General features: G+C 58.3%; 55 protein-coding genes and 1 pseudogene (2 of these 56 only partly in view). 24 read left to right on the forward strand and 32 right to left on the reverse strand.

The annotated features are described in order from the left end of the window. The 4 genes from SJY13_RS09290 to SJY13_RS09305 all read right to left on the reverse strand — a co-directional run. Window positions 1-486, reverse strand: the 5' portion of a protein-coding gene (locus SJY13_RS09290; RefSeq protein ID WP_377193597.1) for a DMT family transporter. Its footprint begins 366 nt before the window's first position; the window shows 486 of its 852 coding nt (coding positions 1-486); its start codon is at window positions 484-486; its stop codon lies off the left edge, out of view. A gap of 188 nt (window positions 487-674) precedes the next feature. Then, window positions 675-2318 (reverse strand): chaperonin GroEL, encoded by a 1644-nt coding sequence (gene groL / locus SJY13_RS09295; protein ID WP_377190347.1) that lies wholly within the window; start codon window positions 2316-2318, stop codon window positions 675-677. 56 nt (window positions 2319-2374) lie between these two features. Next, window positions 2375-2662 carry a co-chaperone GroES gene (gene groES, locus SJY13_RS09300; protein ID WP_085821405.1) on the reverse strand — a complete coding sequence of 96 codons (288 nt, stop codon included), beginning with the start codon at window positions 2660-2662 and terminating at the stop codon, window positions 2375-2377. 152 nt (window positions 2663-2814) lie between these two features. Beyond that, window positions 2815-3489 carry a DUF2161 domain-containing phosphodiesterase gene (locus SJY13_RS09305; RefSeq protein ID WP_377190349.1) on the reverse strand — a complete coding sequence of 225 codons (675 nt, stop codon included), beginning with the start codon at window positions 3487-3489 and terminating at the stop codon, window positions 2815-2817. A gap of 136 nt (window positions 3490-3625) precedes the next feature. Here SJY13_RS09305 and SJY13_RS09310 point away from each other — a divergent pair, with 136 nt between their 5' ends. The 7 genes from SJY13_RS09310 to SJY13_RS09340 all read left to right on the forward strand — a co-directional run bounded on the left by SJY13_RS09310 (window position 3626) and on the right by SJY13_RS09340 (window position 9777). After that, complete coding sequence (locus SJY13_RS09310) at window positions 3626-4606, forward strand: TraB/GumN family protein (protein ID WP_377190351.1); 981 nt, start codon at window positions 3626-3628, stop codon at window positions 4604-4606. 110 nt (window positions 4607-4716) lie between these two features. After that, on the forward strand, window positions 4717-5637 hold the full coding sequence (locus SJY13_RS09315; RefSeq protein ID WP_377190353.1) for a manganese-dependent inorganic pyrophosphatase: 921 nt from the start codon (window positions 4717-4719) through the stop codon (window positions 5635-5637). A gap of 225 nt (window positions 5638-5862) precedes the next feature. Further along, window positions 5863-6738, forward strand: coding sequence for an HAD family hydrolase (locus SJY13_RS09320; RefSeq protein ID WP_377190355.1), 876 nt, complete (start codon window positions 5863-5865; stop codon window positions 6736-6738). Window positions 6739-6838: 100 nt separating this feature from the next. Then, window positions 6839-7282, forward strand: coding sequence for a MaoC family dehydratase (locus SJY13_RS09325; RefSeq protein ID WP_085821408.1), 444 nt, complete (start codon window positions 6839-6841; stop codon window positions 7280-7282). 58 nt (window positions 7283-7340) lie between these two features. After that, the gene (locus tag SJY13_RS09330) at window positions 7341-8273 is read left to right on the forward strand and encodes a bifunctional riboflavin kinase/FAD synthetase (protein ID WP_377190358.1); all 933 of its coding nucleotides are present in this window, start codon (window positions 7341-7343) and stop codon (window positions 8271-8273) included. Further along, entirely contained in the window at window positions 8270-8743 is a 474-nt protein-coding gene (locus SJY13_RS09335) for a YcgN family cysteine cluster protein (protein WP_377190360.1), read from the forward strand. Before SJY13_RS09330 ends, SJY13_RS09335 begins: the two co-directional genes overlap by 4 nt. After that, a complete protein-coding gene (locus tag SJY13_RS09340) occupies window positions 8743-9777 on the forward strand; it encodes a threonine aldolase family protein (protein WP_377190362.1) in 1035 nt (344 codons plus the stop codon). Before SJY13_RS09335 ends, SJY13_RS09340 begins: the two co-directional genes overlap by 1 nt. Window positions 9778-9806: 29 nt before the next feature. On the opposite strand, the gene SJY13_RS09345 is transcribed toward SJY13_RS09340, so the two are convergent. Then, window positions 9807-10613 carry an alpha/beta fold hydrolase gene (locus SJY13_RS09345; protein ID WP_377190364.1) on the reverse strand — a complete coding sequence of 269 codons (807 nt, stop codon included), beginning with the start codon at window positions 10611-10613 and terminating at the stop codon, window positions 9807-9809. Window positions 10614-10628: 15 nt separating this feature from the next. Continuing rightward, entirely contained in the window at window positions 10629-11225 is a 597-nt protein-coding gene (locus SJY13_RS09350) for a 2-hydroxychromene-2-carboxylate isomerase (protein ID WP_085821413.1), read from the reverse strand. Between the two features lie 109 nt (window positions 11226-11334). Here SJY13_RS09350 and SJY13_RS09355 point away from each other — a divergent pair, with 109 nt between their 5' ends. Then, the gene (locus SJY13_RS09355; protein ID WP_085821414.1) at window positions 11335-12354 is read left to right on the forward strand and encodes a ribose-phosphate pyrophosphokinase; all 1020 of its coding nucleotides are present in this window, start codon (window positions 11335-11337) and stop codon (window positions 12352-12354) included. 137 nt (window positions 12355-12491) lie between these two features. On the opposite strand, the gene SJY13_RS09360 is transcribed toward SJY13_RS09355, so the two are convergent. Next, a complete protein-coding gene (locus SJY13_RS09360; protein ID WP_377190366.1) occupies window positions 12492-12974 on the reverse strand; it encodes a GNAT family N-acetyltransferase in 483 nt (160 codons plus the stop codon). A gap of 176 nt (window positions 12975-13150) precedes the next feature. Between SJY13_RS09360 and SJY13_RS09365 the strand changes: the two genes are divergently transcribed. The 3 genes from SJY13_RS09365 (at window position 13151) to SJY13_RS09375 (ending at window position 15737) form a co-directional block, all read left to right on the forward strand. After that, window positions 13151-13783, forward strand: a complete 633-nt coding sequence (locus SJY13_RS09365) for a tyrosine-type recombinase/integrase (protein WP_377190368.1) — start codon at window positions 13151-13153, stop codon at window positions 13781-13783. 217 nt (window positions 13784-14000) lie between these two features. Next, on the forward strand, window positions 14001-14918 hold the full coding sequence (locus SJY13_RS09370) for a DMT family transporter (RefSeq protein ID WP_377190370.1): 918 nt from the start codon (window positions 14001-14003) through the stop codon (window positions 14916-14918). Between the two features lie 222 nt (window positions 14919-15140). After that, a complete protein-coding gene (locus SJY13_RS09375) occupies window positions 15141-15737 on the forward strand; it encodes a histidine phosphatase family protein (RefSeq protein WP_377190372.1) in 597 nt (198 codons plus the stop codon). 81 nt (window positions 15738-15818) lie between these two features. Here SJY13_RS09375 and SJY13_RS09380 read toward each other — a convergent pair whose 3' ends face one another. The 7 genes from SJY13_RS09380 to SJY13_RS09410 all read right to left on the reverse strand — a co-directional run bounded on the left by SJY13_RS09380 (window position 15819) and on the right by SJY13_RS09410 (window position 22194). Then, a complete protein-coding gene (locus tag SJY13_RS09380) occupies window positions 15819-16169 on the reverse strand; it encodes an H-type lectin domain-containing protein (RefSeq protein WP_377190374.1) in 351 nt (116 codons plus the stop codon). A 116-nt stretch (window positions 16170-16285) separates the two neighbouring features. Then, window positions 16286-16696 (reverse strand): F0F1 ATP synthase subunit epsilon, encoded by a 411-nt coding sequence (locus tag SJY13_RS09385; protein WP_085821417.1) that lies wholly within the window; start codon window positions 16694-16696, stop codon window positions 16286-16288. Between the two features lie 12 nt (window positions 16697-16708). Then, window positions 16709-18133, reverse strand: coding sequence for a F0F1 ATP synthase subunit beta (atpD, locus tag SJY13_RS09390; protein ID WP_085821418.1), 1425 nt, complete (start codon window positions 18131-18133; stop codon window positions 16709-16711). 20 nt (window positions 18134-18153) lie between these two features. Further along, complete coding sequence (locus SJY13_RS09395) at window positions 18154-19032, reverse strand: F0F1 ATP synthase subunit gamma (protein ID WP_377190377.1); 879 nt, start codon at window positions 19030-19032, stop codon at window positions 18154-18156. Window positions 19033-19047: 15 nt separating this feature from the next. Continuing rightward, the gene (gene atpA, locus SJY13_RS09400) at window positions 19048-20586 is read right to left on the reverse strand and encodes a F0F1 ATP synthase subunit alpha (protein WP_377190379.1); all 1539 of its coding nucleotides are present in this window, start codon (window positions 20584-20586) and stop codon (window positions 19048-19050) included. Further along, a complete protein-coding gene (locus tag SJY13_RS09405; RefSeq protein WP_377190381.1) occupies window positions 20587-21147 on the reverse strand; it encodes a F0F1 ATP synthase subunit delta in 561 nt (186 codons plus the stop codon). Window positions 21148-21459: 312 nt separating this feature from the next. Then, window positions 21460-22194: a class I SAM-dependent methyltransferase gene (locus tag SJY13_RS09410; RefSeq protein WP_085821601.1), complete on the reverse strand. Its 735-nt coding sequence runs from the start codon at window positions 22192-22194 to the stop codon at window positions 21460-21462. Between the two features lie 61 nt (window positions 22195-22255). Here SJY13_RS09410 and gloB point away from each other — a divergent pair, with 61 nt between their 5' ends. Continuing rightward, window positions 22256-23023 (forward strand): hydroxyacylglutathione hydrolase, encoded by a 768-nt coding sequence (gene gloB, locus SJY13_RS09415; RefSeq protein ID WP_377190383.1) that lies wholly within the window; start codon window positions 22256-22258, stop codon window positions 23021-23023. Window positions 23024-23195: 172 nt separating this feature from the next. Further along, window positions 23196-25520 carry an ATP-dependent Clp protease ATP-binding subunit ClpA gene (gene clpA / locus SJY13_RS09420; protein ID WP_085821423.1) on the forward strand — a complete coding sequence of 775 codons (2325 nt, stop codon included), beginning with the start codon at window positions 23196-23198 and terminating at the stop codon, window positions 25518-25520. A gap of 91 nt (window positions 25521-25611) precedes the next feature. Here the strand turns inward: clpA and SJY13_RS09425 are convergent, their stop codons facing one another. The 5 genes and pseudogenes from SJY13_RS09425 to SJY13_RS09445 form a co-directional block, all read right to left on the reverse strand. Then, window positions 25612-25968, reverse strand: a complete 357-nt coding sequence (locus SJY13_RS09425) for a histidine phosphatase family protein (protein ID WP_377190386.1) — start codon at window positions 25966-25968, stop codon at window positions 25612-25614. Beyond that, window positions 25919-26215, reverse strand: coding sequence for a histidine phosphatase family protein (locus SJY13_RS09430; protein WP_377190388.1), 297 nt, complete (start codon window positions 26213-26215; stop codon window positions 25919-25921). The genes SJY13_RS09425 and SJY13_RS09430 overlap by 50 nt, the downstream gene beginning before the upstream one ends. Window positions 26216-26217: 2 nt before the next feature. Next, window positions 26218-27897, reverse strand: a pseudogene (locus tag SJY13_RS09435) (peptidoglycan -binding protein). Between the two features lie 3 nt (window positions 27898-27900). Next, the gene (locus tag SJY13_RS09440) at window positions 27901-29079 is read right to left on the reverse strand and encodes a biopolymer transporter ExbB (protein WP_377190390.1); all 1179 of its coding nucleotides are present in this window, start codon (window positions 29077-29079) and stop codon (window positions 27901-27903) included. Between the two features lie 69 nt (window positions 29080-29148). Then, the gene (locus SJY13_RS09445) at window positions 29149-29679 is read right to left on the reverse strand and encodes a gamma-glutamylcyclotransferase (protein ID WP_377190392.1); all 531 of its coding nucleotides are present in this window, start codon (window positions 29677-29679) and stop codon (window positions 29149-29151) included. A gap of 67 nt (window positions 29680-29746) precedes the next feature. Between SJY13_RS09445 and SJY13_RS09450 the strand changes: the two genes are divergently transcribed. After that, complete coding sequence (locus SJY13_RS09450; RefSeq protein WP_377190394.1) at window positions 29747-30748, forward strand: DUF2125 domain-containing protein; 1002 nt, start codon at window positions 29747-29749, stop codon at window positions 30746-30748. Here the strand turns inward: SJY13_RS09450 and SJY13_RS09455 are convergent. The 4 genes from SJY13_RS09455 to SJY13_RS09470 form a co-directional block, all read right to left on the reverse strand. Next, window positions 30745-31575: an extensin-like domain-containing protein gene (locus tag SJY13_RS09455; RefSeq protein WP_377190396.1), complete on the reverse strand. Its 831-nt coding sequence runs from the start codon at window positions 31573-31575 to the stop codon at window positions 30745-30747. The two genes, SJY13_RS09450 and SJY13_RS09455, sit on opposite strands and share 4 nt — an antisense overlap. Beyond that, window positions 31572-32492: a prephenate/arogenate dehydrogenase family protein gene (locus SJY13_RS09460; RefSeq protein WP_377190398.1), complete on the reverse strand. Its 921-nt coding sequence runs from the start codon at window positions 32490-32492 to the stop codon at window positions 31572-31574. Before SJY13_RS09460 ends, SJY13_RS09455 begins: the two co-directional genes overlap by 4 nt. Next, entirely contained in the window at window positions 32489-33574 is a 1086-nt protein-coding gene (gene hisC / locus SJY13_RS09465) for a histidinol-phosphate transaminase (RefSeq protein WP_377190400.1), read from the reverse strand. The genes SJY13_RS09460 and hisC overlap by 4 nt, the downstream gene beginning before the upstream one ends. A 65-nt stretch (window positions 33575-33639) precedes the next feature. Beyond that, on the reverse strand, window positions 33640-35055 hold the full coding sequence (locus SJY13_RS09470) for an aminotransferase class V-fold PLP-dependent enzyme (RefSeq protein WP_377190402.1): 1416 nt from the start codon (window positions 35053-35055) through the stop codon (window positions 33640-33642). A 102-nt stretch (window positions 35056-35157) separates the two neighbouring features. Here SJY13_RS09470 and SJY13_RS09475 point away from each other — a divergent pair, with 102 nt between their 5' ends. Then, window positions 35158-35619 (forward strand): Lrp/AsnC family transcriptional regulator, encoded by a 462-nt coding sequence (locus tag SJY13_RS09475; RefSeq protein WP_085821431.1) that lies wholly within the window; start codon window positions 35158-35160, stop codon window positions 35617-35619. Window positions 35620-35741: 122 nt separating this feature from the next. Here the strand turns inward: SJY13_RS09475 and rpsD are convergent, their stop codons facing one another. The 3 genes from rpsD to SJY13_RS09490 all read right to left on the reverse strand — a co-directional run bounded on the left by rpsD (window position 35742) and on the right by SJY13_RS09490 (window position 39538). Next, window positions 35742-36362 carry a 30S ribosomal protein S4 gene (gene rpsD / locus SJY13_RS09480; RefSeq protein ID WP_085821432.1) on the reverse strand — a complete coding sequence of 207 codons (621 nt, stop codon included), beginning with the start codon at window positions 36360-36362 and terminating at the stop codon, window positions 35742-35744. 206 nt (window positions 36363-36568) lie between these two features. Continuing rightward, entirely contained in the window at window positions 36569-37081 is a 513-nt protein-coding gene (locus tag SJY13_RS09485; RefSeq protein WP_377190405.1) for a hypothetical protein, read from the reverse strand. Window positions 37082-37255: 174 nt separating this feature from the next. Beyond that, window positions 37256-39538 carry an adenosylcobalamin-dependent ribonucleoside-diphosphate reductase gene (locus SJY13_RS09490; RefSeq protein WP_377190407.1) on the reverse strand — a complete coding sequence of 761 codons (2283 nt, stop codon included), beginning with the start codon at window positions 39536-39538 and terminating at the stop codon, window positions 37256-37258. Between the two features lie 129 nt (window positions 39539-39667). Between SJY13_RS09490 and SJY13_RS09495 the strand changes: the two genes are divergently transcribed. After that, entirely contained in the window at window positions 39668-40099 is a 432-nt protein-coding gene (locus SJY13_RS09495) for a DUF1489 family protein (RefSeq protein ID WP_377190409.1), read from the forward strand. Here SJY13_RS09495 and hisG read toward each other — a convergent pair whose 3' ends face one another. The 3 genes from hisG to hisS are packed head-to-tail and all read right to left on the reverse strand — an operon-like array spanning window position 40100 to window position 43365. Continuing rightward, window positions 40100-40789: an ATP phosphoribosyltransferase gene (gene hisG / locus SJY13_RS09500; RefSeq protein WP_085821436.1), complete on the reverse strand. Its 690-nt coding sequence runs from the start codon at window positions 40787-40789 to the stop codon at window positions 40100-40102. It lies immediately after the preceding gene. After that, complete coding sequence (locus SJY13_RS09505) at window positions 40786-41874, reverse strand: ATP phosphoribosyltransferase regulatory subunit (protein WP_085821437.1); 1089 nt, start codon at window positions 41872-41874, stop codon at window positions 40786-40788. The genes hisG and SJY13_RS09505 overlap by 4 nt, the downstream gene beginning before the upstream one ends. A 3-nt stretch (window positions 41875-41877) precedes the next feature. Beyond that, window positions 41878-43365, reverse strand: coding sequence for a histidine--tRNA ligase (gene hisS / locus SJY13_RS09510; protein WP_377190412.1), 1488 nt, complete (start codon window positions 43363-43365; stop codon window positions 41878-41880). Between the two features lie 160 nt (window positions 43366-43525). Here hisS and SJY13_RS09515 point away from each other — a divergent pair, with 160 nt between their 5' ends. Beyond that, window positions 43526-43720: a SlyX family protein gene (locus SJY13_RS09515; protein ID WP_085821439.1), complete on the forward strand. Its 195-nt coding sequence runs from the start codon at window positions 43526-43528 to the stop codon at window positions 43718-43720. A 4-nt stretch (window positions 43721-43724) separates the two neighbouring features. Here the strand turns inward: SJY13_RS09515 and SJY13_RS09520 are convergent, their stop codons facing one another. The 3 genes from SJY13_RS09520 to dnaE form a co-directional block, all read right to left on the reverse strand. Beyond that, window positions 43725-44093 carry a hypothetical protein gene (locus tag SJY13_RS09520; protein WP_377190414.1) on the reverse strand — a complete coding sequence of 123 codons (369 nt, stop codon included), beginning with the start codon at window positions 44091-44093 and terminating at the stop codon, window positions 43725-43727. Between the two features lie 5 nt (window positions 44094-44098). Further along, on the reverse strand, window positions 44099-44311 hold the full coding sequence (locus SJY13_RS09525; RefSeq protein ID WP_085821441.1) for a hypothetical protein: 213 nt from the start codon (window positions 44309-44311) through the stop codon (window positions 44099-44101). Window positions 44312-44395: 84 nt separating this feature from the next. Further along, a complete protein-coding gene (gene dnaE / locus SJY13_RS09530; protein ID WP_377190416.1) occupies window positions 44396-47896 on the reverse strand; it encodes a DNA polymerase III subunit alpha in 3501 nt (1166 codons plus the stop codon). Between the two features lie 344 nt (window positions 47897-48240). Between dnaE and SJY13_RS09535 the strand changes: the two genes are divergently transcribed. The 7 genes in view from SJY13_RS09535 to SJY13_RS09565 are tightly spaced (at most 38 nt apart) and all read left to right on the forward strand, a layout consistent with a single transcriptional unit that may run on beyond the window. Further along, window positions 48241-49602 carry a xanthine dehydrogenase small subunit gene (locus SJY13_RS09535; protein WP_377190418.1) on the forward strand — a complete coding sequence of 454 codons (1362 nt, stop codon included), beginning with the start codon at window positions 48241-48243 and terminating at the stop codon, window positions 49600-49602. Continuing rightward, window positions 49599-52001 carry a xanthine dehydrogenase molybdopterin binding subunit gene (gene xdhB / locus SJY13_RS09540; RefSeq protein ID WP_377190420.1) on the forward strand — a complete coding sequence of 801 codons (2403 nt, stop codon included), beginning with the start codon at window positions 49599-49601 and terminating at the stop codon, window positions 51999-52001. Before SJY13_RS09535 ends, xdhB begins: the two co-directional genes overlap by 4 nt. Further along, window positions 52001-52936, forward strand: coding sequence for a xanthine dehydrogenase accessory protein XdhC (gene xdhC, locus SJY13_RS09545; protein ID WP_377190422.1), 936 nt, complete (start codon window positions 52001-52003; stop codon window positions 52934-52936). The genes xdhB and xdhC overlap by 1 nt, the downstream gene beginning before the upstream one ends. Next, complete coding sequence (locus tag SJY13_RS09550) at window positions 52933-54450, forward strand: ABC transporter ATP-binding protein (RefSeq protein WP_377190424.1); 1518 nt, start codon at window positions 52933-52935, stop codon at window positions 54448-54450. The genes xdhC and SJY13_RS09550 overlap by 4 nt, the downstream gene beginning before the upstream one ends. A gap of 38 nt (window positions 54451-54488) precedes the next feature. Beyond that, on the forward strand, window positions 54489-55571 hold the full coding sequence (locus SJY13_RS09555) for an ABC transporter permease (RefSeq protein WP_085821603.1): 1083 nt from the start codon (window positions 54489-54491) through the stop codon (window positions 55569-55571). A 3-nt stretch (window positions 55572-55574) separates the two neighbouring features. After that, on the forward strand, window positions 55575-56495 hold the full coding sequence (locus SJY13_RS09560; protein ID WP_085821447.1) for an ABC transporter permease: 921 nt from the start codon (window positions 55575-55577) through the stop codon (window positions 56493-56495). Window positions 56496-56527: 32 nt separating this feature from the next. After that, window positions 56528-57163: the 5' portion of a BMP family ABC transporter substrate-binding protein gene (locus SJY13_RS09565; protein WP_085821448.1), read on the forward strand. Its footprint extends 438 nt past the window's final position; the window shows 636 of its 1074 coding nt (coding positions 1-636); its start codon is at window positions 56528-56530; its stop codon lies beyond the right edge, outside the window.

The raw sequence follows: 57163 nt of genomic DNA on the forward strand, positions 1-57163 counted from the left end.
AACCAGCGAGTAGATCGCCCAGCCTATCCCCGCAACACCCATCAGAGCCGCTCCTACGGGGTCGACCTGCACCGCGTCGGTTGGCCATAACACATAGGACAGACCAGCCACCGCAATCACCGCTCCGGCGACCTGCCGCCCGGACGGAGCATTGCCTATGACCGAGGTCACCGCGAACATGGTGATCTGCACCACGCCGAACAGGATAAGCGCGCCAAGCCCTGCATCCAGTGTCAGATAGGCGATGGAAAAACCGATCATATACAGCGACAACGAACCGGCCCCGGCGACCCTGCGCCGATTCAGCAAGGGCAGATGACCGGCCCGCAGATAGACTAAACAGGTCAGCACCACGACGCCTGACAGCACTCGTACAACCGCAAAGCCGGCAGGGTCGCTTGCGCCGCTGTCGATGGCCAGACGGTTCAGGATCGAATTCGCCGCAAACGCGCACATAGTTAGGGCGGTCAGAAGAAACAGTCTCATGTCAACGCCATAGCGGGTTTCCAGAGCCTTGGACACTCACTTTCCTGCGCGGCCGTCTCGTAAACGAAAACGGGGCCGCCCGTAGGCGACCCCGTTCCTAAGCATTATAGCGTCCCCTTCGGCAGCCTGGTCACAAGACCATGTGCCTATCGGGGTCGTCAGAATTCGCCAGGGCGAATTCGACGATCTTACATCATGCCGCCCATGCCGCCCATGTCGGGCATGCCGCCACCAGCAGGCGCGCCGTCTTTGGCGGGTTTGTCGGCAACCATGGCTTCGGTGGTGATCAGCAGACCAGCAACCGACGCCGCATCTTCCAGAGCGGTACGGACAACTTTGGCCGGGTCGATCACACCAAAAGCAAACATGTCGCCATATTCTTCGGTCTGAGCGTTGAAGCCAAAGGCTGCATCGTCTGATTCACGAACTTTGCCCGCGACAACCGCACCGTCAACGCCTGCGTTTTCAGCGATCTGGCGCAGCGGCGCTTCGATGGCTTTGCGAACGATGGTGATACCAGCATCCTGATCTGCGTTTGCGCCGCTCAGAGTTTCCAGAACTTTACCCGCCTGAACCAGAGAAACACCGCCGCCTACGACAACGCCTTCCTGAACAGCAGCACGGGTCGCGTTCAGAGCATCGTCCACACGGTCCTTACGCTCTTTCACTTCAACTTCGGTCATGCCGCCGACGCGGATAACCGCAACACCGCCTGCCAGTTTGGCAACGCGCTCTTGCAGCTTCTCACGGTCGTAGTCCGACGAGGTTTCTTCGATCTGAGTGCGGATTTGAGCAACACGTGCTTCGATCTCGGCTTTCTCGCCAGCACCGTCAACGATGGTGGTTTCGTCTTTGGTGATTTCGATTTTCTTGGCGGTGCCCAGCATGTCCATGGTGACGGACTCGAGCTTCATGCCCAGATCTTCGCTGATGACCTGACCGCCGGTCAGGATTGCGATGTCCTGCAGCATGGCCTTGCGGCGATCGCCGAAGCCCGGTGCTTTGACAGCAGCAATTTTCAGGCCGCCGCGCAGTTTGTTGACAACCAGAGTTGCCAGAGCTTCGCCTTCAACGTCCTCAGCAATGATCAGCAGCGGCTTTTGCGACTGGATCACCTGCTCGAGCAGCGGAACCATCGGCTGCAGCGAGGACAGTTTCTTTTCGTGCAGCAGGATCATGCAGTCGTCCAGATCTGCGATCATCTTGTCTGCATTGGTGACGAAGTAAGGCGACAGATAACCACGGTCGAACTGCATGCCTTCGACAACATCAGTCTGGGTTTCCAGGCCTTTGTTTTCTTCGACGGTGATAACACCTTCGTTGCCGACCTTCTGCATCGCGTCTGCGATCTGCTGGCCGATTTCAGTTTCGCCATTGGACGAAATGGTGCCAACCTGAGCAACTTCAGCGCTGTCTTTGACTTCACGCGATGCTTCTTTGATGCCCGCGACAACCTTGGCGGTTGCCAGATCAATGCCACGCTTCAGGTCCATCGGGTTCAGGCCCGCTGCAACCTGCTTCAGACCTTCTTTCACGATGGACTGAGCCAGAACGGTTGCGGTGGTGGTGCCGTCGCCGGCCTCGTCATTGGTGCGGCTGGCGACTTCTTTCACCATCTGCGCGCCCATGTTTTCGAACTTGTCTTCCAGTTCGATTTCCTTGGCAACCGAAACACCATCTTTGGTGATGCGCGGTGCGCCGAAGGATTTGTCCAGAACCACGTTGCGGCCTTTGGGGCCCAGGGTTACTTTGACAGCATCGGCCAGGATGTTCACACCAGCCAGCATGCGGTTACGGGCATCGGTGTCGAACTTGACGTCCTTAGCAGCCATATCGTTTCTCCTTGAGAAATATGTTTGAGATAAAGATCAGAGAAAGCGCGCTGGCCTTACTCGATGATCCCCATGATGTCGCTTTCTTTCATCATCAGCAGCTCTTCGCCGTCGACGTTGACCTCAGTGCCCGACCATTTGCCGAACAGGATCTTGTCGCCAGCTTTCACAGCCATTGCGATCAACTCGCCGCTGTCCTTGCGGGCGCCTTCGCCGATCGCAACGACTTCGCCTTCGCTGGGCTTTTCTTTTGCACTGTCAGGAATGATCAGACCACCAGCGGTTTTTTCATCGCTTTCGGTACGGCGAACCAACACGCGGTCATGAAGCGGTTTCAATGCCATCTTTGCAGCTCCTTGGGCTCAAAGTTTATTTATCCTCCCCTCGTCGACTGACGAGGCGTTAGCACTCGGAGTGTGTGAGTGACAACGACGCATAGCTAGGGCGTCGAATCCCCCGAGTCAACAAGTTGCAATGGATTTTTTCGTAATACGCTTCAGTCGGGCTGATCCCAGCTGTAAGCCCAGTGTTTCAGCCCGTCTTGCCCCGCCGTCGTCAGGCCATACACACCCTTTTCCACCTTGTCGAACCAGCCATAGTGATTGTCCCGCATCAGGCGCGTCGCCTCGGGCACTCCGGTGGCTTTGGCCACAAGCGAGCCCTTGGTGGCGCCGCATTCGGCCAGATGTGCCGCACATTTCAACGCGTCCTGGCGGTAGGCCGTGACAATGCCGTACCGGGTGGCGCCACCGGAATTGGGGTCACCCTCTAACCGATCGAATTCACGCAATAGCCGCGCAGCATTGGCTTTGTTATTGCGCGGCGCATAGGGACCGGGATCACATTGCACCTCAACAGTTCCATCTGCGCGTACGGTGATCAGCCCAAGCCCTAACCTGCGGCACAGCGCCAGATTATCCTTCAACGCCCGCCGGGCGGTGCGCCCTTTGGGTTTGCAGACACCGATATACACTTGATCTGTTACCTTCAGCCGCGTAATGGCCTGATGAAACAGCGCCAGTGAGAACCTGAGTTTCAGCTCAACAATCACCGGGTCGCTGCCCGTGCGTACGGCCACCACATCGGCCGCGCCGACCTCGCCTTTTACGGTATAGCCCTGACGCTCTAACAGCGCCTTGATCGGGGGATAAAGATCCTGCTCGCGGTCCATAAGCTCATGCTATGCAAATTGGTGCGGAATGCCAGACACAGATGTGCACCTCGCTGATCCGACCTTGTGGAAAGGCCGTCATTGCTTATGCATGGTCGCACCCCATATTTGAACCGAACCGTCCGGGATGATGTCAATGCGTTTCCTTCTCTCCCTTGCCTTATTGGCCCTTCCCTTCGCTGCCCACGCGGCCTGTGAAGGCCGAGACCTCAGGCCTGACCTGACGGCGCAGGAACAGGGTGAGCTTCAGCAGGCGTTGAAAGATTTTCCCTTCCCGGAAGGCAACCACTGGATTGCCCGCAAGGACAAAACGGTTCTGCATTTGATTGGAACACTGCATATCAACGATCCGCGTATGGATGCGGTGGTGGAACGCCTGAAGCCAACACTCAGCCAGGCCGACGCGTTCTATTTCGAGGTTACACAAGACGCGATGGCAACCTTCGAGCAAAATCTAGCCCACGACCCGAGCCCGGTCATAATTACCTCTGGTCCCACTCTGATTGAACTGATGTCCGAAGAGGATTGGGCCGCCCTGTCCGCCGGTCTGGCTGAACGCGGCATCCCCAGTTGGATGGGTGCCAAGATGCGCCCTTGGTTCCTAAGCATGATGTTAAGCGTCCCGCCCTGCATATCCGAGGACCCAGACGCCAAATACGGAATGGACGCCCGCCTGACCGATCTGGCCACCGAAAATGGCATCCCCCAGCACTCGCTGGAACGGATTGACGACCTGATGGCGATTTTCGACAGCCACCCTATTGAGGAACAGGTGCAGTCACTGGTCCGGATGGCCGGTGCGTTAGAGGCCAGTGAAGACCAGTTGGCGACGATGGCAGATGCCTATCTCGAAGAGAAGCACGGCCAGATCCTGCAACTGGCACGGCTTCAGGGCCTCGATGCGTCGGGGTTGGACCCCCAGGTTTTTGAGGAAGAATGGAACGGGTTCGAACAGAAGTTACTGATTGACCGCAATAACGACTGGATGGATCACATTCTGGACATCCAGGATCAGGTGGCCGTGATTGCCATTGGCGCAGGGCACCTGGGCGATGACCACGGGCTTTTGAACCAATTGCATCAGGCGGGGTATACACTGACCCGCGCGCCCTTCTGATTAGACCCGGTAAAATTCAGACTATCCGTCGCAGCGAGAACTCTGCCGGGTGACAACCCATGCAGACCACCCTATAAGGCGCGCAAATTCACAATCCGCTGGACGCTGACATGACAACTCTTGTATTTGGCCATAAATCCCCCGACACAGATTCCACTGGATCGCCCATCCTGTGGTCCTGGTACCTGAACGAAGTCAAAGGCGAACAGGCCGAGCCCGTATTGCTGGGCGAGCCCAACACCGAAGCTGCCTTCATGCTGCAACGCTGGGACCTGCCCAAGCCGCGCATCATTGAGGACGTGGCCGCAGACGCGCCGGTTGTCATCGTTGACACCAATAACCCTGCCGAACTGCCCGCCAGCGTCAACAGCGCCGACATCCGCGCCATCATTGACCACCACAAGCTGGTCGGCGGTCTGGAAACCAAAGGTCCGATCGACATCACTGTGCGTCCGCTGGCCTGCACCGCAACCATCATGGTCGACCTGATGGGCGACGATGCCGCTAAGATGCCCGAAGCCGTTAAAGGCGCGGCCCTGACCTGCATCCTGTCGGATACGCTGGAGTTCCGCTCGCCAACCACTACCGCACATGACCGCGAAGTGGCCGAGAAACTGGCGGCAGAGCTGGGCCTCGACGTCTCGGCCTATGCGGCTGACATGTTCGCGGCGAAATCCGACGTGTCGTCCTTCTCAGATGCTGAACTGATCCGCATGGATAGCAAAGAGTATGAGGTCGATGGCACCAAGTTCCGCGTCTCGGTTCTGGAAACCACTGCGCCGAGCGTTGTGCTGGACCGCAAAGCCAGCATCGCGGCGTCGATGGCAGACGTGGCCGAGGAGGACGGCGTCGATGAGGTTCTGCTGTTCGTTGTCGATATCCTGAACGAAGAGGCCACTCTGCTAGTGCCCAACGATCTGGTCAAAAGCGTTGCGGAAAAGAGCTTTGGCGCCTCGGTTGATGGTGACTCCGTGGTTCTCCCCGGAATCATGAGCCGGAAAAAGCAGATCATTCCAAATCTGAAAGTCTGACCTGCGTAGGTACGGTGTCCGCGACTGACACCATGTAGCGAGGCTCTGCCTCGCGCTCCGGGATATTTTCAGCCAGATGAATGAAGAATCCCCTGCTTCATCTGGCCCAAAATATCCTGGGGAGACGCCTGCAGGGCGGCGGGAGCGAAGCCCCCTACTGGTCAAACCGGCGATCCTCTGCCATAGGCAATGTCGGTACTGCCGACGCGGCAACAGGGGCTTTTCATGACACAGATCATCCACACGCTTTCCGAAATCTCTGATCGCTATAAGGCGTTGTTTGTCGATCTCTGGGGTTGCGTGCATAACGGTATTACAGCGTACCCAGAAGCTGTTGACGCGCTGCAGGCTTACCGCGCGCAAGGTGGGATTGTAGTTTTGGTCACGAATTCTCCGAAACCGCGGGCCGGTGTAGGAGAGCAACTGGCGCAGTTCAACGTACCCGACGATGCCTATGACACCATCGCCACCAGCGGAGATTCCGCACGATCTGCTATGTTCAGGGGCGTGGTTGGCCATAAAGTTTATTTCATGGGAGAATGGGAACGCGATGCGGGGTTTTTTGAACCATTGAAACTGCTGCACCATCCCATTCACATCGAACGTGTCCCGCTGGACGAAGCCGAGGGGATTGTCTGTTGCGGGCCATTCGACCCGATGGCAGATCCAGCGGTCAATCGTCCGGATTTTCTTTATGCCAAACAAAAAGGCATGAAGCTGCTCTGCGCCAATCCCGATATCGTGGTCGACCGGGGGGAAATTCGTGAATGGTGCGCAGGGGCATTGGCGCGGCTTTATACAGAAATGGGTGGTGAGAGCCTTTACTTCGGCAAACCCCACCCACCGATCTACGATCTGGCAAGACGCAGGTTGCAGGAACTGGGCCACGACATCCCGGACGGGGACCTTTTGGCAATAGGCGATGGCCCTCATACCGACATTCTGGGCGGTATGGGCGAAGGGATTGATTCTCTGTTTATCTCGGGCGGCCTTGCGGCTGCAGAAACCCAAACGTCACGTCATCCGCACCCCGAGTCCCTAACCGACTATATTGCAAGGGAAAATATAAATCCGACCTATACGATTGGCCGTTTGCGATAGTCAGAAAAGACTTGATTTTCTGCAGTTGCGAAGTAATAAAGTTACCAACGGCGGGCGACTTTGATTGTTTTGTTGCCCAAACAATTCGAGTGAGGGCGACATGTTGGACAATCTTCCACGCGGAACGATCTGTATCGAAGACATTGAAATGGGCATGGTCCGCTACCTGCGCAAAGTGGTGACGGACGAAGATATCGAAATGTTTGCCCAAGTTTCGACCGACCGGAATCCAGTACACCTGGACGACGACTATGCCCGCGACACGATCTTTGAAGGGCGTATCGCACATGGGATGCTGACCGCCGGGTTGATCTCGGCCGTGATTGGTGAACAGCTGCCCGGCCACGGGACAGTCTACATGGGGCAATCGCTGAAATTCCTGGCCCCGGTCCGCCCCGGCGACATGGTCTATGCCGAGGTGAAGGTGGTCGATATCGACTTTGCCAAGCGCCGCGTCAAGCTGGATTGCCACTGTGCGGTTGACGGCAAAAAGGTGCTGGTGGGCGAAGCCATGGTTCTGGCCCCATCCCGCAAGTTCGACTGAGGAATTCCTGACGTCCCGAGCCCTTGAACATGCGCGCTTGTCCCGCTAGGCAAGCTGCATGCAGATCATCCGGGATTTCCAATACATTGAACCTGAAAACCGCGGCGCCAGCGTGGCGATCGGGAATTTTGACGGTGTTCATATCGGCCATCAATCGGTGATTGAACTGGCACGCAACGCGGCCCCGGACGCACCGCTGGGTGTGATGACCTTCGAGCCGCACCCGCGCGAGTATTTTGCCCCGGACGCACCGCCTTTTCGCCTTATGCGCGGCAATGCCCGCGCACACCGGCTGGAAAAACTGGGCGTGCGGAAACTATACGAACTTCCCTTCAACGCAGCGCTGGCCGGGCTGACACCCGAAGATTTTACCCGGAATGTAATCTGCAACGGCCTGGGCCTGTCTCATGTGGTTGTGGGCGCGGATTTCTGTTTCGGCAAGGGACGCAGCGGTACCGCGGATGACTTGGTTCGCTTTGGGCAAAAGATGGGGTTTGGTGTTACTGTCGCGCCTTTGATGCAGCGGTCTGAGAATGTTGTCTCCTCAACCGCGATTCGCACTGCACTGACCGAGGGCCGCCCTGGTGATGCGGCCACCATGCTGGGCCACTGGCACCGCATCGAAGGCCTGGTCATCGGCGGCGAGCAACGCGGGCGCGAACTGGGCTTTCCGACCGCCAACATGTCCATCGAAGGTCTGCACCCCCCTAAATTCGGCGTTTATGCGGTTCTGGTCGATGTGCTGGATGGGCCCCATCAGGGCAGCTATCACGGCGCGGCCTCGGTCGGGACGCGGCCGATGTTTCAGGGCGAAGTGCCCAATATCGAAACCTTCCTGTTCGATTTCTCGGGCGACTTGTATGGCGCGACCCTGTCTGTCGGGCTTGTCGACTATCTGAGACCTGAAATGACCTTTGACGGGCTGGGCGGGTTGATCGCCCAGATGAACGCCGATTGCGACAAGGCCCGCACCTTGCTGGGCGCGTTATGACCACGGATCCGATCGACCGCGCAGGTCTTGGCCCCCGGTTCTGGGAACGCAAGCCGCTGACCAAAATGAACCAGCGCGAATGGGAAGCGCTGTGCGACGGCTGTGGCAAGTGCTGCCTGAACAAACTGGAAGATGAAGATACCGGTGAAGTCGCCCTGACCTGCGTTGCTTGCCGCTTGCTGGACGACGAGAACTGCCGCTGCACACAATACGACATCCGCCATCAGTTTGTGCCCGAATGTATCGTGATGAAGCCGGGTAATATTGACGACCACGCCTATTGGCTGCCGCAGACCTGTGCCTATCGGTTGTTGTGGGAAGGCAAGCCTCTTTACGACTGGCACCCTTTGATATCAGGTACGCCGGACAGCGTGCATACCGCCGGAATCTCGGTTCAGGGACGTACGGTGTCCGAGTTCGAAACCCCCATCGAAGAGTGGGAAGACTATATCATTGAGGAGCCCAGCTGATGTATTTCGCCTCTGACAATTCCGGGCCAGTTCACCCGCAAGTCATGGCCGCCCTGAATGCGGCCAACGAGGGCTATCAGATGGCCTATGGTGCCGATACCCTGATGAACGAGGTCCGGGATCGCATTCGCGGCATATTCGAGGCTCCGGGGGCGGCGGTGTATCTGGTGGCCACAGGAACAGCGGCAAACTCTCTGGCGCTGGCAACGCTGGCGCAACCGTGGGAAACCGTGTTCTGCTCACCCGTGGCGCATATCCACGAGGATGAGTGCAACGCGCCGGAGTTTTACAGCGGAGCCAAGCTGACGCTAGTGCCGGGCGAAGACAAGATGACCCCCGAGGCCCTGCGCGGCTCTATTCTGGCCGAGGAAACACGCGGCGTGCACGGACCGCAGCGCGGCCCGGTATCGATCACGCAAGTCACTGAACGGGGATCGGTCTATTCGCTGGCCGAGTTGCAGGCGCTGTGCGCTGTGGCCAAGCAAAACGGCCTGCCCGTTCATCTGGACGGCGCACGTTTTACCAACGCGCTGGTCGCTCTGAACTGCTCTCCGGCCGAGATGACATGGAAGGCCGGCGTCGATGCGGTCAGCTTTGGCGGTACCAAAAACGGGTTGATGGGTGTCGAAGCGGTTGTCTTTTTTGACGAATTCAAAGCCTGGGAATTCGAACTGCGCCGCAAGCGGGGCGCACATTTGTTTTCCAAACATCGTTATCTGTCCGCACAAATGGCGGCCTATCTGCAAGACGATCTGTGGCTGACCATGGCGCGTCAGGCAAATGCCAATTGTGCGCGACTGGCCGACGGGTTGCGCGCCAAGGGCGCATCATTCCTGCATGACCCGCAGGCCAACATGATCTTTGCCCAATTTTCTCGCGCGCGGCACAAGCAGCTGCATGAGGCAGGTGCGGTGTATCACCTGTGGGGGGCAGAACTGGATGGCTCGGATGACGCGGAAATTCTGGCCTGCCGGCTGGTTTGTGACTGGTCCATCAGCGCCGAGCAGATCGACCAGTTTCTGGACCTGCTCTGACGCAAGCGGTGTCTGAGGGATTGTTGCGCTTATGACGGCAAGCCGCCCCAGAACGCCGCAATTGCAGCACCGGTTTCGCGCGGATGCGAGATGGGACCCATATGCCCTGCCCCGTCGATCACGTCGCTTTCAGCCTGGGGAAGGCGGGTCTGCAAACCACTGTTGATGGCAACCATCACCTTATGAGTATGAGAGCCGTGCAGCAGCAGAACCGGCATGTTGGCCTGCGCAATCTTGGAGGGATCCAGCAGGCGCATCGTATCGTTGAGCAGCGCGTTTTCCACTGCCCCCACCAGATGAATACCCCGGACCATCCCCGCGCGCGCGACCTCGGGCAGATCTGCCCATTGTGGGCCAGCGTCCCCGGCCCACATGCGATTGAACAGGCGGGCGGCCAGGGGTTCATCACCGGCGGCAATCGCATCCATATAGGGTTGCGCGACGTGCGCATATTCCGCGACCAGATCTGGTGTGTCCTGCTGTGCGACGGCAAAGAACACCGGCTCGACCAGAACCACGCTGCGGACCAGTTCAGGATGTTCCACCGCCAGCCGCAAGGCGATCATCGCCCCAAAGGAATGGCCGATCACATCCATCGGCTCGGTCAGATGTTCCAGCGAGGCTTCGGTCAGACGTTCGAACAGATCGCCCTGACGGTCCCAATCCGGGCTGCGTCCGTGGGACAGCATATCCGGCGCAACAAAACTGGCCTGCCCTTTCAGCACCGCGGCAAGACCGGCCCAGACGCCGGAATGGGCAATGGTGCAATGCAGGGCCAGAACCTTACGGTCGCCCTGACCTAAGTGGCTGACATGTAAGTTTTGCGCGACGGACATCTTGGTCTCCTACCCTTATTGGTCGGCCAGGTGTCGGTCCAAATCCTCCAGCCGGTCCTGACCCCAGAAACGCTGGTCGTCCCCGGTGATATAGAACGGGGCACCAAACACACCGCGCTCCACGGCCTCTTCCAGGTTGGCGGTATAGGTCTCGGCCCCCAGCAGCAAGCCACTGTCGGCCAAATCCGAGGAAAACCCGGCGTCAGCCAGACAGGCACGGATGACATCGTCCTGCGCGATGTCCTTTTCCTCGGCCCAGCAGGCGCGCACAAAGGAATGCACCAGCTGCCCCACATCCCCTGACCCGTCCTGAATGGCGGCGATGATCGCGTATGAGGACGGCGCCGCATTGGTGGGCCAATGGGCCGGTTGCAGGTTGAACGCCATTCCCAGCTTTTTTGACTGGCGCTGCATTTCCTGCGTCCGGTATTCGATGCGCGAGATATGGCGGTCCTTGGGTGGAACACCTCCTGTACGTCCGAACAGGGCGATGATATCCAGCGGCTTGTAATTGATTGTCGCACCATGTTTGGCCGCAATCTCCTCCAGGCGCAGTCCCGCCAGGTAGGTGTATGGCGAGAGTGTCGCAAAATAGTAGTCAATTTGGGCCATGTTCACTTTCTCCGCAGCGTTATCTTTGCTGGACGGTAAGGCCATGCTAAGCGGTGTCAACATCACGAATCTGTCACATTAGCCTTTGCTGCCCGGGGACCTACAGCCGATGCCGACACTCCACGAACCCAAGCTGATCGCTGGGAACGCCAATCTTCCGCTTGCCGAATCCATTGCCCGCCGCATGAGCCTGTATCGCGGTGTCGATCAGGGTCTGGTCGATGCACGGGTCGAACGGTTCAACGACGGCGAGATTTTCGTCGAAGTGTTCGAGAATGTCCGCGGCGAGGATATGTTCATCGTTCAGCCGACCTCGAACCCGGCCAATGACAACCTGATGGAGCTGCTGATCATCGCCGACGCATTGCGCCGATCATCGGCCCAGCGGATCACCGCCGTGATCCCTTATTTCGGCTATGCCCGCCAGGATCGCCGCACCAAGGCCCGTACACCGATCAGCGCCAAGCTGGTTGCCAATATGCTGACCGGCGCCGGGATCGAGCGGGTACTAACCATGGACCTGCACGCGGCACAGATTCAGGGGTTCTTCGATATCCCGGTGGACAACCTTTATGCCTCGCCGGTCTTTGCGCTGGATGTGAAAAACCAATTCAAGGACAACCTGGACGAGATCATGGTGGTGTCACCTGACGTCGGCGGCGTCGCCCGCGCCCGCGAACTGGCCAAACGCATCAACGCGCCCTTGTCGATCGTGGACAAACGCCGCGAGAAAGCCGGAGAAGTGGCCGAGATGACCGTCATCGGTGACGTCAAAGACAAGATCTGCCTAATCGTCGACGACATGTGCGATACGGCTGGCACCCTGTGCAAAGCGGCGCAAGTCCTCCTGGACAACGGTGCGAAGGAGGTTCACGCCTACATCACGCACGGCGTCATGAGCGGCCCTGCGGTCGAGCGTGTGACCAACTCGGTTATGAAATCTCTGGTGCTGACGGACACGATCCAGCCAACCAAAGAGATCGCCAAGGCCAAGAACATCCGTGTGGTACCAACCGCTCCGATTTTCACCCAGGCGATCCTGAACATCTGGAACGGAACCAGCGTGTCGTCCCTGTTTGAGGACAAGACCCTGACTCCGATTTATGAGTCGCTGTATCACATGGATTGAGTTTATTGGCCGACAAAGGGAGCACTAAGGGTGTTCCCTTTTTGTGTTTTGAAAACCCCAGATGCACTCTCGGGACATTGTCGGCATGCGGACAAAGCGCACATTTCGGCTATGATAGACCGCTAGAACCGGCTCAGTCAGAGGTCGAAGGCCATGAAGACAGCGCCGGGATACGAAATGTGGCTCATTGGTGGAACCTCCTTGAAGCCACTCTTCGCGTAAAGTGCCCTTGCCGGTTTCTGATAATCACCGACATCAAGGACGATTTGTGCGTAGCCAAGCGACCGGGCCTTCTCGATCAAGGTGGCGATCAATGCCTCGCCAATACGACGTCCGCGCATTTCGGGCAGTACGAAAAGCCTTTTTACCTCGCATGATTGGTCGTCTAGGCGCCGCAGCGCGATGCAGCCGACATATGCACCGTCTGGCGCACGAGCACCGAGCAGCGTGCCATCTGGCGAACAATAAGGTATCGGCAGCCTATCAATTTCAGCATCGATTCCATGGGTTTCAGGCGCGATTCCATGAACCTTTTCCAGCCAGACCGCGTATCGCCGGAAGAGTTTTCCAATCCCAATCAGATTGTCTGAGTCAATCTGTTCGTCAATGCGAAAATCCATTTCAATGTCTCCAGACCATCGATCAGATGATACCGTTGATCGGAGTAACCACAATCCAGATTAGTCTGCTTTGGGCTCCGAGCCGACCTCGAATGCAATGCGGCATCCTGTGATATGATTGGCCGTCAACGTCGGGTTGTCGTTCTGGGAGGGTATGGCGGATCGGAGGATCAGTCATGGAAACATCAAATTTACCTGCCATTCGCGCACTTCGCCCTGCTTGGAACAAGGGCCGGATCGTCGGACAGAAGCGCCCACTGAAACCGAAACATGTCTGGGCGATAAGAGTTCGCCTTGAACTCGCCGAAAACCACAGAGACCTCGCTCTTTTCAACATGGCAATTGATTGCAAGCTTCGAGGTTGTGACCTCGTTCGCATGCAAGTTGTGGATGTGATGGCATCCGGTCAGATCAAGGAACGCGCGTCTGTTCTGCAAAGCAAGACGCAGAAGCCAGTTCGATTTGAAATCTCGGAAGGCACTCGAGCATCAGTTGCGAAATGGATGGAGGACCCTCTTATGGTTGGCTCTGAATTTCTGTGGCCAGGCCGCTTCCACGAGCGGTTACACATTTCAACGCGCCAATATGCACGGATCGTTCGCGATTGGGTTACATCTATAGGTCTTGAGGCAACGGCCTATGGTACGCATTCAATGCGGCGCACCAAGGTCACACAGATCTACAAAAAGACTGGCAATCTGCGGGCCGTTCAGCTCCTGTTGGAACATACCAAGATGGACAGTACTGTTCGATATTTGGGCGTTGAGCTGGAAGACGCTTTGGCCATCGCAGAAACCATTGAGATATAGAATGGAGGGGCCGTCTTCGAGGGCGGCCCGAACCGGACTTTGCTGTTGTAACCTAATGCCGCAACGCAGCTTCACCATAGCGGCCATTCGTAAGTCAACTGGCAGCCTAGGGTGTCCAAGGCCGCGAGAGACCAACCGCGTGAATGTCGCAAATTGATGGTTAATGCACTCACCAACTCGCTAGCCTCAACGAGATGACTTTATTGATCGGCCCAACATGACATCCTTAGCGCCAACATCTCCCAACGCGGATGCCCACAAGTACGGTGTGCTCTTCGTATTTGCGGCGGGTATGCTGTGGTCAACCGTCGGCCTTGGCATTCGCCTGATCGAAGATGCTGTCGTGTGGCAGATACTGCTCTATCGTTCGGTCAGCATGTCGCTCTTCTTGTACGTGCTTATCCGCGTGCGGTCTCGCGAAAGCCCCTTTGTTCAGATCCGCCGCATTGGTGCCCCTGCTATCATCGCGGGGCTTTCGTTGGTTGCAGCCTATTCCGGGGGCATCTACGCGATCCAGAACACCTCGGTCGCGAATGCCATGCTTCTGTTTGCGACAGCACCGTTTATGGCTGCGATGCTCGGATGGTTAGTGCTGCAGGAACCCGTCCGCGCTGCAACGTGGATAGCGATCGCCGTCGCAATCGGCGGAATCGGGATCATGGTCGCCGATAAATCCGGAGGCGTCGCTCTGAAGGGCAGCCTCGCCGCGCTTGGATCAGCATTCGGTTTTGCAGTCTTCACCGTGGCGCTGCGATGGGGGCGAACAGGGGAAATGCTGCCAGCGGTGTTCCTGTCGGGCATCTTCGCCATCGTCATCACCTTGGCGATCTGCCTTGACCTCGAACTCTCGCTGGTTCTGAGCCCCAATGACGGCGGGATCGCCATGGGTATGGGCGTGTTTCAGGTCGGCGCCGGTCTGATCCTCTACACTCTGGGGTCGCGCAGCCTTCCTGCGGCAGAGCTCGCCCTGCTGTCCTTAGCCGAAGTGCTACTTGGTCCACTCTGGGTCTGGCTGTTTCTAGGGGAAACCGCGACCGTTAATACCCTGATTGGAGGTGCTGTTCTGCTCGCGGCGATTGCGGGCAATGCGCTGTCGGGCAAGCGAAGAAAACCCCCGCCCATCACCGCACCTTAGAATAGGAACGACGGCCCTAACCGGACCTTGGACTTACCTTCGAGTTGCTGCGGATGCGCCCGCTTTGCGGTCATTCGCTGCGAGTGCGAAATCTTGGCTTTGTCGAACTCACACAGCGCGGACGAAGCACCATTTCGCTGCGACTGCGCCAATGGCAGCTTAGTATTGATGAGGCGAAGAATAATTGGTTCTTTGGGCAAACACACTGAGGCCTATTCTGGTATGAATTCGAACAACGCAATCTTCCTGTTTCGTCATGGCGAAACTGACTGGAACGTACACAGCAAAAGACAGGGGCACCTCGACTCGCCTTTGACGCAGAGAGGCCAACTTCAGGCCAAAGAGAACGCAAGGCGGCTGCGGCATCAATTACCTCTCGACGGAGAAGTTGCCGTTTTTGCCAGCCCGCTTGGGCGCGCACGGGATACAGCTTTGATAATGGCCAAGGACCTTGAAATTTCCAAGCAAGCCATCGTCAATGAGCCGCGATTGATGGAATGCAGCTTCGGAATTTGGGAGGGATTGACCACCTCCGAGATCAAAGCTCGTTACCCGGAAGAGTGGCAAGCGCGTTCGAAGGACAAATGGAACGTCCCGGCACCGTCGGGTGAGTTTTACGCCGATGTGCATGCACGGGTGTCAGAATGGTACGAAGCGGTATCATTCGCAGAGACCAACTTGGTTATTTGTCACGGCCTGACTTCTCGAGTTCTTCGCGGCATTTACTCCAATCTTTCTCAACATCAGGTTTTTGAACTTAACGAACCACAAGATGGCTTTTTCGCGCTGCGCGACCGTACAGAGGTCTTCGTCGAGTAGAGGCCGGACAGGAGCAGTCGTTGGTGCATTGTGCAGAATCCGCCAATATGGGCTCATTTCGAACCTTCGTACCGAACATCGCTAAGAAATATTCCAGTCATCCTCGTGTGAGACCTCGCCGATGGCCATCCAGGACACGCGGATACGCGCAATTCGGGTATCAGACCAGGTTCGGAATACCGCCTTAAACCCTTCGGGCGAAATGTCTTCGGCTTTGACCTCGGCGCGCAGGGCCGAGGATGTGTCCACATCCCAAAGCGACACGCCGATCTGAACCACCGGAACGGATCGGAATGCCTGACTGAACTTGATGGCTGTGCTGCGCTCTCGTGCACCCTCGCCAGTCCACATGTCCCCCCCATCGGCAAATTCGGAGAACAGCACCACCTCGCCTTGATCGATGCCAATTGGATGGGTTTGAAATGTCTTCATATTGTCGTCTTTTTTAAAGAATTACCGAACCTTAGTTCGCCACCCGGGCAAAAGCACGACAAAAAAACGGCCCCGCACAGGCGAGGCCGTTTCTATCAAACAGAACTGTACGGGCCTTAAAGGCTCATATGTGTTCCAAGGGCTTCCATGTCCGCCAGCAGCTTGGCGGCGTCATCGACGATGGTCTGATCGTCGCCACCTTTCGCCGCTTCGTGCGAGGCGCGGGCCTCGGCGATCATGTCGTCCAGATGCGACCGGGTCACTTCTGCAACCGGAATGGCCTTTTCAGCCAAAACCGATAGGCTATCGCCGTTGATCTGGGCAAACCCGCCGGTGACAAGATATTCGCTGGACCCTTCGGGTGACTCGACCTTCAACAAGCCGGGACGCAGCGTGGTAATGGTGGGGGCATGATCCGGCATCGCCGTCATGTCCCCGTCCGCGCCAGGAATCTGGACCGCGGTGGCCTCAAGCGAAGCAAGGCTCCGCTCGGGGCTGACGAGGTCGAATTGCATCGTGTTTGCCATCAGGGATACTCCTTAGGCGGCTTCCGCTGCCATCTTTTCAGCTTTTGCAATCACTTCGTCGATACCGCCAACCATCAGGAAGGCAGCTTCGGGCAGGTGATCGTATTCGCCGGCAACAACAGCTTTGAACGACGCGATGGTCACGTCCAGAGCAACCTGAACACCGGGCGAGCCGGTGAAGACTTCGGCCACGTCGAACGGCTGCGACAGGAAGCGTTCAATCTTACGGGCACGGGCCACGGTCAGTTTGTCTTCTTCCGACAGTTCGTCCATGCCAAGGATCGCGATGATGTCCTGCAGCGACTTATAGCGCTGAAGGATCTGCTGAACGTCGGTCGCAACGGTATAATGCTCGTCGCCAACAATCGCCGGGTCGAGCAGACGCGAGGTCGAGTCGAGCGGGTCAACAGCCGGGTAGATGCCCTTTTCCGAGATTGCACGATTCAGAACCGTGGTCGCGTCGAGGTGTGCAAACGATGTGGCCGGCGCAGGGTCGGTCAAGTCATCCGCAGGAACATAAACAGCCTGCACGGATGTGATCGAACCCGACTTGGTCGAGGTGATCCGTTCCTGCATCGCGCCCATGTCGGTCGCCAGTGTCGGCTGATAACCCACAGCCGAAGGAATACGGCCCAGCAAGGCGGACACTTCGGAACCGGCCTGTGTGAAACGGAAGATGTTGTCGACAAAGAACAGAACGTCGGCACCAGTCGAATCACGGAATTGTTCCGCCAGGGTCAGTCCCGACAGAGCAATCCGCATACGCGCACCCGGAGGCTCGTTCATCTGGCCGTAAACCAGCGCGATTTTCGAATCTTCCAGTTTGTCGGGAACGATAACACCGGATTCGATCATCTCGTGGTAGAGGTCGTTGCCTTCACGGGTCCGCTCACCAACACCGGCGAACACGGACACACCCGAGTGCACTTTGGCGATGTTGTTGATCAGTTCCATGATCAGAACGGTTTTGCCAACGCCGGCGCCACCGAACAGACCGATCTTACCGCCTTTGGCGTAAGGGGCCAGCAGGTCGACAACCTTGATGCCGGTGACCAGAACTTCGGATTCTGTTGCCTGATCCGAGAAATCCGGCGCGTCCTGGTGGATGGCGCGGGTTTCTTTGGTGTCCACTGGGCCCTTCTCGTCGATGGGCTCGCCCACAACGTTCAGGATACGGCCCAGAGTAGCGTTACCAACCGGAACCGCGATCGGTGCGCCGGTGTCGGTTACGGCTTCGCCGCGGACCAGACCTTCGGTCGCGTCCATCGCAATTGTACGGACAGTGTTTTCGCCCAGGTGCTGTGCAACCTCCAGAACCAGCTTCTTGCCGTTGTTGGTGGTTTCCAGCGCGTTCAGAATTTCAGGCAGCGCATCATCGAAGTGCACGTCAACGACGGCCCCGATGATCTGTGTGACTTTGCCTTTTGCATTCGCCATGTTTCGTCTCCGGTTAGTCTCTACAGCGCTTCGGCGCCGGAAATGATTTCAATCAGCTCGTTGGTGATCACGGCCTGACGCGAGCGGTTGTATTGGATGGTCAGCTTGTCGATCATCTCACCTGCGTTGCGTGTCGCGTTGTCCATCGCGGACATTCGTGCACCCTGTTCCGAGGCTCCGTTTTCAAGCAGAGCCGAAAAGATCGCAGTCGCAACCCCCTTGGGCAGCAGGTCAGCCAGGATGGCCTCTTCGCTGGGCTCGTAGTCGAAAATGGCACCGCTGTCGTCGCCGCTCGCGTCGTCCTCGAACGAAGCGGGGATGACTTGCTGTGCCGTCGGGATCTGAGTCACAACGTTGACGAACTTCGAATAGAAGATCGTGGCAACATCGAACTCACCCCCGTCGAAACGGGACAGGACGTCCTTTGCGATGTCTTGTGCGTTGGTATAACCCAGACGCTTGACCTCGCTCAGATCGACATGTCCCACGAACAGATCGCCGTAGTCGCGTTTGATCGCGTCACGGCCTTTCTTGCCAACAGTCAGAATTTTGACCGTCTTGCCCTTGGCTTGCAGTTCGTAAGCCTTGGCACGAGCCAGCTTGGCAATGTTCGAGTTGAAGCCGCCACACAGGCCGCGTTCAGCTGTCATCACAACCAGCAGGTGGACATCATCGCTGCCCGTACCACGGAGCAGCTTGGGGGCGCTGTCGCTGCCCCCGACCGATGCCGCCAACCCCGCCATCACGGCATTGAACCGTGCAGCATAGGGGCGCGAGGCTTCGGCAAATTCCTGGGCGCGGCGCAGTTTTGCAGCCGCGACCATCTGCATGGCCTTGGTGATCTTGCGGGTCGATTTGACCAACTCGATCCTGTTTTTGAGATCCTTAAGATTTGGCATGTGCCCGCCTCTCCCTTAAGCGAAGGTTGCGGCGTATTCGTCCAGCGCAGCCTTGATCTTGTCGGAAGCATCACCCTTGATCTTGGGATCTTCGTCGGTGATCCACTGAAGCAGGTCAGCGTGCTTACCACGCAGGTGCGACAGCAGGCCAGCTTCATAGCGGCCAACATCGGTGACGTCGATCTTGTCGAGGTAACCGTTGGTACCGGCGAAGATGACGCAGACGATTTCCGCGTTTGTCAGCGGCGAGTACTGCGGCTGTTTCATCAGCTCGGTCAGACGCGCACCACGGTTCAGCAACTGCTGGGTCGCGGCGTCAAGGTCGGAGCCGAACTGCGCAAAGGCCGCCATTTCGCGGTACTGAGCCAGCTCCAGCTTCACCGGACCAGCAACCGACTTCATCGAGTTGGTCTGAGCCGAAGAGCCCACACGCGAAACCGACAGACCGGTGTTCACAGCAGGACGGATACCCTGATAGAACAGCTCGGTTTCCAGGAAGATCTGGCCGTCGGTGATCGAGATCACGTTGGTCGGAATAAACGCCGAAACGTCACCACCCTGGGTTTCAATAACCGGCAGAGCGGTCAGCGAGCCGGCACCGAAGTCTTCGTTCAGCTTCGCCGAACGCTCCAGCAGGCGCGAGTGAAGATAGAAAACGTCGCCAGGATAGGCTTCACGTCCGGGCGGACGACGCAGCAGCAGCGACATCTGACGATAGGACACAGCCTGTTTCGACAGGTCATCATAGATGATCAGAGCGTGGCGGCCATTGTCGCGGAAGAATTCGGCCATTGCGGTTGCGGCATAGGGTGCCAGGAACTGCATCGGCGCCGGGTCGGACGCGGTTGCGGCCACAACGATCGAGTAGTCGATCGCGCCGGACTCTTCCAGTTTCTTCACCAGCTGCGCAACGGTCGAACGCTTTTGGCCGATCGCAACGTAAACGCAATACAGCTTCTTCGACTCGTCGTCGCCTGCCGCATCGTTGTAGGTTTTCTGGTTCAGGATCGCGTCCAGAGCAACGGCAGTTTTACCGGTCTGACGGTCACCAATGATCAGTTCCCGCTGGCCACGACCAATCGGGATCATCGCGTCAACCGATTTCAGGCCGGTTGCCATCGGTTCATGAACCGATTTACGCGGGATGATGCCAGGTGCTTTGACGTCTGCAACGCCACGCTCGGTGGATTCGATGGGGCCTTTGCCGTCCAGCGGGTTACCCAGACCGTCAACAACACGACCCAGCAGACCGTTACCAATCGGAACGTCCACGATCGAGTTGGTGCGCTTGACGATGTCACCTTCTTTGATGTCACGGTCAGAACCGAAGATAACAACACCAACGTTGTCGCTTTCCAGGTTCAGCGCCATGCCCATGATGCCGCCGGGGAATTCGACCATCTCACCCGCTTGCACATTGTCCAGACCGTATACACGGGCAATCCCGTCACCGACGCTCAGCACGCGACCGATTTCGGCCACTTCGGCTTCCTGACCAAAATTCTTGATCTGGTCCTTCAGGATTGCAGAAATCTCTGCAGCTTGGATTCCCATTTATCCGACCTCTTTCATTGCATTCTGTAGGGAGTTGAGCTTCGAACGGATCGAGCTATCGATCATCTTCGAGCCCACTTTAACGACAAGACCGCCAATGAGGCTTTCATCAACGGTCGCATTTATTGTCACGGTCTTGCCCACACGTTCGGACAGCGTTTTGGACAGTTTTTCCGTCTGGGTTTTGGTCAACGCCTTGGCCGAGGCGACATCTGCGGTCACTTCGCCACGCTCGTCGGCCAGCATATTGCGCAGAACCTGCACCAGTTGCGGCACAACAAACAGGCGGCGCTTTTGCGCCATCAGAGCCAGCGTGTTGCTCAAGATAGCATGCAGGCCCATCTTTTTTGCAATCGCGGTAATTGCTGCTTCCTGTTCTGCGCGAGACACCAGCGGCGATGCAATCAGATCGCGCAAATCGGCGCTTTCGCCCAAGGCGGTTGCCAGATCATTAATGCCGGTTTCCAGACCTGCGAGGTCTTTATTCTCTTTGGCGATCTCGAAGATCGCGGTGGCATAGCGCACGGCGATGCCTGTGGAAATCGAAGCTGGTTCGGACACGTCCACCCTTCCGATATTTTGGGCCCCGAATTCGCGTTGCGGCAGCTACCCCGGGGGCGTGAAGAAACCCCGTCCAAACGGCCGGGGATCAAAATCACCGGGGATGTAACAGAGGCGAACTCAGCTAGCAACATATTATCACGGCAAGGGTCTTATCCACAAAATGTGTAGTTTCAATAAGTTACACTGGGTGCGACCCTTTGGTACGCCTGATCCGGCAGAAAAATGTTACGGAAGTGTAGGTTTTTGCGATTCCTGTGACCTTTTTTCCGCATTTTCACGCTTTGGCCGCATCTGAAATGCCGCTGATTTTTAGGCCGGCTTCAACAACCCATCCAACGCTTTGATCGGCTTGCGCACCGCGTCTTTGGTGACGGTGCCGCTGGGCGGTCTGATATGCTTGGTAACCTCAACCATCAGAACGCCGCCAGCCATGACTGTTGGAACCCGCTGTCCGGTTTTTTCGATCAGGCTGCCCGATTTCAGCCAGAACCGCCGAAAAGAAGGCGGCAGATACAAAGCCGAGCAATGGCTTTCCCGAACAAAGTGATGAGCCTTGAGCTGGCTTTCCAGCTGAGACGCGGAATAGGGGCGTCCGAACCCGAACGGTGTCTTGTCGCTGCGCGACCACAACCCCGCTCGGTTGGGCACGACAAACAGCGCCCGTCCGCCGGGGCCAAGCACACGCCAGCACTCGTTCAGCAATTCACTTGGCTGGCTAGAGGATTCAAGCCCGTGCATCACCACCAGCTTGTCCACATGGCCGGTTTCGATCGGCCACAACGTCTCTTCGGTCAGGACCGAGACATTGGGCATCCCCGCGGGCCATGGCATCACCCCTTGCGGGCCAGGCATAAGGCCGATCACGCGCCGCGCGTCTTTCAGAAAAGGCCGCAGCAATGGCACGGCAAACCCGAATCCAACAACCGTCTGACCCTTGGCCTCGGGCCATAACTCGGTCAGCCGCCCGCGTATTGCAGCCTGCGCCGCACGGCCCAAGGTACTGCGGTAGTAGAAATTCCTCAGATCCTGAACATCAAGATGCATTGCGGACACCCGGTCAATCGGCTTAGCTGAGCGCAGTCTAGCAACGAAAGGGCAAAAGGCCATGCCTCTTGAGATCGTCACCATCCCCTGTCTCAGCGATAATTACGCATTTCTGGCGCATGATGCCGTTAGCGGCAACACCGCATTGATCGATGCCCCCGAATCCGGCCCGATTCTGGCCGAACTAGACAGGCGCGGCTGGACCCTGTCGCACGTGCTGTTGACTCATCACCACTGGGATCATGTCGACGGTCTGGCTGGTATTTTGGAAAAACACCCCGCCGCAGTGATTGGCGCCGCTGCTGATGCCCACCGCCTGCCGCCTTTGGATCAACAGGTGGTCGAAGGCGACGTATTCGAAATAGCCGGGGATCCGGTGCAGGTGCTGGACGTCTCGGGACACACAATTGGCCACATCGCGTTTTACATGCCGCAAAGTGCGGCGGTGTTCACTGCCGACAGTTTGATGGCCCTGGGATGTGGTCGCTTGTTTGAAGGCACTGCCCCTCAGATGTGGGCCTCTCTCAGCAAACTGGCTGCCTTGCCCGATGAAACAATCGTGTATTCAGGCCACGAATATACCCAATCCAACGCCAAATTTGCCGTTACGGTCGACCCCGACAACGCCGCACTGCAGCAGCGCGTGGCTGATATCGACCGCGCCCGCGCCGCCAGAGAGCCCACAGTGCCCTCGACCCTGGCGCTGGAAAAGGCCACAAACCCGTTTTTACGCGCTGCAGATTCCGCGATACAGGTTCAGCTGGGTATGACAGATTCTGACCCGGCGTCAGTTTTTGCTGAGGTGCGGACTAGAAAAGACCGTTTCTAGTGCCTATTTCGCTCTCTTCACGGCCACGGTCACAACAAATGTGACTGTCAAGTGAAAGAAAACCCTTGAAGCCGGGCAACTATCAACCAAACTCTAATAGTATGAGGACATGGTTGGATGGGGTTCCGGCCGAAACCTGCCCCCTTTCGACCCAAGACAGAGGAGCACCCGCGTGCCTTCATTCTCGAGCACATTAGAACAAGCCATTCACGCGGCTCTGGCAGCCGCGAATGAAAGGCGCCACGAATTCGCCACGCTGGAACATCTGCTTCTGGCGCTGCTGGAAGAACCTGACGCCATCCGCGTCATGAAGGCCTGCAGCGTTGATTTGGATGATTTGCGCAGCACTCTGGTTGAATTCATAGACGAGGACCTTTCGAACCTTGTCACAGACATCGACGGGTCCGAAGCAGTGCCTACGGCGGCCTTCCAGCGTGTCATTCAACGCGCGGCAATTCACGTCCAAAGCTCGGGCCGGACTGAAGTGACCGGTGCCAACGTTCTGGTCGCCATCTTTGCCGAACGCGAAAGCAATGCAGCCTATTTCTTGCAAGAGCAGGACATGACTCGCTATGACGCGGTAAATTTCATCGCACATGGCGTAGCAAAAGATCCGGCCTATGGCGAAAACCGCTCAGTTTCCGGTGCCGACCAGGTCGAGGAAGAAATTCAGGCCAGCTCTGGCGAAGGCGAACAGAAAGAAAGCGCGCTGGGTAAATACTGTGTCGATCTGAACGCGAAGTCGCGTGCGGGCGACGTTGACCCACTGATCGGCCGTTCCTCGGAAGTTGAGCGCTGCATTCAGGTCCTGTGCCGCCGTCGTAAGAACAACCCGCTGCTGGTGGGCGACCCCGGTGTGGGAAAAACCGCCATCGCCGAGGGTCTGGCCCATAAGATCGTCGGCGGCGAAGCGCCCGATGTGCTGTCCGAAACCACGATCTATTCGCTGGACATGGGCGCGCTGCTGGCAGGCACCCGCTATCGCGGGGATTTCGAAGAACGGCTGAAGGCGGTAGTCACTGAATTGGAAGAACATCCTGACGCGGTGCTATTTATCGACGAAATCCACACTGTGATCGGTGCTGGTGCGACGTCAGGAGGCGCGATGGATGCGTCAAACCTGCTGAAACCTGCCCTGCAGGGCGGCAAGCTGCGCACCATGGGATCGACCACTTACAAGGAATTCCGTCAGCATTTCGAAAAGGACCGCGCGCTGAGCCGCCGGTTCCAGAAGATTGACGTGAATGAGCCTTCGGTCGAGGACAGCGTGAAAATTCTCCGCGGTCTAAAGCCCTATTTCGAAAAGCATCACGATATCAAATACACGGCGGACGCTATCAAAACCGCGGTGGAATTGTCTGCGCGGTACATCAATGACCGCAAACTGCCCGACAAGGCCATCGATGTAATTGATGAGGCCGGTGCCGCGCAGCATCTGGTCGCCGAAAGCAAACGTCGCAAAACCATCGGCGTCAAAGAGATCGAGGCCGTAGTTGCCAAGATCGCGCGCATTCCGCCCAAGAACGTCACCAAGGACGATGCCGAGGTTCTGAAGGACCTCGAAACATCGCTGAAACGTGTCGTATTTGGTCAGGATGATGCGATCGTGGCACTGTCCAGTGCGATCAAACTGGCGCGTGCTGGTCTGCGTGAACCTGAAAAGCCCATCGGCAACTACCTGTTCGCTGGTCCGACAGGTGTGGGTAAGACTGAAGTCGCGAAACAACTGGCCGATACGTTGGGTGTGGAACTGCTGCGCTTTGACATGTCCGAATACATGGAAAAACACGCGGTCAGCCGTTTGATCGGTGCCCCTCCGGGTTATGTCGGGTTCGATCAGGGTGGTTTGCTGACTGATGGTGTCGACCAGCATCCGCATTGCGTGCTGCTTTTGGATGAGATTGAGAAAGCGCACCCTGACGTGTTCAACATCCTGTTGCAGGTGATGGACCACGGTGAGCTGACAGATCACAACGGCCGCACGGTGAACTTCCGCAACGTGGTTCTGATCATGACCTCGAACGCGGGTGCGCAGGAACAAGCCAAAGCCGCCATCGGTTTTGGTCGTGACCGCCGTGAAGGTGAGGATACCGCCGCGATTGAGCGTATGTTCACGCCGGAATTCCGCAACCGTCTGGATGCGGTGATTTCCTTCGCACCGCTGCCGAAAGAAGTTATCCTGCAGGTGGTTGAGAAATTCGTTCTGCAGCTTGAGGCGCAATTGCTGGATCGTGGGGTGACCATCGATCTGACGCCAAAGGCCGCCGAATGGCTGGCTGACAAAGGCTATGACGACAAGATGGGCGCACGCCCGCTGGGCCGTGTCATCCAAGAACACATCAAGAAACCGCTGGCCGAAGAGCTGCTGTTCGGCAAGCTGGCCAAGGGTGGCTTGGTCCGCGTGTCGGTCAAGAAGGGTGATCTGAACCTTGATATCCTTGGACCTGATCAGCCACGCATTCCGGGCGACAAACCGCCCTTGCTGACGGCGGACTAAAAGCTCTGGACACAACAACAAAGCCCGCCATCACATTGGCGGGCTTTTCCTTTCCGCGTGGATGCACAAAAGACTACCTGCTCGCGCAGGATCAAATACCGGCGGAATCTTCCATCACACGCCAACCACATGACGGTGTCATCTGATCCACTTCAAATTGGAACCAATTTCCAACACCGCCCGGCCCCTGGTCGAATTTCCGATCAATCGGCAGATTGGACAATGCGCAAAACAGCAGCGGGCCTACGCCACCGTGTCCGACAAACAAAACGTCACCTTCGCCGGAATCGGACAAGCAGGCCGTAACAGCCCGGACGATACGCGCCTGTGCATCCACGGCCCGTTCCCAGCCTCTTACATTGACTTCTAGATGACCGAAGAACTGGTCCGCGACGGCCTCAAACTCTTTTGGCGACAAAAAACCCGGTGGCGCTGCGGTCGTTTTCATGCATGTCAACGCGGATTTCGGCCACGAGCCCTAACGCGGCCGCCAGCGGGAGAGCTGTTTCGATGGCCTTTGTTTCGGTGCTACTGATGACCCGGGTCGTTCGGTTCAACATACCTAGTTTCCCGGCCAATTGCGCGACCCGCAAACGCCCAACTTCGTTCAGCGACCAATTCGGCACCTCTGAATCGGGATCAATCGTGACCTGTGGGTGCGTCAGGTAACGGGCCAAACGCCGGTGGGTGGACATGGCTACCGCTCGGTCAGTTTCAGCTCAATCCGGCGGTTCTGGGCACGGGCTTCGGGCGTGTTCGCTGGGTTGACGGGCTGGAACTCACCAAACCCGTTGGCCGCCAGCCGGCTTGGCGGGATATCCAGTGCCTCGACCATATAGCGCACCACAGACAGGGCCCGCCCCTGGCTGAGTTCCCAATTGTCGCGATACCGACCCGAGCCAGACACAGGGACGTTATCCGTATGACCGTCAACCCGGATAACCCAATTCAAACCTTCAGGGATTTCAGCCGCCACGCTGCGCAGAATATTGGCGACTTTAGCGACCTCCTGCCGTCCTGCACCAGACAGCACGGCAGAACCGGTATCGAACAGAACCTCGGACGAGAACACAAACCGGTCGCCTTCGATCCGGACACCTTCCTGATCCCCCAGCACGTCGCGCAGGCGACCGAAAAACTCGGACCGATACCGCTCCAGATCTTCGGCTTGTGCGGTCAGCTCTTCGTTCCGTCCGGATAATTGCTCAGCCTCAACTTCCAACCGAGCGCGCTCGGCCTCTTCCAGCAACCGACGGCGACGTTCCTCGGATGCGGCACGGGCCAGCGCAGCATTCAAATCCTGACCCAGCGTCTGAATGCGAATATCCGCGGCGGCGTTTCGATCTTCGTAATCGTCCAGCAGAGCCTGCAACCCGCCCAATTGATTGCGCAGCGCTGCCATCTGCTGGTTCAGCAAAGCTGTCTCTCGCTGTGCTTTTTCAGAAATTTCTTCCTCATCCGACAATGTATCGCGGGCCACAGCCAGCAACGCGGCACGTTCTTCGGCTAGCGACCGCTGTGCCTGTGCCTCGGTCTGCGCCTGTGTCTGGGCTGCAAGCGCGGCCTCTAGCCGGGCCTTCAGATCCTCACTGTTCAATTCACCAAATTGCCGTTCCAGTTCCGCTTTGGCCGCCTGTGCCGCCGCCAGCAGGGTCAGCGTCTCTTCGGCTTCTTTCCGTTGCGCCTCCAGCGCAAGGGTCATGGCTGTCAGCTCAGTATCTGCGTTTTGCAGGCGGTTTCGCAGGTTCTCCGCAGCAGCGGCCTCAGCCAACTTGGCAGCCTCTTCGGCACTCAACTCGTCCTCAAGCTCGGTGATACGCGTGGTCTGTTCGGCATCGCTTTCTTCCAGGTCCGCGACCAATGCCTCCAACGCCTCGCGCTGAGCGGCGGCCAGTCTTGCCGCCTCGGCCTGCGCGTCGATTTCGGACCGGCTTTGCGCAAGGGCCAGGTTCAGCTTGTCTTGCTCGCTCTGCAATTCTTGCCGCTGCGTTTCCAGCGTTGCAATTTCGCCCCGGGCCCGTTCCTGATCGATCAGCAACGCCGCGACCTGGGATTCGAAATCGGTCAGTTAAATCTGCGCCTGTACCAATTCGGTTTCAACCTGCGTCAGAGTTGAGTTGAGCACACCCAAGCGCGCTTCCAACCGACTGTTTTCCCGTTCTTCCAGACCCAGTGCACCTACCAGAGCGGCGACTTCGTCGGACAGAGCGGTCAATTCGTCCTCTTGCCCCGAAATTGTCTCGCGCAGCACGAATTGCACCACCATAAAGATGGTCAGCACAAAGGTCAGAACCATCAAAAGTCCGGTAATCGCATCCACGAATCCAGGCCAGACCGAGCCCTGAAACCGCTGACCTGTGCGACGGGACAGAGCCATAACTTACTCACTTTCCGGCGCGGTGCGCACCGCACCTCGGGGAAGTGTCAGGGCCTTGACCAGCAGTTCGATATCCTTGCGCAGCTCACCCATGCTTTCCTGCCGCCCGGCTGAGATTTCTTCGAGGATACGCAGCAATTGCACATCCATCGACCGCAGGCGCATCCGGCTTTCGGCGTCGATCCCCTCGCCCGTTCCCTGTTCGCGCAGGTGGTCCAGCAGGGCGTCCTGCCCCAGTGCCACGCGCTCTAGTGCCGAGATCACGCCATCGTTGTTTGACTGGCGCTGGTTCATCTCACCAATGGCATCCGCCAATTGACCCAACCGCGACGACACCGCCGCGCGATCAAATTCTTGCGCCGAAAAAAGATCCTGCAGCGCGTTCATCTGTTCAGACATGGCATCCAGCACAGGGGTCAGCACCGTCAGTTCGGCCCCGCCCTCATCGCCCGCGGCAAAGCCAACGCGCGTGATCGAGGACAGCCATTCCTCAAGTTCGCGGTAAAACCGGTTTTGACCATGCCCAGCGAACAATTCCAGCAGACCAACGATTAGGGACCCGGCCAAGCCCAACAGCGATGAACCAAACGCGACGCCCATGCCCTGCAACTGTGCCTCCAGCCCAACCATCAGTCGGTTGAAGACGGCCAGCCCCTCTTCGCCTTCCTGCGGGTTGAGGCTGCGGATGGTGTCGACAATGGCGGGCACGGTAGTGGCCAACCCGAAAAATGTACCCAGAAGGCCCAGGTAAATCAGGACGTTGGTAATGTAGCGCGTGATCTCACGCTCTTCTTCGACGCGCTCGGCAACGGAATCCAAGATCGACCGTGTCGATGTAGAGCTGATCTGCGACCGCGCGCCCCGTTCCCGCAACAGCGAGGCCAGCGGTGCAAGCAATTGCGGCGTACGGGCGTCTTCGCGGACAACACCGCCGACAAAGGCCTCGATCCAGCGGACCGATCCGATCAACTGCGTCACCTGATAGAAACAAGCGAATACGCCGATGATAAAGACCAGAATAATAAAGCCGCTCAGGTAAGGATTGGCCAGCGCCACCGGCATCACATACGGCAACGCCATGAAGACGCCCAACCCTGCCAGACCGATTGCGATCAACATCATCGCAATCTGACGGATGGGATGCGAGAATTGGGGTCTCGCGCCCTGATGTGCCTGCGCCATGCGCGTGGTTCCCGGTTTTTGCCTGCTTTGGCCTGAATCTAGCGAAATTCCATCGGTGACGCCAAGGGTTTATGCGGTGATGCTGCGGACCCGTTGCGCTAACCACTCAAGATCGGGATCCCGCAGGTCGATCTCGGTCAGATGTTCAGCGGTGTTATACAGGTATTCGGTATTCGGACCCCGTCCACCTACAGCATGGGCAATGATCTGCGCCTGCTCTTCAAGCGGCATACCCCCACAATACTGCACGTGATCGGCGTCAATCACATACGTCACGGCATTGAGCACCGCACCACTATCCAGATGCACATCCAGCATCTTTTCGACATAGGCCGAGGAAATCAGTTCTCGCTCGCGCAATTCATGCAGGGTGCGGTCTTCGTGGCCGGCTTCGACCGCAAAGGCCAACCCTTTGCAGTTGGCGTCACTCTGTTCGTCCAGCGCCAGAACAAGACCGGGATGGTCTTCGGTGCCGCGGTGGTGGATCGAGCTCATGCAGAAAGACCGGGCATATCCGTGCAAAGTGGCGCGCTCGCTGCGGGCCACCGGAAAGCCCGGATTCCACAACAACGACCCATATCCGAAAACCCACATCGTCATAGCACTGGTCCTTGCCCGTTTGCGCCTATAAACATCAATTCCAAGACAGGAAAAAGGGCCATCTGTCATGCGCGGTCTGGTACGAGTTATCATTTTCATAACTGTAATCTGGAGCGCCTATTGGTTCGTTGCCGGAATTGGACTGCGCAATGCAATCACGACATGGTTCGACAAGCAGCGGGAACAAGGATGGCAGGCAGAGTTTTCCGACGTGGAAGCAGCCGGTTATCCGTTGCATCACATGACCCGACTGAACAGTCCGGCGCTGGCCGATCCGGTCAATGGCACCGCCTGGAGCGCCGACTGGATTGAGTTCCAGAGCCCCGCAATCTGGCCCGGTCGACAGGTTCTGCGGTTTGCCGACACCGATCAGCGCTTGTCGTATTTCGATCAAACAGCCACCATTCGGGCCAGCGAATTGCAGGCCGAGCTGCAATTGCAACCCGGCGTAGCACTCGTGTTGGAAAAAATGGCGCTGACTGCCGGGCCGTGGTCGATCACCGATGACACCGACGCCTTGGCAGGCGGTAACACGCTGGCCTTGGTGATGGAGCAGACCGCAACGCCTGTGGCTTATGTGATAGGCGCCCGCATGGACGGGTTCACACCCGGCGACGATCTGCGCCACCTTATGCGCTCGGCCACGACCCTGCCCCAGGCGTTCGAGACGCTGGAACTGGACATGACCGCCACGTTCGACAAACCCTGGGACCGCTCAGCCCTAGAACAAAGCAGGCCGCAGCCTGTGAAGATCGATCTGCGGCTGGCCGAGATGAAATGGGGCGCGCTGCGACTGTTCGCGACCGGGAAACTGGACGTTGACACACAAGGCATTCCAACTGGTGAGATCGCGATCAAGGCCGAAAACTGGCGCGACATGATCGCCATGGCCAACGCGGCCGGTGCCTTGCCTGACCAGGCGGTCGATCCGGTGACGCGGGCGCTGAACTTCATGGCCGGACTGGGGGGCAACCCGAACGCTTTGGATTTACAATTGAACTTTCGGGACGGTTTTGTTGCCCTTGGGCCGCTGCCCCTGGGACCCGCGCCCCGCCTGATCCTGCGTTAACGGCAGTACGGACCACTGCGATATCGTGCGGTATCAAGATGGAAGTGATCCCGGTGATAGCGGTCCGAATTCGGCCCCAGGACAGTACCAAACGGGCCGCACGCCCCCCGCCAAACCTTGATCAGCTGACCTTGTGACGGGTTCTTTCGCCATCCGTTCAGAACCGTAACCACCTCACCATCAGCCATCTTGAAACCCGAGACATCGATAGCGCGCCCTTTTCCATGCTCTGATATCCGCGCGCCTTTTCGGTTATTGCGGGTGCGGCAAGCATAATGTGCAGCAATCTGCAGTTCGACTACGGGGCCGCGCCGTTTGAACGTGGGTTTGACAACTTTGTCGACCCAAGTATTCAGGGCGACCGCCGTGCCGCAATCCATCGTTGATGGCCGGCTTAAAGTAACCCCCGAGATCGAGGTGATCTGAACGGCATCCTTAATGCCGCAGGCTTTGATTTTGCCGCGGACTTTGCCCACCGCTTTACCCTGAATGTCGATGTCACCGCACACCGAACCTTTTCGCCGCTTGCGCTTTTTGAACAGTGCCTCTTGTTCCAATGCCTTGGGCCGCAGGTAAGGCATCAAGGACGTGTCCGGCCCAAGCAGGGGCAACTCGGACGGTCGCGCGGCTACGGCCAGCACCTGAGGCGAAACCGGGCGCAACTCTGGCCGTAAGTTCACCGATGGGGCCGGGCTGCTGAACGCCAGTGCTGCCGTTGCAATCGGTCGCGTTAGGGGTACCAGAGATTGTTCCGGAGGGGCCGCGTTGGACAAGCTGGCGCTAACCGCCACAATCCCAATCACAAGTAACCCCCAGCCGTGCCTCATGAGGCACCCTTGCCGCGCCCAAAATCGGGCGCATCGGTATCCTGACCCGCGTCAATGATCCCCCGGCGGATCGCGCGGGTGCGGGTGAAGTAATCGAACAGATGCTCTCCATCCCCGGTGCGGATCGCGCGTTGCAGGGCAAAAAGCTCTTCGGTGAAGCGTCCCAGAATTTCCAGGGTTGCATCCTTGTTGGACAGGAACACATCGCGCCACATCGTCGGATCCGAGGCCGCGATACGCGTGAAATCCCGGAAACCGGCAGCAGAATACTTGATTACTTCACTGTCGGTCACGCGGCGCAGGTCATCGGCCACGCCGACCATCGTGTAGGCAATCAGGTGCGGCGCATGGGACGTGACAGCCAGAACCAGATCGTGGTGATCTGCGTCCATCTCATCAACGTTAGATCCCAGCCCTTCCCACAGGGTACGAAGTTGGGTAATGGCACCCGGGTCAGAGCCCTCGACCGGCACCAACAGGCACCAGCGATTGTCGAACAGCTCGGCAAAGCCGGATTCCGGGCCCGAATGCTCGGTCCCGGCCAACGGGTGCGCCGGGATGAAATGCACGCCGTCTGGAATATGCGGCGACACTGTCTGAATGACGTGCCGCTTGACCGAGCCAACATCGCTGACCGTTGCACCCGGTTTCAGAAAGGGCGCGATGTCTTGCGCGACCGCCTCCATTGCGCCAACCGGCACACACAGAACAACCAGATCCGCGCTTTCAACTGCCCCTTGCGCGGTGTCGCACACCCGATCGCACAGCCCAATGCGGCGGGCGATATCCCGGGTCGCCTCGGACCGGGCATAGCCGGTTATCTCACCCGCAAGACCTGCACGCTTGATCGCCCAGAACATCGACGACGCGATTAAGCCCAGCCCGATCAGCGCCACGCGGTCATATACCTGGCTCATGTGGCGCCCCCTTTGAACGCGGTGATGGCCGCAACCACCCGGCGGCAGGCCTCTTCATCGCCCACGGTGATCCGCAGGGCGTTTAGCAGGTTGTAGCCCGCAACGCGGCGCACAATCAAACCCTTGGTTTTCAGGTAGTCGTCACAGGCCTCTGCCTCGGCCTGATCTTCAAAGCGCACCAGAATGAAATTGGTGCAGGACGCATCCGAGGGCACGCCGACTTTGGCCAGTTCCTCCGACAGCCACACACGCAAACGCGCGTTTTCAGAATGGCAGAAAGTCAGATAATCCTCGTCCCGGATCGCTGCCTCGGCAGCGACCAGAGCGGTCAGCGACAGGTTAAAGGGCTGGCGCACACGGTTCAGCACATCAATGATACTTTGCGCGGCATAGCCCCAGCCAACGCGCATCCCGCCAAGGCCGTAGATCTTGGAAAAGGTCCGCGTCATGACCACGTTCTCGAACCGATCGACCAGCGCCGCACCACCATCGAAATCGGCAACAAATTCGGCATAGGCCCCGTCGACCACCATCAGGCAGGTCTGCGGCAACGCTTCGGCCAGCCGTACCAACTCTGCCTCGGGGATCATGGTCGAGGTCGGGTTGCCCGGATTGGTCACGAACACAATCCGTGTCTGGTCGGTAACCGCAGCAAGGACGTTGTCCACGTCCACATGGCGGTTCTTTTCGGCCACCATAAGCGGTGTCGCACCGACCATACGGGCGATGATCGGGTACATAGAGAACCCGTGTTCGGTATAGATCACCTCATCGCCGGGACCGGCATAGGCTTGGGCCACGAACTGCAACACCTCGTCGCTGCCGACACCACAGATGATCCGGGCCGGATTCAACCCATGGCGCGTCCCAATTGCGTCGCGCAGGCTGGCGTGATCGGTGCTGGGATAGCAATTCAGCGTGGCCGCGCTGTCGCGCACTGCCTCAATCGCCTTGGGGCTGGGACCAAACGGATTTTCGTTTGAGCTCAGCTTGATCACATGCTTCACCCCGGCCACATGTGACTGACCGCCCTGATACAGTGCGATGTCCATAATGCCGGGTTGAGGGGTGATCTTAGTCATAAGAGGCTCCGATTGATTGAGCCCCTCATACCTCTCTCAACGCGTTGAGAAAAGCGGCAATTCCGTCACGCCGCTTTGAAGCGGGCCGTCGCGGGGTCCGCGTTGTAGAACGGCGCGAATTCCTCGGTTCTGCGGGACAGGTCGTTGACACTGTCGATGATGAATTGAACCGTTTCCTCGCTCATCAGATACGAAAAGTTCAAACGTACCCAGCCGGGTTTCTTCATTTCTTCACCCGCAGACAGCGCCGCGTGCAACTCATCAGAGGTTGCCCGATCGATATCCAGCAGGCGATGCGCGTAAGGCCCGGCACAGGCACATCCGCCGCGCGCTTGAATGCCATAGATATCGCTGAGCATCCGGGTAAACAGCTGTTGATGCACCGGCTGGCCGGAATTATCCCGCACGAGGAAGGAATAGATCGGCAGACGATGTGCGTTTTCAGCCCCTAGCAGGGTCAGGTTCGGGTTGTCCGCCCACCCGTCCAGCGCCATGCGGTTATACTGCGCCTCGCGCCTGGCGATCTCATCGGTTCCCACGACATCCTTTACGATAAAGGCAAGTGCGGCGCGGATGTCGCCGATCACATTGGGCGTTCCGGCCTCTTCCCGCGTCGCAAGGTCTTCGCTGTAATCATGCCGCCACGGCGACACAAAACTGACAGTGCCACCACCGGGCCAGCTGGGGGATGTGCGGCGCACCGCACCCTGGTTCACGATCAGCACACCCGAAGCGCCGGGCCCACCGGGAAACTTGTGGGGAGAGACGACGATGGCGTCTTTGCGCGCATCATCCGGCCCCATATCCATGGGTAAATATGGCCCGCCACCTGCGTAATCCCAAACCGACACCGCATCATGCGCCTTGAGCAACCGGGTTATCGGGTCCGGATCTGTGATGATCCCGGTCACATTTGAAGCCGCCGAAAAGGACCCGATGATCAGGTCAGACCCGACATGGGCCAACAGCGCCTGTTCCAACGCAACAAGATCAACGCCTCCTTGCGCGGCCTCAGGTATCTCTATCACCTGCGCTTTGCTTTCCCGCCAGGGCAGTATGTTCGAGTGATGTTCATAAGGCCCGATCAAAACGACCGGCCGGTCAGCGGCTTCCACACCAAGCAGGCTGACCAGCCGGTTCAGGCCCGCTGTGGCACCAGACCCGGTGAAGATCACCGCGTCTTCTCCCCTCGCGCCAACGATGCGGGCAATCTCTGCGCGCGCTTCGCGACGCAGACGGGTCATGTACGAGCCGCAATAGGAGGCCTCGGTGTGGCTGTTGGCATAGAAGGGCAGCACCTGGTCGGTGACAAAATCCTCAACCTGCCGCAGCGCACGCCCCGAAGCGACGTAATCCGCGTAGACCAGCGGTACGTCCCCATGTAGACCCGGGATCAGAGTGTTCTCACCGATCAGTCCCTCGCGCAGAGCGGAATTGTGAGTGGTGGATTGGATGTCTGAGCGAAATTTGGACAGGGTCATTTGAAGGGCTCCGTATTGCCTCTCCAATATGATTGAGGTAGAGCGCAGAAACTTCACCTATCTTTTGATAGATTTCGAGTTTTTTGTGTCATATGAATTAGTATGAGCAGAAAAATAGATCAAATTGACAATCGCATCCTGCGGGAATTGCAAACTGACGCCACGCTATCACAGCGTGAACTGGCAGACCGGGTCGGGCTGTCACAAAATGCGTGCTGGCGGCGCCTGAAAGCGCTGAACGAAGATGGGGTCATTATCGGTTCAACCGCACAGATCGCGCGGGAAAAGCTGGGGCTCAGCCTTGTGGTTTTTGTAATGATGCGCACACGCCACCATTCTGCCGAGTGGTTGCAGGCCTTTCGCAGCCATGTGCTGACCATTCCCGAAGTGGTGGATTTTCACCGAATCGGAGGGGATTATGACTATCAGCTCAAGGTGGTCACACAGGACATGGCATCCTACGACAAAGTCTATCAGCGTCTGATTGAAAAGGTCGAACTGGACAGCGTGACCTCTTATTTTGCGATGGAGGCGATTGCCGAAGGACGTCCCTTACCGATCTGATCCGCTCTTCATCTGGCCCCATATACTCAGGGGGGCGGTGCTGCACGCCGAGGGCAAGGCCACCAACAAAAAAGGCCACGCAAACCGCGCGGCCTTTTCGAAATTCAGGAGTTCGGCGAAGATTAGTTCTTCGCGTAGAATTCAACAACCAGGTTCGGCTCCATCATGACTGGGTACGGCACATCGCCCAGGCCCGGTGCACGAACGAAAGTCGCGGTCATTTTCGAGTGGTCGACGTCGATATAGTCAGGCACATCACGTTCGGCCAGCGCAGCTGCTTCCAGAACAACAGCCAGTTGCTTGGACTTGTCACGCACTTCGATCACGTCACCTTCTTTGACACGGTAGCTAGGGATGTTGACCCGCTTGCCGTTCACTTTGACGTGGCCGTGGTTCACGAACTGACGCGCTGCAAACACTGTTGCAACAAACTTGGCACGGTAAACGACAGCGTCCAGACGACGCTCCAGCAGACCAACCAGGTTTTCACCGGTATCACCGGAAACACGCTCAGCTTCGGAATAGATGCGGCGGAATTGCTTTTCGGTCAGGTCGCCGTAATAGCCTTTCAGCTTTTGCTTGGCGCGCAGCTGGATGCCGAAATCAGACAGTTTGCCCTTGCGGCGCTGACCGTGCTGGCCGGGGCCATATTCGCGGCGGTTAACCGGGGACTTCGGACGACCCCAGATGTTCTCGCCCATGCGGCGATCGATTTTGTGTTTGGCAGACGTGCGTTTGGTCACGGCTGATCTCCTTCTTTAGGTCGAGGCCCGTAAAGGCCACTATGAAGGGCGTTGTCCTCTTGAGGTCTCCCCCATGACAGGCATCCCCTTGCAGGGGCCACCAACACCAATGAAGCCGCGCTTATATCCGCAGAACAGGCAGAGTCAACACACCGCGCGCGGCTGTACATAGTTTTATTGAAATAGACCTCTGGCCAGTGGTCCAGTCAGTCGGCCACGCGCCCGGCACTCACCACAGAGCGCAAATGTTGGACGTCCGGGCGTTGGGTGACACGCGACACAGACGGAAACGCGACAACTGTGTCATCAGCATTCGCCACTTCACCGCTTTGACTTTCAAATTCAGTGACTTCGCTGATCCAATAGTCCTGATCCCGCGCCGGGCAGTCTTTCTCGAACACCAGGATCAGAGATGAGTCGCCCTCGACCACGAATAGCGCGGCTGCAAACTGCTGCGCTCCGTTCGTCAGGACAATTTGACCGCTTGCGTTATCTGGAAATGCCGACGCCCTATTGGAATAGTCCAAGGTCGTTGTATTTGTCTGCGCACCGCCAGTTTGCACCTGACTTTGCTCGGCTGTTTCATCCAGAAACCAAGCCTGCCCGCGCCATGACCAAGCGGCCCCTACATTCAAAAAGGATTGAGGCGCTGCCTCAAGCCCGTCGATTTCTGTCTGAGCCCATAAAATGGCTATGCGACCGTGTTCCCCGGCTCTCATAATACCTGCCTGTACCTTTCAACAAATCACTACTCACTAAAAGCGTACTATCAGGGGTAATTTTGGCAGAAAAGAGACGTTAATGCAGCGTTCACAAAAATGTTGCCGAAGCGTCATTTCAATATGAGACTTCGGCAACATTATTTCAACTTTAGCGGGAAAGAATCTTGCCCGTCAACCGCATTTCGAGTGCCCGCAGCTGCGGCAGGTCATGCATCCTTCGATCATCACCATGTCGAACTGGCCGCAGGACGGGCAGGCCTTGCCCCGTGGTGCATCCATGTTCACCACCTGCGCTTGCGGATCGGACTTCAAACCCGTGCCCTCACCTTCAAGGAAGCCGATATTGATCAGGTGTTGCTCAATCACACCCCCGATAGCGGCCAGAATTGAAGGGATGTACTTGCCCTGAACCCAAGCCCCGCCGCGCGGGTCGAACACAGCCTTCAGCTCTTCAACCACAAAGGACACATCACCGCCCCGCCGGAACACGGCCGAAATCATCCGGGTCAGGGCCAGCGTCCAGGCGTAGTGCTCCATGTTCTTCGAGTTGATGAACACCTCAAACGGCCGACGCCGCCCACCAATGACGATGTCGTTTATAGTCAGGTAGATCGCATGCTCGCTGTCGGGCCATCTCAACTTGTAGGTCGACCCTTCCAGAGATTGTGGCCGGTCCAGCGGCTCGGACATATAAACGACCTCGCCGCCATCAACCTCATGCGGGGCTGCTGCGTTTTCACCGGGTGCGGTGTCTGCACTTTCCGAGACGGTCAAAACAGATCCGGTCACATCGTTTGGACGATAGGTGGTGCAGCCTTTGCAACCCTGATCCCAGGCCTGCATGTAGACGTCCTTAAACGCATCAAAGCTGATATCCTCAGGACAATTGATGGTTTTCGAGATTGAGCTGTCGATCCATTTCTGCGCCGCCGCCTGCATCTTGACATGGTCAGACGGAGGCAAGGTCTGCGCGTTCACAAAATAGTCCGGCAGCTCAACATCACCAAACTTGTCGCGCCACATCTGCACGGCATAGTCCACAACCTCTTCTTCAGTGCGCGAGCCATCCTTTTGCAGCACCTTTCGCGTGTAGGCATAGGCAAACACCGGTTCGATCCCCGAGGACACGTTGCCAGCATACAGGGAAATCGTCCCCGTGGGCGCAATCGAAGTCAAAAGCGCGTTGCGAATGCCGTGTTCGCGGATCGCATCACGCACATCATCATCCATCTGCAACATTGTGCCACTGGCGAGGTACTTTTCGGCGTCGAACAAGGGGAACGCCCCTTTTTCCTTTGCCAAGTCTACCGACGCCAGATACGCGGCGCGGGCGATCGCATGCAACCAGCGCTCGGTCTGACGCGCCGCCTCGTCCGAGCCATAGCGCAGCCCCAACATCAGCAGAGCATCCGCCAGCCCGGTAACGCCCAAACCGATACGGCGTTTGTCTTGCGCCTCAGCTTCCTGCTCGGCCAGTGGGAACTTCGAGGCATCCACCACATTGTCCATCATGCGAACAGCCGTCGCGACCAGATTCTGCAGGGCATCCTCATCCAAGTGTGCCGCGTCCTCGAAAGGTTCTGCCACCAATCGCGCCAGATTGATCGATCCCAACAGGCATGCGCCATAGGGCGGCAGCGGCTGCTCACCACACGGGTTGGTCGCGGCAATGGTTTCGACATAACTCAGGTTGTTTGCCGCATTGATGCGGTCGATGAAGATCACGCCCGGCTCGGCATAATCATAGGTGGCCTGCATGATCTTGTTCCACAGATCACGGGCCTGAACAGTGTGATAGACCTTGTCCCCGAACACCAGTTCCCACGGGCCATCGGCCTTGACCGCCTCCATGAACGGATCGGTCACCAGCACCGACATGTTGAACATGCGCAGACGCGCCGGGTCGGATTTGGCAGTGATGAACTGTTCGATGTCCGGGTGATCGCACCGCATGGTCGCCATCATCGCCCCACGGCGAGAGCCTGCAGACATGATGGTGCGACACATCGCATCCCACACATCCATGAACGATAGCGGCCCCGAGGCATCAGCAGCCACCCCATGCACATCCGCGCCCCGCGGACGAATGGTCGAGAAATCATAACCGATCCCCCCACCCTGCTGCATGGTCAGCGCGGCCTCTTTCAGCATGTCGAAAATACCGCCCATGCTGTCGGGTACGGTGCCCATGACAAAGCAGTTGAACAAAGTCACCTGACGTGCGGTGCCCGCCCCTGCGGTGATGCGCCCCGCAGGCAGGTATTTGAAGTCTGCCAGGGCCTCATAGAATTTCTCTTGCCAAAGGGCCGGGTCCTTTTCCACCCGCGCCAAATCATTGGCGATACGGCGCCAACTATCTTCGACTGTCTGGTCAATGGGCGTGCCATCCGCTTTTTTAAAGCGGTATTTCATGTCCCAGATCTGCTCGGCGATGGGGGCGGCAAAGCGGCTCATTGGTGATTCCCTGTTCTGAAAGAGGTTGTCACAGTACTCCAAATCACACCCCGACCACAACACCTTGATAGCGTCAGAGACCAAGCTACAATATAAGGGTGAGCCTTGGGACGACTCTGTGGGAAAGCTGTGGATAAGTACGTAAATCTGGTAAAATTGTCGGTCGGATCGGAAAGCGTCGATACCCTGATCGCATGGCAGGACAGCCGCAAACCTCTGTACGAGGACGGCTGCCCGCGCCACGTCACCCGTATGTGGCCCAAGCGAGAGGCCGAGATTTTGAATGGCGGATCAATCTATTGGGTAGTCAAAGGCGTCATCCAGTGCCGCCAGCGCATCCTACGGCTGGACGAAGTACGCGGCGAAGACGGTATCCGCCGATGTGCTATCGTATTGGACCCCGAAGTGCATCGCACGCAAAACGCGCTAAAACGCCCCTTTCAGGGCTGGCGCTATCTAAAGCCCGAGGACAGCCCCGCCGACCTGCCAAAAACCCGCGAACAGGACGACGCCCTGCCCGAGGATTTGAACCGCGCGCTGGCGGATATCGGCCTGCTGTAATCAGTCCAAACGACCCAACAGCTGCGACAAAACAGCTTTGTCTGCCGCATCGTAGTTGGCCACACGACTGCGCCACAGCGTCGCCTGAGATTGCAGGATAAGCCCGTCCGTCAGAATCTTCAGATGGTTCGCGCGCAAGGTTTCCCCGGTTGAGGTGATATCGGCAATTGCCTCGGCGGTTTCGTTCATCACTGTGCCTTCGGTCGCGCCCTGGCTATCGACCAGAGTGTAGTCCGCCACGCCCGCATCAGTCAGGAACTCGCGCACCAGCCGGTGATATTTCGTGGCGATCCGCAGCCTGTGCCCGTGGGTCTTGCGAAAGGCGGCAGCGACGGCGTCCAGATCGTCCAGAGTATCCACATCCACCCAGCAAGCCGGCGTAGCGATGATCAGGTCGGCCCTGCCAAACCCAAGCTGCGACACCTCTTGTACCTGCTGTTCCCAGCGCGGCAGTTTCTCGTGCACCAGATCAATGCCGGTGACACCCAGATGAATGCGCCCCGCCGCCAGTTCGCGTGGGATTTCCCCAGCAGACAGCAGAATCAGTGACACGCCGTCAATGCCCTCGACCTTGCCCGCATATTCACGATCCGACCCGCTGCGCGACAGCGTTATGCCGCGCTTTTCGAACCACGAGAAGGTTTTCTCCATCAACCGACCCTTCGAGGGCACGCCAAGTTTCAGGCTCATTGCGCGTCCTCCTCGATCTCAAGCATCAGGTCCGGGCGCAGAACACCGCCCACGGCGGGAATTTCTGCACCATTGCCCAATTGCCGGGTCAAAGCATCATAGCGCCCGCCGGTTGCGATCGGTGGCAAATCGGGGCGGCCTTCGGCATAGAACCCAAAGACGAAGCCATCGTAATACTCCATCGACGTCCGCCCATAGGCTGCTTCGAAGTCCAACCGATCCACATTCACACCGCGCGCCTGAAGCGAAGCGACCCGCGCCTCAAGCCGGTCAAGTGCCGGGGTGATCTGTGGCAGATCCACAGCCACATCGCGCAACTGTTCCAGTGCAAAGGGCATGGTTTCGCGCACATTCAGCAATGTTTCCAGCCCGGCCAGTTCAGTGTCAGAAATCGGTGACGTATCGCGATCCGCGCGCAATGCTTCGATCCGCGCCTCGATCTCGGACAGGCGGCGTTTGCCGATCATCGGCACGTCAATGTCCAATACGTTGTCCGCATCCAGCAGTGAGACGCGCCCCTCCGGCCCCGGTTTACGCCCGGCAAAACGATCCAGCAATACGCGGAACCGACGGGGCCGCCACAGGTGCCGCATCAGCGCGGCCTTGCGGCGGTCAGTTGTGCGCAGACCTGCAACCGCAGCCGTCAAAATGCCGATATCCCCGGTTGCCGCCCGCAGAGGCAGGCCACGCAGTTGCAGGGCAAACAGCGAGAACACCTCGGCATCGGCGCCGGCAGGATCATTGCGATCAAACACCTCATACCCGACCTGAATATACTCGTTCGGTCGATCCGGGTCGTGTTCCTGACGGCGAAAAACCTCGCCGGAATAAGTATACCGCGCGGGTTCAGCCCCATCACTCATATGCATCTGAACAACGGGCATTGTGAAATCCGGGCGCAGCATCTGCTCACCGCGCAGCGCGTCCGAGGTTACATAAGCACGGGCGCGGATATCTTCGCCATAAAGGTCCAGCAGCGTATCTGCCGGTTGCAACAGCGGAGGATCCACGACCTGCGCCCCTGCGGCCTCAAATCGGACCCGCATCATCGCAGCACGCGCCTGTATCTGGGAACGGTTGGCCATCGCTCAGTCCTGACTGTCCAGAATTTCGCGCACTTTGGCGACTAGGTTACCACGTGGCACTTCGAACTGGCTGGGACGTTCTTTCCACTCCTCCAGCGTGGCGCTTTCAGCGATTTTAGCGCCTAATATCAGGTCTTTGATCTGCACGATCCCGTTGGCCTTTTCGTCACCACCTTCGATCACCGCGATGGGCGAGTTCCGCTTGTCCGCATATTTCAGTTGATTGCCGAAGTTCTTGGGGTTGCCCAGATACACCTCGGCGCGGATGCCTGCATTGCGCAGTTCCGCCACCATGGTTTGATAGTCCGCCATGCGGTCCCGGTCCATGACGGTCACGACCACAGGACCCTTGGACTGCGCAGTGATCCGACCCTTTTCGCGCAGGGCGGCGAGCAGGCGGTCCACGCCGATCGAGATTCCGGTTGCTGGCACTTCCTGCCCGGTGAACCGCTTGACCAGATCGTCATAGCGACCGCCGCCTGCGACGGAGCCAAACTGGCGTTTGCGACCTTTCTCGTCGAAGATTTCGAATGTCAGTTCGGCCTCATAGACGGGGCCGGTGTAATAGCCGAGGCCGCGCACAACCGAGGGATCGATCTCGATCCGGTCTGCACTGTATCCGCCCGCATCCAGCAGCGCGCCGATCTGCTCCAGCTCGGCTATGCCATCCGCACCAATCTTGCTGTCGCCGACAGCGGCCCGCAGATTGGCCAATGTTCCGGCGGCGTCCGCCACCTTGGACGTCAGAAAAGCAATCACAGGCTCGGCCTGATCGTCGCTGAGGCCGACACCGTCGATAAAAGCGCCCGACGCATCCAGCCGCCCTTTGGTTAGGAGCTCGCGCACTCCGGCTTCACCCACCTTGTCAAACTTGTCGATGGTGCGCAGGACGTTGTCACGAGCAGCGGCGTCTTCGCCCAGCCCCATCGCCTCAAGCACGCCGTTCAGAACCTTGCGGTTATTGACGCGAACCAGATAGTCGCCGCGCGGAATACCGACAGTTTCCAGCGTATCCGACAACATCGCGCAGATCTCGGCATCCGCAGCCATCGAGGCGGTGCCCACTGTGTCCGCGTCACACTGATAGAATTGACGATACCGCCCCGGTCCAGGTTTTTCGTTGCGCCAGACCGGCCCCATCGCATAGCGGCGGTAGGGCGTCGGCAGATCGTTGCGGTGCTGCGCATAGACCCGGGCAAGAGGCGCAGTCAGGTCATAGCGCAGGGCCAACCAGTCACCTTTGTCGTTGTCGTCGACCTCTTGCCACGCGAACACGCCCTCGTTCGGGCGATCCACGTCGGGCAAGAACTTGCCCAGTGCCTCGACGGTTTCAACCGCGCTGCTTTCAAGCGCGTCGAACCCATAACGATGATAGACATCCGCAATCGCCCGCAGCATCTCGGTGCGTTGGGTGACTTCCTGGCCGAAATAGTCGCGGAACCCTTTCGGCGTTACGGCCTTGGGGCGGGGCTGTTTCTTTGGCTTGGCCATGTGGGGCGTCCTTGGGAGTGTCCATGTTCCGCGCGCGGTCTATCCCATGGTCTGTGTCGGGGCAAGCCAAGCCTCGGGTTTGGCGCGCGCTTTCTCTGGTCATGACGCGCCTTGGCCGCTATGACCGGCGCAGGAACGCAAGCCCCCACAGGAACCCGCCATGCAGCATCTGGAAGAACAGATCGCCCATCTGACCCGTACAGTCGAAGAGCTGAACGCGATCGTCACCCGCCAACAGGACGAGATCGACCGCCTGACTCGTCATGTCGAGATGCTGATGCGCCGCGAAGGGGAACGCTCGCAGGAGGGCTCAGGCGGGGTTGTTTTAGGGGATGAACGCCCGCCGCATTACTGACCGGTCACAACCCCAGCGTCGTTTTCACGGCATTGTCGACCACGCCGCCCAGCAGGGCATCTTTATCGTCAGAGCAGCCTTCGGACAACGCGGTCAGAAAGGTCTCGCGCAGCGCGGCTTTGTCCTCATCCGAGGTTGCGTGGTCGCCGATATCGATCTGACGGTTGTAAATCGACAGGGCCGTCATCTTTTCAACAACGGCCAGAACATATGTCTCGTCCCCGTCCGCCTCTTCGATAACCGACGCACAGGTGTGGTACATTACCGGCAGAGCGTCCTGAACCATTTGCTCAGCGGCCTCATCAGCATCTACCAGACATGGTGTCGCCAGAAAAAAGGCGAAAGACATGGCTTTGAATTTTGTCATACTCATAACAATTACTTCCAGTTATGTCCGATGATGGCACCAGCTACTGCCCCAGCCGCAGCCCCTTTGCCGTCGCCTATTATTGCGCCAACGCCCGCCCCGATCAAAGCGCCTTCAATTGTCTTTTTCTTCTTTTTGTCATCCGCCAACCCAGCGGTTGCCATCGCAAGCGCCGCTATGGATGCCAATGTCACCGTTCTCAAACCAATGGATGAAATTCTCATTTCGGTGTCCTCCTGTATCACAACCGAAAGGGTATGCAGGATCAGCCTAGCGGGGGTAAAACCCCGTGGCAACAATCGGCGTGCTCAGATCTCTTCCACCGACATCACGCCATCCAACGATTTGATCGCGCCCTTGATTTGGGGATTGATGGGGAAATCCTGCCCCAACTCCATCTCGACATCGCCGGGCAGGCCGGGATCAAGCAGGCACATATGAATGGGGCCCTTCGCTGCGCCCTTTGCGGCACCTGCCGCGTCCACCAGAACCTTTGCGACAGTTGGCAGGACCTGCGGTTCGTCCACAAAAATGCGCAAGCCAGTCGCCCCTGCTTCGGCCACTACCGAATCCACCGGTCCGACCGAGCGGCCCAGCAGTTTCAACTGATCGGATTCCATCGTTGCTTCGGCGGTCAGAACCACCTGCGCGCCAGTTTCAAGGAACTCGCGCGATTTCTCAAGCGTGTCCGAGAACAGCGTGACCTCATAGGCACCCGTTGGATCCGAGAGTTGTGCAAAGGCAAACCGGTTGCCTTTGGCCGATTTGCGTTCCTGCCGCCCGGCGACAACGCCCGCCATCTTTGCCATGAACGGGCCCGAGCGCGCACGCGCCATGACGTCGTCCAACGTCATAACGTCCTTTCGTCTCAGCGCAGGCATATAGTCGTCCAGCGGGTGGCCAGAAAGGTAAAAGCCAATGGCCTTGAATTCTTCGCTCAGGCGTTCAGCCGGCAACCAATCCGGCGAGGGAGACAGGCGGGGTTCAGGCAGATCATCCCCGGCCTCGCCAAACAACGACACCTGGTTCGAGCTCTTCTGGTCGTGGATCGCTGCCGAATACTGAACCAGCGGATCAAGGCTCTCAAATACACGGCGGCGGTTCTTGTCGAGCTGATCAAACGCCCCGGCACGTGCCAGCATTTCCAGCGGACGCTTGCCCACCTTCTTCAGATCGACCCGGCGGGCAAAGTCGAACAGGTTGACGAAGGGTTTTTCGCCGCGCCCCTCGACCACAAGGCCCATCGCCTCGACACCCACATTTTTGAGTGCGCCCAGCGCGTAGACCAAATGCCCGTCGGCCACATCAAACGTCGCCAGCGACCGGTTCACACAGGGCGGCACATAAGGCAGTTCCAGCCCTTTGCGGACCTCTTCGAAATAGATCGCCAGTTTATCGGTCAGGTGAATATCGCAGTTCATGACACCCGCCATGAACTCAACCGGGTGGTTCGCCTTTAGCCAGCCGGTTTGATAGCTGACAACCGCATAGGCGGCGGCGTGGGATTTGTTGAAGCCATAGTTGGCGAACTTCTCCAGCAGGTCGAAAACCTCAGAGGCCTTTTTGGCATCGACGCCATTCTCGCCTGCACCTTTTTCGAACTTGGGCCGCTCGGCATCCATCGCCTCTTTGATCTTTTTGCCCATCGCGCGACGCAGCAGGTCGGCCCCGCCAAGGCTGTACCCCGCCATCACCTGTGCAATCTGCATCACCTGTTCCTGATAGACGATGATGCCTTGGGTTTCCTCAAGGATATGATCGATCAGGGGGTGCACGGATTCGATTTTGCGCAGCCCGTTCTTGACCTCGCAATAGGTCGGGATGTTCTCCATCGGACCAGGGCGGTACAGCGCCACAAGAGCCACGATATCTTCGATACATGTGGGCTTCATGCGTTTGAGCGCATCCATCATGCCCGAGCTTTCCACCTGGAACACAGCCACCGTTTTGGCCGCCGAATACAGCTTATACGTCGCCTCATCATCCAGAGGGATGGCGTTGATCTGGTTCTCGGCCCCGTCTGCGGGCTCATAAAGCTCGGTGCCGTCAGCAGCGATATGCAACGGTCGGTCAGATTTAAAGATCAGATCCATTGCGTTCTGGATCACTGTCAGGGTTTTCAGACCCAGAAAGTCGAATTTTACCAACCCGGCCTGTTCCACCCATTTCATATTGAATTGGGTCGCAGGCATGTCTGATCGCGGATCCTGATACAGCGGCACCAGCGCATCCAGAGGGCGGTCACCAATCACCACCCCTGCCGCGTGGGTCGAAGCGTTTCGCAACAACCCTTCGACCTGCTGACCATAGTTGAGCAGCCGGTCCACCACTTCTTCGTTGCGGGCCTCTTCGCGCAGACGGGGCTCTTCCGCCAGCGCCTTTTCGATGGAAACCGGTTTGACACCTTCGACCGGGATCATCTTGGACAGGCGGTCCACCTGCCCGTAAGGCATCTGCAAAACGCGCCCGATATCGCGCACAGCTGCCTTGGACAACAACGCGCCAAAGGTGATGATCTGCCCCACTTTGTCGCGGCCGTATTTTTGCTGCACGTAACGGATCACCTCTTCGCGGCGGTCCATGCAGAAGTCGATATCAAAGTCGGGCATCGAAACCCGCTCAGGGTTCAGAAAACGTTCGAACAGCAGGCTGTATCGCAGCGGGTCAAGGTCAGTGATCGTCAGCGCATAGGCCACAAGAGAGCCCGCGCCAGACCCCCGCCCCGGCCCAACCGGGATGTCCTGATCCTTGGACCATTTGATAAAGTCGGCAACGATCAGGAAGTAGCCGGGAAATCCCATGCCTTCGATAATGTCCAGTTCGAAATCCAGCCGTTCCTGATATTCTTTCAGGGTCACCGCATGCGGGATTACAGCCAGACGTTTCTGCAGGCCCTCCTTGGCAATACGGCGCAGCTCTGCCACCTCATCATCAGCAAATTTCGGCAGGATCGGGTCGCGGCGGTAGGCCATAAAAGCGCAGCGTTTGGCGATTTCAATCGTGTTCTCGATCGCTTCGGGCAGGTCAGCGAAAAGCGTAACCATCTCTTGCTGTGACTTGAAATAATGCTGCGCGGTCAGGCGGCGGCGGCTGTCTTGTTGGTCGACATAGGCGCCTTCGGCGATGCAGATCAGCGCGTCATGCGCCTCGTACATGTCTGTGGTTGGAAAATAGACATCGTTGGTGGCGACAAGAGGCAGGTTCTTGGCATAAGCCATCTCGACATGGCCACGCTCGGTCAAACGTTCAGACTCTGGCTGGCCGTCTTCGCCCGGGTGGCGTTGCAACTCAATATACAGCCGATCCGGGAACATCGTTGCCAGGCGATCCACCAGCGCCTCAGCCGCCGGGCGCTGTCCTTGTTGCAGCAGCATCCCTACCGGGCCCTCCGGCCCGCCGGACAGACAGATCAAACCGTGTGCGCGTTCGGCCAGTTCGTCCAGCGTGACCTGTGGCAACTGCCCGCCCTTGTCCACATACAGGCAAGAGCTGAGCTTCATCAGGTTCTCATAACCGACCTCAGACTGCGCCAGCAGCACCAGCGGCGCGGGGGCTTTGGGCTTTTCGCCGGGCTGCGCTTGCAGATAGGTCAGATCGACCTGACAGCCCATGATCGGCTGAACCCCGGCGTCGCTGGCGGTGACCGAAAACTCCAGCGCTGAAAACATGCTGTTGGTGTCGGTGACGGCGACGGCGGGCATCTCCATCTTCTCACACAGGGCAGGCAGCTTTTTCAGCCGCACGGCGCCTTCCAGCAGGGAATATTCAGTGTGAACGCGAAGGTGAATGAATCGTGAATTACTGCTCATACCGCTTAGGCTATCGCAGTCAGCGCGGCGGCAAAAGCGCGAACAGCAGCTTCGGGATGCCTAAAAAATCAACGCTGATTATTCGGCTTTTTCAGAAGGTGCTTCGGGGGCGAAGTTGCAGCCTAGACAGAAAACGCTTTGATTTCAAAAGACTGAACATTAAACACATGTTACGTCTTCACGCTGTTTGGGCGCAATGGTGCATTATAAAGGCAGTTTTTCTTGCCAGATAAGCCGCGCTGTTTCTAACATCAGACTGCAAGCTATCCGCCCGCCACTCTTTCTACGTCGCATCGAAGGAGGGCACCGAAGGGCGCAACCGGGTAAGGCGACGGGTTTCTCGAATGGATATCACGTTTCTTCTGAACGGAGAGACAGTGGAGCTGGCGGATGTTGATCCGACAGCGACCCTGCTGGACTGGCTGCGCGAGGATCGCGGCCTGACCGGTACCAAGGAAGGCTGCAACGAAGGCGATTGCGGGGCCTGCACCATAATGGTGACGGACGAGGATGGTGCGAAGGCGCTTAATTCATGCATCCTGTTCCTGCCTCAGCTACACGGCAAAGCAGTGCGCACGGTCGAAGGCGCAAGCGGACCAAATGGAGAGGCCCACCCTGTGCAACAGGCCATGGTCGATCTGCACGGCTCGCAATGCGGGTTCTGCACCCCGGGCTTTGTCATGTCGATGGTGGCTGGCCACGCCACCGGGGCAACGGATCACGACACCCAGCTTGCCGGAAACCTGTGTCGTTGCACAGGCTACGCGCCGATCATCCGCGCCGCACAAGCGGCCGAGGATCAGCCCGTACCCACCTGGGTCAAGGATAAGCCGGTTGCGTCGCCGTCATCGCCCCCAATGTTGCCTACGTCCTCGGACGCGCTGGCCACAGTGTACACCGACCACCCTGAGGCTACTCTGGTTGCCGGGGCCACGGATGTTGGCCTGTGGGTCACCAAACAGCTGCGAGATCTGGATCCGGTGATTTTCCTGAACCGCTGCGATGATTTGAAACAGATCACAATCACCGATCGTGAACTCCGTTTTGGCGCCATGGTCGACATGAACCGCATGGGCGACGCGCTGGTCGATCTGCACCCGTCTTACGCAGAGATGATCCGCCGCTATGCCAGTGTTCAGGTGCGCCATGCGGCCACCGTAGGCGGCAATATCGCCAACGGCTCGCCCATCGGGGACAACCCGCCTGCCCTGATCGCCCTGGATGCGACGCTGCATCTGCGCAGAGGCGATACGCGGCGACAGCTGCCGCTGGAAGAGTTTTTCCTCGACTACGGCAAGCAGGATCGCCTTCCAGGTGAGTTTGTCGAGGCCGTCAGCTTCCCACGCCAAGCGGACAGGCTGAAATGCTATAAGCTCAGCAAGCGGTTCGATCAGGACATTTCTGCCGTTTGCGGTTGTTTCAACATCACTGTTTCGGACGGCACAGTCACACAAGCGCGCATCGCCTTTGGCGGCATGGCTGGCATTCCGAAGCGGGCAACCCATGTCGAGACCGCAATCATTGGCAAACCCTGGGCGCACGCGACCGTAAAGGCCGCGCTGCCCAGATTTGCCGAAGATTTTGCACCACTCACAGACATGCGCGCCTCGGCAACCTATCGGCTGGAGACGGCCAAAGCGCTGCTCGAGAGGTATTTCCATGAGGATCAGGGCGACGTGACAAACGTGCTGGAGGTGACGGCATGAGCGTGACAAAACCCCTGCCCCATGACGCGGCACCACTGCACGTATCCGGTACGGCGCGGTATGTGGATGACATCCCGACCCCCAAGGGCACGCTGTATCTGGCATTCGGCCTTAGCCCGATTGCCAAGGGCAAGATCACGGCGATGGATTTGTCTGCGGTGAAAACTGCAGACGGGGTCGCAATGGTGATGACTGCCGAGGACCTGCCTTTTGCCAATGACGTCTCGCCCTCGATCCACGATGAACCGCTGCTGTCGGACGGCACGGTAAACTATATCGGCCAACCGGTGTTCGTTGTGGCGGCCACCAGCCATCTGGCTGCGCGCAAAGCCGCACGTCTGGGCAAGATCGACTATGCCGAGGAAACACCTATTCTGACCATTGAGGACGCCCTGGCCGCGGACAGCCGCTTTGAAGACGGCCCGCGCATCTACGCCAAAGGCGACGCGGATGCGGCTATCGCAAGTGCCGCCCATGTGATCGAAGGCAGTTTTGAGCTTGGCGGGCAGGAGCATTTCTATCTGGAAGGTCAGGCCGCATTGGCCGTGCCGAATGAGGGCGCGGACATGCTGGTGCATTCCTCGACCCAGCACCCAACCGAGATACAGCACAAGGTAGCTGATGCTCTGGGCGTTCCGATGCATGCGGTCCGGGTTGAAACCCGCCGCATGGGCGGAGGGTTCGGGGGCAAGGAAAGCCAGGGCAACGCGCTGGCCGTCGCCTGTGCTATCGTCGCGCGGGCGACCGGCAAGGCCTGCAAAATGCGCTATGACCGCGATGATGACATGATTATCACCGGCAAGCGCCACGCGTTCCGGATTTCTTATCGTGCCGGGTTTGATGGTCACGGCCATATTCAGGGGGTGTCCTTCCTGCACCACGCCATCTGCGGTTGGGCACAGGATCTGTCCCTGCCTGTCGCGGACCGTGCGATGTTGCATTCAGACAATGCATATCTTCTGCCCAACGCGCGGATCGAAAGCCATCGGTTGAAAACCAACACCCAATCCGCCACTGCCTATCGCGGTTTTGGCGGGCCGCAGGGCATGGTTGGCGTCGAACGAATGATGGACCACGCCGCGCACACGCTGGGCATTGATCCGGTCGAACTGCGCCGCAGGAACTATTACGAACCGGCCCATGCCATGGCCGAACAACCGCCCGAGGAAAAACCGCTGGGCCGTCCCGACCCGCACGAAGACCTTACCAGTCGCGGCGCTGTTGAGACGGCGCGCGCTCCGGTACGTCCCTTGCCCGCTGGTGGCAATACGACGCCCTACGGGATGGAGGTCAGCGATTTCGAACTGCACGGCATGACCCAGGCATTGCTGGAATCCAGTGACTATGCCGCGCGCAAGGCGGCCATCGCCAAATGGAACGCTGAAAACGCTGTGGTTAAGAAAGGCATCGGCTTTTCCCCGGTCAAGTTCGGCATTTCCTTCACGCTGACCCATTTGAACCAGGCGGGTGCTTTGGTGCACGTGTATCAGGACGGCTCAGTCCACCTGAACCACGGCGGCACAGAGATGGGTCAGGGCCTGTTCCAGAAGGTTGCACAGGTTGCAGCCTCACGGTTTGGCATCCCGCTGGAGATGGTGAAGATTACCGCGACCGACACAGCCAAAGTGCCGAATACCTCGGCCACGGCGGCGTCCTCGGGCAGTGATCTGAATGGTATGGCCGTGAAGGCGGCCTGCGATACGATCCGCGACCGGATGGCGGACTATCTGGCCGAACGGCATCAGGCTGATCCTGCCAGCGTCATCTTCACTGACGGTCATGTTGAAGTCGGCGAGGAACGTTACACCTTTGCCGAGGCTGCTGCACTGGCCTATCAGGGCCGGATCAGCCTGTCAGCAACGGGGTTCTACAAGACGCCCAAGATCGAATGGGACCGTATCAAGGGCCGGGGACGACCGTTTTTCTACTTTGCTTATGGCGCATCGATCACCGAAGTTGCGGTCGACACACTGACCGGCGAAAACCGCATTCTGCGCACAGATATCCTGCATGACGCAGGTGCCTCACTGAACCCTGCGCTGGATATCGGTCAGGTCGAAGGCGGCTATGTGCAAGGCGCGGGCTGGTTGACGACTGAGGAGCTGGTCTGGGACGGCAAAGGTAACCTGCGCACACATGCGCCCTCAACCTACAAGATCCCGGCCTGTTCCGACCAGCCCGATATCTTCAACGTAGCCCTTTGGCATGGTGAGAACCGCGAGGACACAATCTATCGCTCCAAGGCGGTCGGGGAACCCCCGTTCATGCTAGGCATATCGGCCTGGCTGGCGCTGTCGAATGCGGTGGCGGCCTGCGGTGACCGTTATCCGGCGCTGGATGCGCCCGCTACGGCCGAACAGGTGTGGCACGGCATCCAAAAGATGATGGGAGACATCTGATGGGATTTGACCTTGAGGCTTTGAGGGAGGCGGTCAAAACCCACGGGACAGTAACCCGGGTGGTCATCGCCGCGATCAAGGGGTCGTCCCCGCGCGAGGTCGGCGCGGCGATGCTGGTCTGGAAGGATGGGCAGAGCGGCACCATCGGTGGCGGCACCCTGGAGTATCAGGCGGCAGAAGCGGCACGTACCCAAATCCTTCCGGCCCGTCTTTCCCAGCATGCGCTTGGTCCCGATCTGGGGCAGTGTTGCGGCGGGGCGGTGACACTGGTCAGCGAAATCTATGACATGGGCGCGGTCGATCGGCTGGATGATACGATCATCGCTCGCCCAATGGCAGCGCCAGAGATGCCTTTATCCGTCAAACGCGTGCTGGCGCAGGCGCGCGGTCAAGGTATCGACCCAGACCCGCAACTGTTGGAAGGCTGGATGATCGAGCCGGTTCACAAGCCCACCCGCAATCTGTGGATCTGGGGCGCGGGCCATGTCGGTCGGGCGCTGGTTGATGTGCTGTCGCCCCTGCCCGATCTGGCCATCACCTGGGTGGACACCGGATCAGACCGGTTTCCTGATAAGGTACCGGGCGGCGTAACCGTCGTTCCGGCAGCGAAACCGGCCGAGTTGGTGCGCCACGCACCAATTGACGCCGAACACCTTGTGCTGACTTACTCACACAATCTGGATCTGGAACTGTGCAACAGGCTGCTTTTGCACGATTTCCGCTTTGCGGGGCTGATTGGCTCGGCTACGAAATGGGCGCGATTCCGGTCGCGGCTGGCTGCCCTGGGCCATGCGCCCGAACAGATAAGCCGGATCACCTGCCCGATTGGTGATCCAACGCTGGGTAAACACCCGCAGATGATCGCCGTTGGCGTCGCAACACAAGTGCTGCGCCCCGTCCGGCAGAACGACTTGAAGAAGGACCTGAGCGCGTGACCACTCCACTTCTAAGCTTGCAAGGGCTGACCAAAGCCTATCCCGGCGTCGTGGCCAATGATCAGGTGTCTTTTGACATCGGTGAAGGCGAAGTTCACGCCCTGTTGGGCGAGAATGGCGCCGGCAAATCCACGCTGGTGAAAATGATCTACGGGCTGGTCAAGCCGGACAGCGGCACCATGTTGCTGCGCGGACAGCCCTTTGCGCCACCCGAGCCCCGCGCAGCCCGCGCAGATGGGATCGCGATGGTGTTTCAGCATTTCTCGCTGTTCGACGCGCTGAACGTGGCTGAAAACATCGCTCTGGGGATGGAAAACCCGCCTGCCATGGGGGACCTGGCCTCGCGCATCCGCGAAGTTTCGGAAACCTACGGCCTGCCGCTGGACCCCTTTCGCACGGTTGGCGATCTGTCGGCCGGTGAGCGTCAGCGGGTCGAGATCATCCGATGCCTGTTGCAGGATCCCAAGCTGTTGATCATGGATGAACCGACTTCGGTTCTGACCCCGCAAGAGGTTGATATCCTGTTTGAAACGCTGAACAAACTGCGCTCCGAGGGCACCTCGATCCTGTATATCTCGCACAAGTTGGAGGAAATCCGCACCTTGTGTGATCACGCCACAATCCTGCGGCTGGGCAAAAACGTTGGGGAATGCGTTCCTGCCGAAACCTCGGCCCGGGACATGGCCGAGATGATGGTCGGCTCGACCCTGCAGACACCTGAACGGTCCGGGCGGGATTTTGGCGAGGTTGCGCTGGATGTCAGCGGGTTGTCGGTGCCGTCGCCGTCGGAGTTTGGAACCGCGCTGAAGAACGTCCACATGGCTGTCCGTAAGGGTGAGGTGCTGGGCATCGGCGGGGTTGCCGGCAATGGTCAGGATGAATTGCTGGGCGTCCTGTCGGGTGAAATCCTGACAGCCGCTGACGCAATCAAATTTAACGGTCAACCAATTGGCAAGTTGGGCCCCACCGCACGGCGCAGGCTGGGGGTGCTGACCGCGCCCGAAGAACGGCTGGGTCATGCGGCCGCGCCGGATATGAGCTTGACCGAAAACGCTTTGCTGACCGGATCGGTACGCGAAGGGCTGGAAAACAATGGCTTCTTGAAATGGGCCGAAACCAAAGGCTTTGCCGAAAAGATCATTCAAGCCTTCGACGTCCGAACGCCGGGGCCGGAAAACGCGGCGCGGTCCCTGTCAGGCGGCAACCTGCAGAAGTTCGTGATCGGACGCGAGGTGTTGCAAAACCCCGACGTGCTGGTGGTGAACCAGCCAACATGGGGTGTGGATGCTGCCGCCGCCGCTGCGATCCGCCAGGCCATTCTGGATCTGGCGACCAAAGGCACCGCAGTGGTCTGCATCAGCCAGGATCTGGACGAATTGATGGAAATCTCAGACAGCTTCGCCGCCCTGAACGAGGGCCGCCTGAGCGCCCCGCGCACAACCACTGGACTGACGGTCGATGAGATCGGCCTGATGATGGGTGGCGCGCACGGCATGGAGGTGGCCCATGTCTGAACGGTTGCAAAAAAAGATGAATGCGGGGGTATGAGCGGATGATAGTATTGGAGAAACGGCCACAGCCATCCAAGGCGTGGTCTTATGCCACCCCCTTGGTTGCTGTACTGGCAACGATGGTGTGCGGCGGTATCTTGTTCACCCTTTTGGGCAAGAACCCGATCGAGGCCATCGGCACCATTTTCTGGGAACCCTTGTTTGGTGAGTTTGCCTTTTATTATCGCCCGCAATTGCTGGTGAAAGGTGCGCCTTTGGTGTTGATCGCCATTGGCCTATCGCTGGGCTTTAAGGCTGGTATTTGGAACATCGGCGCCGAAGGGCAGTACATCATGGGCGCGATCTTTGGCGCCGGGGCCGGTCTGGCATTCTATCCATTGGATGCGTGGTACGTCTTTCCGATCATGGTGATCGCTGGCGCGTTTGGCGGTTGGCTCTGGGCGTCCATCCCGGCTTTTTTGAAGGTCCGGTTTGGCACCAATGAAATCCTCGTCTCGCTGATGCTGGTCTACGTGGCCGAACAGATGCTGGCCTCGGTGTCGCTGGGTTTGTTGAAGAACCCTGAAGGGTTCGGTTTTCCCGGCTCGCGCAATTTGCAAGCCTATGACAGCGCGCATAATGCCGAGCTGATCGCGGGTTCGGGCATGCATTGGGGGGTTGTAACCGCGCTGATTGCGGTGATCTTTTCCTATATCCTGCTGAACCGGCATATGCTGGGCTTTCACATTCGGCTGACAGGTGAGGCCCCGCGTGCGGCGAAATTCGCCGGTGTGAACCCGGCCCGCCTGATCCTGTTCTGTCTGGGCTTGTCCGGCGCGCTGGCCGGGCTGGCGGGCATGTTCGAAGTGTCCGGCCCTTCAGGCGTGGTCAGCATCGACTTCAACGTTGGCTATGGCTTTACAGCGATCATCGTGGCCTTTCTGGGCCGGTTGCACCCGGTGGGCATCTTGCTGGCCGGTGGCCTGATGGCACTGACCTATATCGGCGGTGAGATCGCGCAATCCCAATTGGGTCTGCCTGCCGCCGCCATTCAGGTGTTCCAGGGGATGCTGTTGTTCTTCCTGCTGGCCTTCGATCTTTTGACCAACTACCGCATTCGTGCGGCCCGTAGCGAGGTAGCGTGACCCATGGATCTTAGTGAGATTAATCCCGTACTTCTGGTAGCGTCCCTGATGGTGGCCGCGACGCCCCTGCTGCTGGCCGCAATCGGAGAGCTGGTAGTCGAAAAAGCAGGCGTTCTGAACCTCGGCGTTGAGGGCATGATGATCGTTGGCGCAATCAGCGGCTTTGCGATCTCGGTCGAGACCGGCTCGCCCTGGCTGGGTTTTATCGCCGCAGCCATTGGAGGTGCGGTGCTATCCCTGCTGTTTGTTTTGCTGACGCAAGTAGCATTGGCAAACCAGGTGGCCAGTGGTCTGGCGCTGACGTTGTTCGGCCTGGGCTTTAGTGCCCTTCTGGGTCAGGGCTATGTCGGGGTCAAACCACCCAGCATGGGGGAAATCCATATCCCTGTGATCAGCGACATCCCTGTCATTGGCCCGATCCTGTTTCAGCACGACCCGATCCTTTACCTGGGAATTGCCCTGACAGCCGCTGTCTGGGCCACGCTAAAATACACGCGCGTTGGTCTGATCCTGCGCGCCGTGGGCGAAAACCACGATGCCGCGCATGCGTTGGGCTATAAGGTCATCAAGATCCGCATCCTGGCGATCCTGTTTGGCGGGGCATGTGCAGGGTTGGGAGGGGCCTATATCAGCCTGATCCGTGTCCCCCAATGGACCGAAGGCATGACCGCCGGTGTTGGCTGGATTGCGCTGGCGCTGGTGGTCTTTGCCAGCTGGAAACCATGGCGTGCCTTGCTGGGTGCCTATTTGTTCGGCGGCATCACTGTTTTGCAGCTTAATTTGCAGGCGGCGGGCGTTGCCATTCCAGTCGAGTATCTGGCAATGTCGCCCTACATCATCACGATCCTTGTGCTTGTGATCCTTTCGGCCGACAAGAGCAGCGCACCTGCCTCATTGGGTCGGATATTCCACGCCTCGCACTAGAGGCCAACTAAATCAACTTGGGGAGTAACTACATGAAATTCACATCTCTTTTGACCAGCGCCGCCATGGCGCTGGGTCTGGCGACAACCGCCATGGCCGAAGACAAAACCAAAGTCGGCTTTGTCTATGTCGGCCCCGTGGGCGACGGCGGATGGACCTATGAGCACAACAAAGGCCGTCTGGCGGTCGAGGAAGAGTTCGGCGACAAAGTCGAGACCGTCTTTGTTGAATCGGTCCCCGAAGGTCCCGATGCAGAACGCGTGATGACCCAGATGGCGCTGGAAGGCGCGGATCTGATCTTTACCACTTCGTTCGGTTATATGGACCCGACTATCAACGTGGCCAAAAAATTCCCGAATGTGAAATTCGAGCACGCGACCGGATACAAGACCGCCGACAACGTCTCGGTCTATTCGGCCCGATTCTATGAAGGCCGCGCCGTTCAAGGGCATATCGCCGGTAAGATGACCAAGTCTAACACCATCGGTTACATCGGATCCTACCCGATCCCCGAAGTGATCCGCGGTATTAACTCGGCCTATGTCCACGCCAAAAAGGTAAACCCGGATGTCGAGTTCAAAATCATCTGGGCCTACACTTGGTTCGACCCCGCGAAAGAAGCCGACGCGGCCTCGGTTTTGATCGAACAGGGTGCAGACGTGATCCTG

The sequence above is a fragment of the Ruegeria meonggei genome (assembly GCF_042768335.1).
GTDB lineage: Bacteria > Pseudomonadota > Alphaproteobacteria > Rhodobacterales > Rhodobacteraceae > Ruegeria > Ruegeria meonggei.

Bases quoted from the DNA above. Each gene is read 5' to 3' on its own strand.
- groL (WP_377190347.1), bottom strand. From the start codon at position 2,318: ATGGCTGCTAAGGACGTCAAGTTCGACACCGATGCCCGTAACCGCATG.
- groES (WP_085821405.1), bottom strand. From the start codon at position 2,662: ATGGCATTGAAACCGCTTCATGACCGCGTGTTGGTTCGCCGTACCGAA.
- SJY13_RS09305 (WP_377190349.1), bottom strand. From the start codon at position 3,489: ATGGACCGCGAGCAGGATCTTTATCCCCCGATCAAGGCGCTGTTAGAG.
- SJY13_RS09310 (WP_377190351.1), top strand. From the start codon at position 3,626: ATGCGTTTCCTTCTCTCCCTTGCCTTATTGGCCCTTCCCTTCGCTGCC.
- SJY13_RS09315 (WP_377190353.1), top strand. From the start codon at position 4,717: ATGACAACTCTTGTATTTGGCCATAAATCCCCCGACACAGATTCCACT.
- SJY13_RS09320 (WP_377190355.1), top strand. From the start codon at position 5,863: ATGACACAGATCATCCACACGCTTTCCGAAATCTCTGATCGCTATAAG.
- SJY13_RS09325 (WP_085821408.1), top strand. From the start codon at position 6,839: ATGTTGGACAATCTTCCACGCGGAACGATCTGTATCGAAGACATTGAA.
- SJY13_RS09330 (WP_377190358.1), top strand. From the start codon at position 7,341: ATGCAGATCATCCGGGATTTCCAATACATTGAACCTGAAAACCGCGGC.
- SJY13_RS09335 (WP_377190360.1), top strand. From the start codon at position 8,270: ATGACCACGGATCCGATCGACCGCGCAGGTCTTGGCCCCCGGTTCTGG.
- SJY13_RS09340 (WP_377190362.1), top strand. From the start codon at position 8,743: ATGTATTTCGCCTCTGACAATTCCGGGCCAGTTCACCCGCAAGTCATG.
- SJY13_RS09345 (WP_377190364.1), bottom strand. From the start codon at position 10,613: ATGTCCGTCGCGCAAAACTTACATGTCAGCCACTTAGGTCAGGGCGAC.
- SJY13_RS09350 (WP_085821413.1), bottom strand. From the start codon at position 11,225: ATGGCCCAAATTGACTACTATTTTGCGACACTCTCGCCATACACCTAC.
- SJY13_RS09355 (WP_085821414.1), top strand. From the start codon at position 11,335: ATGCCGACACTCCACGAACCCAAGCTGATCGCTGGGAACGCCAATCTT.
- SJY13_RS09360 (WP_377190366.1), bottom strand. From the start codon at position 12,974: ATGGATTTTCGCATTGACGAACAGATTGACTCAGACAATCTGATTGGG.
- SJY13_RS09365 (WP_377190368.1), top strand. From the start codon at position 13,151: ATGGAAACATCAAATTTACCTGCCATTCGCGCACTTCGCCCTGCTTGG.
- SJY13_RS09370 (WP_377190370.1), top strand. From the start codon at position 14,001: ATGACATCCTTAGCGCCAACATCTCCCAACGCGGATGCCCACAAGTAC.
- SJY13_RS09375 (WP_377190372.1), top strand. From the start codon at position 15,141: ATGAATTCGAACAACGCAATCTTCCTGTTTCGTCATGGCGAAACTGAC.
- SJY13_RS09380 (WP_377190374.1), bottom strand. From the start codon at position 16,169: ATGAAGACATTTCAAACCCATCCAATTGGCATCGATCAAGGCGAGGTG.
- SJY13_RS09385 (WP_085821417.1), bottom strand. From the start codon at position 16,696: ATGGCAAACACGATGCAATTCGACCTCGTCAGCCCCGAGCGGAGCCTT.
- atpD (WP_085821418.1), bottom strand. From the start codon at position 18,133: ATGGCGAATGCAAAAGGCAAAGTCACACAGATCATCGGGGCCGTCGTT.
- SJY13_RS09395 (WP_377190377.1), bottom strand. From the start codon at position 19,032: ATGCCAAATCTTAAGGATCTCAAAAACAGGATCGAGTTGGTCAAATCG.
- atpA (WP_377190379.1), bottom strand. From the start codon at position 20,586: ATGGGAATCCAAGCTGCAGAGATTTCTGCAATCCTGAAGGACCAGATC.
- SJY13_RS09410 (WP_085821601.1), bottom strand. From the start codon at position 22,194: ATGCATCTTGATGTTCAGGATCTGAGGAATTTCTACTACCGCAGTACC.
- gloB (WP_377190383.1), top strand. From the start codon at position 22,256: ATGCCTCTTGAGATCGTCACCATCCCCTGTCTCAGCGATAATTACGCA.
- SJY13_RS09425 (WP_377190386.1), bottom strand. From the start codon at position 25,968: ATGAAAACGACCGCAGCGCCACCGGGTTTTTTGTCGCCAAAAGAGTTT.
- SJY13_RS09430 (WP_377190388.1), bottom strand. From the start codon at position 26,215: ATGTCCACCCACCGGCGTTTGGCCCGTTACCTGACGCACCCACAGGTC.
- SJY13_RS09440 (WP_377190390.1), bottom strand. From the start codon at position 29,079: ATGGCGCAGGCACATCAGGGCGCGAGACCCCAATTCTCGCATCCCATC.
- SJY13_RS09445 (WP_377190392.1), bottom strand. From the start codon at position 29,679: ATGACGATGTGGGTTTTCGGATATGGGTCGTTGTTGTGGAATCCGGGC.
- SJY13_RS09450 (WP_377190394.1), top strand. From the start codon at position 29,747: ATGCGCGGTCTGGTACGAGTTATCATTTTCATAACTGTAATCTGGAGC.
- SJY13_RS09455 (WP_377190396.1), bottom strand. From the start codon at position 31,575: ATGAGGCACGGCTGGGGGTTACTTGTGATTGGGATTGTGGCGGTTAGC.
- SJY13_RS09460 (WP_377190398.1), bottom strand. From the start codon at position 32,492: ATGAGCCAGGTATATGACCGCGTGGCGCTGATCGGGCTGGGCTTAATC.
- hisC (WP_377190400.1), bottom strand. From the start codon at position 33,574: ATGACTAAGATCACCCCTCAACCCGGCATTATGGACATCGCACTGTAT.
- SJY13_RS09470 (WP_377190402.1), bottom strand. From the start codon at position 35,055: ATGACCCTGTCCAAATTTCGCTCAGACATCCAATCCACCACTCACAAT.
- SJY13_RS09475 (WP_085821431.1), top strand. From the start codon at position 35,158: ATGAGCAGAAAAATAGATCAAATTGACAATCGCATCCTGCGGGAATTG.
- SJY13_RS09485 (WP_377190405.1), bottom strand. From the start codon at position 37,081: ATGAGAGCCGGGGAACACGGTCGCATAGCCATTTTATGGGCTCAGACA.
- SJY13_RS09490 (WP_377190407.1), bottom strand. From the start codon at position 39,538: ATGAGCCGCTTTGCCGCCCCCATCGCCGAGCAGATCTGGGACATGAAA.
- hisG (WP_085821436.1), bottom strand. From the start codon at position 40,789: ATGAGCCTGAAACTTGGCGTGCCCTCGAAGGGTCGGTTGATGGAGAAA.
- SJY13_RS09505 (WP_085821437.1), bottom strand. From the start codon at position 41,874: ATGGCCAACCGTTCCCAGATACAGGCGCGTGCTGCGATGATGCGGGTC.
- hisS (WP_377190412.1), bottom strand. From the start codon at position 43,365: ATGGCCAAGCCAAAGAAACAGCCCCGCCCCAAGGCCGTAACGCCGAAA.
- SJY13_RS09515 (WP_085821439.1), top strand. From the start codon at position 43,526: ATGCAGCATCTGGAAGAACAGATCGCCCATCTGACCCGTACAGTCGAA.
- SJY13_RS09520 (WP_377190414.1), bottom strand. From the start codon at position 44,093: ATGAGTATGACAAAATTCAAAGCCATGTCTTTCGCCTTTTTTCTGGCG.
- SJY13_RS09525 (WP_085821441.1), bottom strand. From the start codon at position 44,311: ATGAGAATTTCATCCATTGGTTTGAGAACGGTGACATTGGCATCCATA.
- dnaE (WP_377190416.1), bottom strand. From the start codon at position 47,896: ATGAGCAGTAATTCACGATTCATTCACCTTCGCGTTCACACTGAATAT.
- SJY13_RS09535 (WP_377190418.1), top strand. From the start codon at position 48,241: ATGGATATCACGTTTCTTCTGAACGGAGAGACAGTGGAGCTGGCGGAT.
- xdhB (WP_377190420.1), top strand. From the start codon at position 49,599: ATGAGCGTGACAAAACCCCTGCCCCATGACGCGGCACCACTGCACGTA.
- xdhC (WP_377190422.1), top strand. From the start codon at position 52,001: ATGGGATTTGACCTTGAGGCTTTGAGGGAGGCGGTCAAAACCCACGGG.
- SJY13_RS09555 (WP_085821603.1), top strand. From the start codon at position 54,489: ATGATAGTATTGGAGAAACGGCCACAGCCATCCAAGGCGTGGTCTTAT.
- SJY13_RS09560 (WP_085821447.1), top strand. From the start codon at position 55,575: ATGGATCTTAGTGAGATTAATCCCGTACTTCTGGTAGCGTCCCTGATG.